Genomic DNA, 57,671 nt, shown 5'->3' with positions numbered 1-57,671 from the left:
AATAAACATAGAGATAAACCAAAATTCAATTAATTATGAAAAGAATAATTGTAACCGCAATCTTGTCAGTTTTATTTCTCGTAGGTTGTAAAGAATCTTCAAAAGATAATACCGTAAACAGCAGTACTTCATCTGATAAAGCAACAGATGGAGAGATTGTTGGAGGTTATCCAACAGCCGAATCTTCTGAAAAGTTAAATGATGATTTATATTTTCAAAGAGCCACACAAGTTTATTTATGGGCATTACCTGCTGTAAATATGTATGCGATGAAAGAAGGTTTAGGCAAAATATCCGGCGAAGGATATAATGTGATTTCTGTTTTTGAAAAAAGACTGAAACCAAAAACCGTAATTACAACGCCAAATTCTGATGTAATTTATGCCTTAGGATTTGCTGATCTGAGCAAAACAGGACCTTTAGTTTTAGAAGTTCCACCAATGCTTCAGGGAATATTAGATGATTATTGGCACAGACCGCTCGCAGGTCCTGCAAAACCAGACGGGACTACTTATTTAGGTGATATTGGTCTTCCTGGACCTGATAAAGGAAAAGGAGGGAAGTATTTGGTAATTCCATCAGATTATAAAGGCGCTGTTGACGAAAAAAACTATTTCGTTTTTAGATGTAAAACAAATGGACTTTTTATTTTTCAGCGTGGTTTCTTTCAATCTGTAGATGATTTGTCGCCGGGAGTAAAATCTGTTGAAGGAATAAAAATTTATCCTCTCAGCGGAGAAAGAAAACCTATGAATTTTAAACACGTTTCTGATATTGCTTCAAATGCGTTATTTGCGCACGATTTTAGTTATTTTGAAATGCTGGACAGATTCATACAAAGTGATAAAGTAGATGATATAGATCCTTATATGCACGGTATGCTTGAAGCCATAGGAATCAAAAAGGGAGAAGCGTTTAAACCTACAGAGAAACAAAAAGAATTGTTAGGTAAGGCAGCGCAAACGGCATGGAAAATGGCTAAAAATGTTGCGGGAAATTATGATAAAGAAAAAGATGCACTTTGGTGGGCTGACCGAAAATGGATTGCTCATGCTAAAACCAAACAAGATGATTTTATGCGTACTTTACTGGACGAAGAATATCGTAACAGAATAACAAAACATACAGATGTAAATGCAAAAATACAAATGTATATTAACCATTATTCTATCAGTACTGGAATGATGTCTTCTATTCCTGGTTTAGGAGCGAAATATGGAAATGCTTATAAAGATAAAGACGGTAACTTTTTGATGGGAGAGAATACCTATAAAATTACTTTCCCAGCAAATCCGCCGGCAGGTTTATTCTGGTCGTTGACTTTATATGATGCAGAAACTGCTTCTGGAGTTGATGCAAAAGATCAAGTATATCCGTCATTAAACTCTATGAACAAGCTTATTTACAATGCAGATAAATCGGTAACTTTTATTGTAGGACCTGATAAACCTTCAGGCGAAGCAAATTGGTTAAAAACAGTCCCAGGCAAAGGATGGTTTGCTTTATTCCGTTTTTATGGACCAAAACAAGAATTTTTTGATCGAAAATATAAACCGGGTGATTTTGAAAAAGTAAAATAAACAGCGCTTTTTGATAAATATTAAAAGTAAACACAAATACTATGAATTTTAAATCTAGTGCTTTAAGTATTTTATTTTTCTGTATTTGTTTTCCGATTTTCGGACAGTCAAATGAGAGTGAAAAGACTTCGATTGAAGAAATGAGCAAAAAAAGACAAGACCCTGTAAGTGGTCTGCGCAGTGTTTTTTTGCAGGAAGTTTTGTTGCCAGTTGCAGATGGTACAGCAAGTTCTTTTTCGATACAACCTGTCTATCCTTTTAAATTGGCAAGTAATTTAAAACTGATAACCTATACTATTATTCCTTTTCAAACCGTACCACCGCTTTTTGACGGTGGTACACATGAAGGGGGAATGGGAAATATTCTATTTAATGGATATTTTTCAAGTATTCAAAAAAAAGGGAAGTTCAGTTGGGGTATTGGTCCCGCCATGCAAATTCCTACCAGAACAAATCCTGCATTGGGAAGTAATCGTTTAAGCTTAGGACCTTCGGCTTTATTATATATGGCTGGAGACAAATTTTCTGGCGGAATCGTATTGCAAAATTATTGGTCTCTTGGCGGTGATGGTGTAAATAAAGTCAATTCAGGAAGCATTCAGTATATTGCTTATTACAATTTTCCAAAAGGATGGTTTGTTGAAAGTAACGCTACGGTAGTGGTTAACTGGCTGGCTTCAAGTGGTAATCAATGGTTGGTTCCTATTGGCGGCGGACCAGGAAAAACATTTCAAATAGGTACAAAAAGCAAGCTCTTTTATTCCGCAGCAGCTCAGGGTTTTTATAATGTAGAAAGACCAGATTTAATTGGAAATTGGCAGGCGATACTTCAGTTTCAGGTTATTTTTTAATTCAAACAGCACTTAGAATACTTTATATTATAGAATTAAAGCAGACAATTATATTTTTTAATTGTTCGTAAAAACGCAGAGCCTCCAAAGTCAAATGATTTTGGAGGCTCTATTTGTTTTTAGAAAAATCTGCAGAATCTATTTATGGAGATTTTACTAGTTATGTTATTAGAAAGCTTGTGTAAAACTAACCGTCAAACGTGTGCCATTTTCTTTTACATAATTCATATTGTTTGACTGCCATTGAGAGATAACAGAGTAATAATCTTTGTTGAATAGGTTTTCAACACCTAAGCGAATTGTACTTTTTTCTCTGAAGGTATAACTTGAAGAAAGATTAAAAGCTGTGAAAGATTTAATAGGCCCAGTTCCATAAGTATAAGCGCCATTTACAGGTTCAAAACGATCTCTTCCCGGTGTATTTATCATTTGCAAATAGATTGACCAAGCTTCTAAAGGTCTGATAACAGTAAATGCAGTAATTTTTGGCGGATTTATACGATCGCCTCCTAAATAAACTTTTTTGTCTGTAAGTTCTCTTTTTCCTTCAGTAAAAGAATAATTGGCTCCAATATCAACTTTAGAGTGCAGACGATATTTTGCTGACAACTCAAAACCATAAATTTTCTCAGGTGAGCGTGAAATCTGCGGATTACCATCAATGTATACATATGAAGCTCCTAATTTTGAAGTACTGTAATACACCGCAGCATCATAAGAAAGATTAGCCCAAGCTCCTGAGAAACCAAATTCGTAATTGTTTGCCGCAACCGCTTTTATCGAAGTATTGTTTACGGTATTCTCTTTGGCAGCGCGTAATACTAAACCTAAATCTGCAACACTAAAACTTTGAGAGAAACTTACAAAAGGCTTAAATAACCTCCATTTTGTATAACGAAGTCCCGCATTAAACATAAGTGCATTAAAATCTAATTCACCGCCATTTACAGCAATTCCGCCGCCTACATAAGTACCGTTTACATAATTACGAATACCAATAGTAGTATAATCTGGCACATCGATATTTACATTTTCAAGTCTTAAGCCTGTTTTTAAAACCAAGTTTGGTCCAAACATATTTTTAAGCTGGAAATAAGGAGCTATGTTATTCATCTTCATTTCTGGAATTACCAATCGTCCATCAGTAAGATGAGTATCAGTTATATCAGATAGGATATCTAAACCATAAGTTAAATTACCCGATATAAGTGAACTGAATTCATAAGGCGTATTTAAATTTAAACGAAAACCAAGTTTTTTACTTTGAGTAGCAGGCTGTCCGTTGTTTTCAAAAAAATCGCTGTAATTAATTAACGTAAGATAATCTTGAAAATAAAGAGAAGCATTAACATCCGTTTTTCCAATGAAGTTTTTTCCAATATAACTTAAACTGGCATTATGGTTATACGGAGTTCCTTCAGGCTCTCCCGGACGTTGTCCTTTTACACCAGTTGTAGGCGAATCAAAATTGCCATAAACACCAGCTTTAGCAACATAATCAGTATGCTGTGTACTCTCAAAGTAATTATACATTAATTCTAAACGATTGTTTGCATTAAAATCATAGCCGACTTTCGCAAAAGCATTCCAATTTTTAAGATCATTCATTCCATATTCAGGTGAAAGTACACGTCCTTTTGAATCACGATAAAGACCAGTTTCCTCATAACGTCCGCTCACCACATAATCGAACTTTTTTATTTTTCCAGTAAATAACTGCGATACAAAGAAACCAGCAGTTTCAGCCGGTTTAACCAAAGAAAAAGCTGTTCCAACTTCTGTTGATCCACTTATTGCTTTGTCTGGATTTGATTTTTTAGTAATATAATTTATCAAACCGCCATCGGCACCATTACCATAAATAGCAGTTGCTCCTTTAATAACTTCTACGCGATCTAGAACAGTAGGATCAAGAGATCGCATGTCTTTAGCGCCATCTCTAAGCGGTGTAGATTGCGGAATTCCATCAATCATGACCAAAACACGTCGGCCGCGTAAAGTCTGACCTAAGTTTTGAGTTCTATTAGTCGAAAAACCCAAACCTGGAACTGTTGCACCTAATATGTCGCTTAGATTTGAGCTTATACTTAATTGTTGTTGAATTTGTTTTTTGGATAACAATGTTACCGATGAAGGAACCTCATCTAGAATTTCAGCCTTTCTAGACGCAGAAACTACAATTTCTTGCAATTCATTATCAGCTTTCGATTTATCGTTTAAGATACTGTCTTGACTTTTAGTGGTTTTGTCTTTTTGGTTGTTTGTATTTGTTTTAGAAACTTGTTGTGCAGAAAGTGTACTTATCGAAAAGAACACTAGGAGTAGAGTAGAAAATTTTATCATTATTTATTTAGACTTAATTAAAACAAGCGCAAATATATGAAATGTAATAAAATATAAGGCTTAATATCAGTACTGTTTCTTAGTAAATTAGTGTGATTGACAGAAAAACTCTTGAAAAACTACTTATTAGACAGATCTTATTTTATTACGGTATGGACTGTTTTTATTTTTTCTAAAACCTGCTCTCTTTTCTAAACGTTTTGTTTAAGATATTTTCTAAGTTGAGGTTTTAATGTTAATATGTTAGTAAATAATGATTTATATCTGTTTTTTTAACAGAACAAAAAATAAAAATTTTCTACATTTGATAGGAATTGAATCTTTATTAATTTAAAAATATTTACGATGGAAAAAGCTATAAAACTAAAAGTCCGCAAGGAGTTGAATAGTCAACAACAGTTGAATATAATTAAATTAAAAGGAAGTTTAATTACTAAGGGCTACACAGAAATTATACATATTCTGGATCAAGATGATGAGTTTCATATCAACTCTTTTGAAACTCCTGTTGAAACAAATATGGAGGTGCAGGAATTTATTAATGCATTTATAATTAAAGAGAATCTGGCAGATACAATATCACTTTTTAGATAGATGATATTGATATAAAATGCATAAAAAAAAATCTCTAAATAGTTACTTGAAAAAGAAACCTATTTAGAGATAAAATAATAAAATACAAGTTAGAATTTGTAACTATATCCAAAACGTATTACCTGTGTTTCGTAATAATCTTTACTGCTATAGCTGAAACCTTCGCCTTTTATTTCTTTTTGTATGCTTAATGTATTAAAAATATCTGTGGCATTCAAGAACACTTCACCTTTACCTTTCTGAACCGTTTTTTTAATTCCTAGATCGACAGAGAATCTTGAGCCAATTTTTCCTTGCGGAATAATATCAGGTGCGAGATAAACAGCAGAAACCTGACCTTTTAAGGTTTTGTTGAATTGTAAGGTATTATTCCATTTTAAATTTCCTGAAACCATTTGCTGACGTTCACCGTTATAAATACTTGGAACTGGATATAAATTTGTAACCGTAAAAGCATCTATGGTATTTTGATACAGATTTCCGTTGATATTAAACGAATACCAAGATGAAATTTCTTTCGAGTAAACGGCTTCAATTCCTACCGAACTGCTTTTGTCTGCGTTTTGAAACACATTATAAATCAAATTACTTCCGGGAACAGTAGTTGCAATACGTGCAATCGTTCCGTTTATGATTCGATAATAAACAGCTGAAGTAAAATATCCTTTTTTCATTGTGTTTTTATATCCCACTTCAAAAGCGCTGGTAAATTGCGGTCGCAAGGCAGGATTTCCAACTTTTATTATTTCAGCATCATCGTATTTTGGAAAAATACGAATATCGACCTCAGCTGGTCTGTCTACTCTTCGGTTATAGAAAGCTGTGATCTTGTTTTTATCATTGATTTTATATCCAAAACGTACATTCGGAAACGGTTCTGTATAATTATATCCGTCACTTTTATAAGTTGGATGATCTGGATTAACATCATATTGCAGTTTTACATATTCCAGACGCAGTCCAAGTTCAGCTTCAATTTTATCTGTTTCAAAAATATAATTAGAATAAAGAGCGGGAATAATTTCTTTATAATTTGCCCATCCTCCCGCATTGGCGTCAATAGGCGAGTTCTGTCCGGGAAAGAACTGCATATTGGTTGGAATTTCGCGGTTTCTGAATTTAAAACCCGTTTCAAATCGGCCGTATTTTAAAGGTTTGATGTAATCAAGATTAATATCAATTACTTTTTCATCAGATAAAAGTTTAAAAGAATCTTGTCCTGTAAAATCGGGCATTGTATTGGTGAAAAAGTATTTTTCGTCTTCACGATGATAGGTATAGTTTATCCCCGCATTTAACTTATGTCCGGGCTGACTGAACTTATGTTCATAAGAAGCACTCGCCATTACAGTTGTTTTAAGTTCATCTTCTAGAAATGACCAAAGTCGAAGCCTTTGAGAATAATCCTGATTAAAAAACGGTTCATCTCCGTTGTCTATAATTTTTTCACTTCCAAAAAGACCAGAAAAAGAAAAACTATTGTGTTCGTTATAATTCCAATCTATTCCTGATTTAAGAGTTGTAAAATGTGTATCTCGATTTCTCACCGTTTGTTGGTTGATAATTATACCATCATCATAAGTTCGTGTTACAAATTCATTTTTATTAAGTGTTTCAGTATAGAGATAATCTGCCTGAATGTAGGCGTTTATTTTTTCTTTGCGGTAATTAAGGGAAAGAGAGGGATTTATTTTTGGCGTCACTTGATACTGCGGACGAATAGTCGGCAAATTGGCTTTACGTTCCCAAAGTGCTCCATATCCAGAACTTATTCCTACTTTACCATTAAATCCTTCCTGTTTGTTTTTTTTATAAATGATATTGATAATACCTGCATTTCCATTGGCATCAAATTTTGCAGAAGGATTGTTTATAATCTCGATTCTTTCAATGGCTGATGCAGGAATATTGTCAAGACCAGACTGGTTTCCAAAACCTGTTAGAGCAGTTTGTTTTCCATCAATAAGCACCATTACTTTATCATTACCGCGCAATTGTACTTTTCCGTCGTGTAATGTTACGCCGGGAAGGCTTTGCATAGATTGCAGAACAGAGCCTCCGCTTTGCGTAATATTATCGGCTACAGAGAATACTTTTTTATCCATTTTACTGCTTATCTCAGAAGGTTTTGAGGTTACAATTACTTCAGATAAAGCATTGATATCTTCTTCGATGTCGATTGTGTTCAGATCTAGAAAATCAGATAGTGTGCCTACGAAAACTTTCTGAGATTTAATTTTGTAACCTACAGTAGTAATTTCGAGTATATAATTTCCTGTTGGTATTGCGGGAATATTAAAACGGCCTTCTTCATTTGTAACCGTACCTGCGATCATTTTTTGGTCTTTTGCAGTTTTTAAAACTACATTCACATAAGGAAGCACCGTTTTTGATGTTTTATCTTTAATTAATCCTGAGATTGTAGCTGAGTTGTTTTGTGCCGTTACAGTGTAAATTTTCATTACAAGAAACGATAATATCAATATAAACTTTAATTTCATTTGTATGGTTTTAATCTGCTATGCTTTTAATATAAGTTCCTTGCTTGTCAAAAATCAAGTCAATAGAAGTCACTTGTGCCTCAAAAGTCACAGTGCCGTGAGCATCCGTAATAATAGCAGCTTCTTTGATCTCTTTATTTTTGTAGTTCTTTTGAATATAAGCCACGGCTTTGGCAGGCAGTTTTTTTATGCTGATTTCCTCTTCAGTTTCTATAATACTGCCATTAGAATCTAAAAGCATGGCATGCGCAGTTTTTCCAATAGTAAAATTGGCTTCGTAATTCCCTTTTTCTTTTTCCCATTTTACATTTGTTTGTTTGGGATAAGATTTAAAAAAGGACGTTTTTACAATGTTAGGAATGTCTTTTTCTTTCATTTTTTGCGCTGTGGCAAAAAAAGAAAAAAGCAGTACTAAACAGGTTAGCATTGAGTTTTTCATATGTACTTTCTTTTAATTGATTAAAATGATAGCACAAAGATCAAATGCGAATCTGTAGGAAGTCTGAATTTTTAGAATTTGACGCTGAAAATATGCAGATTGTTATTAAAAGTATAGTTTATTTTCCAGCCATTAAGTGTGGTGATTTTTTTGATAATCGCCAAACCAAGACCATTTCCTTGAGATGAAGGATTGCTTTTTGAAAAACGGTTAAAAAGTTTTTCATTTTTCAGAGCGCTGCTTTGACCAGTATTTGAAAATACTAACTCATTCTCTAAAGTTCTAATGATAATTTGACCGTCTTTTTTGTTGTGACGTATGGCATTTAGAAATAGATTATTAATTAATACTTCTGTAAGTGCAGGATTTCCGCTTATAGTTAAAGTAGAAGTGAATTCGGTTATAATGCTCAGGTTTTTAGCGTTAGCCTGTTCTGTAAAAAAGTCTAAATGTTTTTTAATATAGTCATTAAGGATGATGGTGTTTTTTTCGAGATAACTTTCGTTGTCTATTTTAGAGAGCAGTAATAAATTTTTATTAAGTCTGTTTAGTCTTGCTACATCTGTATTTAAAGATGAAACTAGTTTAGATTGTTCTTTATCAAGATTGAGCTGCGCAAGCGTATCAATTTTAGTCTGAAATAAAGCTAAAGGAGTTTGAAGCTCATGTGCTGCATTTTCAATAAATTCTCTCTGACTTTTATAAATGGCTGTATTTTTTTCGATAAGTCGATCTAAACTTTTATTAAGACGATCAAATTCATTGATATCAGTAGGGATAAAATGCGGTGGTTTATTTTTATCTATTTCAAAACTCTCAATCTGATTTAATGTATTATAAAAAGGATGCCAAATTTTTGCGGCTGTCATTTTTGAAATCCATATAATACCGCACAAAAGCATAATAATGATAAAAAGGAATATAAGAGCAATACTAAAAAACATTTCTTCCATTTCCAGGACATTCATTCTCTCCGTGTAGGTGTACTTTTTTCCATTTATAGTAACAGGAGCATAAAGCACTCGAAAAGGTTCTTTCTCCTTTGCCACAGAATCATACAGCATTTTTCCAACTATAGAATCCTTTTTTACACCCATATCAGGTACAATCATAACTTCATGGTTGTATTTGTTCCATAAATCAATATCGTTTTGAGTAAAATCTTCATGGATTTCGTTTATAAACGCGCCTTTATGAAAATGCAGCACCTCATCGGTTTCATAAATATAAAGATATTGGCTTATGAAATAAAATAAGGGAGCAGCTATCAATAAAATAACGATAGAGTAGGCTAGAAAGCTGTTAGTTGTTTTGTTAAGTAGTTTTTTATTATTCATTTTCCCATTTATATCCAAGACCATAAATTGTTTTAATGTAATCGCCGCTTCCTGCTTGAGAGAGTTTTTTCTTTAGGTTTTTGATGTGTGCATAAATAAAATCATGATTATCGAGCATATCAGCCATATCTCCAGAAAGATGTTCTGCAATAGCCGATTTGGATAATACTTTATTTTCATTCCCAATTAAAAAAAGAAGCAAATCCAGTTCTTTCTTGGTCAGATCTAATTTTGTGTTATTTACAGCTACAGATTTAGACAATATATCAATAACAATCTCATTGAAAGTTATACTGTTGTTTCCTTTAAAGTTTTTACGGCGTATAAGAGCCTGCATTCGAACGAGAAGTTCTGATAAATGAAAAGGTTTTGTTAGAAAATCATCTGCGCCAAGATTAAAACCTTCCAAACGTGTTTCAAGAGTTTCTTTGGCCGAAATTACAATTACACCATCAGTTTTGTTTTTGCGTTTTAGTTCCCTTAATATGTCAAATCCGTCACCATCTGGAAGCATTAAATCTAGAAGTATGCAGTCGTAATCGTAAGAATCAATTTTGTTAAGCGCCAAATCATAGTTTTCGGCCATTTCGCATTGAATACCGTTGGTTTTAAAATAATTCTTGATGCTTTGAGCAATTTCCAGCTCATCTTCTATAATTAAAATTTTCATGCGACAAGTTTATGCTTAAATTTTGAAGAAAAGTTGAATATTATAAGAATCGGTGTTGTTTTTATGAAAATCTAAGGTAATGTTTTTAGATTAAATAGCAGCAAAAACCTAGTCTGTCAATCCGTTTCATGTAATCACAGGAAGTTTTTTTTTAGATTTTTATAAGCTGAAAATATAGAAATTTGAAAAAGGATAAACACTAAAAAATAGTATTCTGTTTGGATTATGTGATTTGTAATTTTCTGTATTTGTTCAATTAATAAAATAATTAGTGATAACTTGAGTATCTTTTACTTAGCATTTACTAGCTTAGCTGTTACATTAGATAAAATTAGTACGCTTTATGTTGAAAAATAACTTAAGAATAACTCATTTTGTTTTACTGATGAGTTTTTTGAACTTTCTTTTTTTTCATTTACCATTTTATGTTTATGTCTTTAATAACGTTGATTATAAAAGCATGAATGGTATTGTCTTGATTGGAAGTTTAATAGTTTTAATGTTGGTTTTAAATGCGTTTGTTTTTTTCTTGCTATTTTTTATTTCGCATTATATTGGAAAATTTTTATTGGTTTTATTCTTTGTAATCAATTCTACAGCGCTTTATTTTATCAATACTTATAATGTTATCATAGATGAAAGTATGATTGGTAATGTTCTCAATTCCAATTATGAAGAATCGAGCAGTTTTTTTTCGATTAAACTAGTTTTATACATTGTTTTCCTTGGGATAATTCCCAGTATTTATATCATTAAAACGAAAATAATAAATGAAACGTGGAAGAGATTTTTAATCATTTCTTCTCTTACGTTATTGTTTATTGCTGTTTTAATATTTGCAAATGCAAGCAATTGGTTGTGGATTGATAAAAACTCAAAACAATTAGGAGGTCTTGCAATGCCTTGGTCATATTCTGTAAATACGTCACTTTTCTATATCCATAAATACAAAAAGAATCAAAAGGAAATTTTACTGCCAAATGCGGTAATAAAAGACAATCAGAAAGCGATTGTTGTTTTAGTAATAGGAGAATCAGCAAGAAGTGAGAATTTCTCTTTATATGGTTATGAGAAAAACACCAATCCGCTGCTTTCTAGAACACAGAATGTATTTCATTTTAATGCTGTTTCTTGTGCAACTTATACAACTGCTGGCGTAAAATGTATTTTGGAACATACCAGTAGTGATGATATTTATGAGATATTACCCAATTATTTATTCAGAAATAATGTTGAGGTTATCTGGAGAACTACCAATTGGGGAGAACCACCAGTACATATTGAAAAATATCAAAATAGAGATGTTTTAAGAAAGGATTGTATAGGAGCAGAGTGTAATTATGATGAGGTTCTTTTAACTGGATTAAAAGAGCAGATATCGGCTAGTAAGAAAAATAAAATTCTTATCGTATTACACACAAGTACAAGTCACGGACCTGCTTACAGCAAAAAATATCCGTCTCAATTTGAGATTTTTAAACCAGTTTGTAATAGTGTAGAATTAGGAAAATGTTCTCAAAAGGAACTTATCAACGCTTATGACAATACTATAGTTTACACAGATTATATTCTGCATCGTGTAATTGAAGATTTAAAACAATTGAAGGAATATAAAAGTACGATGATTTTTGTTTCGGATCATGGAGAATCTTTAGGAGAAAAAAATCTGTACATGCACGGAGTTCCTATAAGTTTTGCTCCTAAAGAGCAATATGAAATACCTTTTATTGTATGGGTTTCTGATAATTCACGAGAACTGAAGACGAATAAAACACTGACTCAAAACCATGTTTTTCACAGTGTTTTAAACTTTTTAAGTATTGAAAGTCCTATTTATAATGAAGAAATGAATATTTTTAAATAATAACATTTCAAATTGGTTGCAAATTATAATCTGCAACATCATATATAGAATTTCGCAAAAGGCTTTTTGTAAATTTATTTTGCATTCAACAGCGCAAGAAAGAGTTTGTTTTTCACTCAATAGAAAACAGCTTTTTTTATAAATTAATTTAATCATAAAAAGTCGATCAATGAAAAATGAATTCAAAACCCTGAAGAAATTTGTTAAGATTAGTGTTTATATCTTAGCTGTTTCTCTTGTACTGTCATCTTGTAAAAAGAGTGATAATGAAGAAAGGAAAGCTAAGGAGGAAGGCGTTGGAACGGATACAAAAAGTATATTAGATCAGGTAGCGTCTAAAAAAGATCCTGTGATCGAAATACCTGGAACTAATGAAGTTCAAGATCTTGGAGATTATTATGCTGCAAAAACGGCAGGAACACTTGCTTATCAATGGGGTTATGCGCTGCTGAGAATGGAAGAAAGCATGCGATCATATATTGATGTTCCAAATCCAAAACCAGCAACAAGTTATCGTGCTCCTTTAAATCAAATAGGATGGGCGAGGACTTTGCCTACAGATGCTGATGCAGATATGCCAACAGCTAATAACGATACTTTTTATTTAAGCGCCGTTGTAGATCTTCAACAGCCAATGGTTCTAAAAACTCCCGACACAAAAGATCGTTATTATGTGGTCGATGTTTTTGATATGTACCAAAATCTTATCAGTTATATTGGTAGAAGAGAAACAGGTACTAAACCAGGTGCATTTTTAATTGTTCCTCCAAATTGGAAAGGAAATATACCAAAAGGTATTTCTAAAGTAATTTCGCCAGCAACACAAAAAGTTTGGTTATGGGGACGTTTAAATGTAAAACAAGGGGAAGATATGAAACAACTACACGCTTTGCAAGATCAGTTTAAGCTAGTTTCTTTATCCGAATTTAATGGTGGTGCTGCTCCAAAATTAGCATCAAGTTTACCAGCTCTTCCAAATGTGACTGATAAAGATAGTTTAGGATTTTACAAAAAACTAGCTTTTGTTATGGCAAATAATCCAATTCCCGAAGTAGATAAAGCGTTGGTTGGTCAGTTTGAAAAAATTGGTATTATTCCTGGAAAGTTCGATGACTCAAAATTAAATAAAATGCAGCGAAAAGGTTTGTATGATGCAACACTTGAGGCTCCATTGACTATTATTGCATCTGTAAAATCTGCAGCTTCAATTGTAAATGGCTGGCAATGGGTAAATAAATTAGATAATTTTGGTTATGATTATGCTTTACGTTCTATGGTTGCAGGTCCTTATTTGGGCGGACAAGGAGAAAAAGAAGCTTTATATCCTATTAGATATACAGATAGTGAAAATAATGCATTAGACGGAAAAAATACTTATAAGATATCTTTTGATAAAGAACCGCCTGTTAATGCTTTCTGGTCTCTTACAATGTATGACGCTAGTAATAAATTGCTTGTAAAAAATGAACTAAATAGGTATAAAATTAGTAATGATATAAAAGGTTTTGTGAAAAAAGCAGATGGTACATTTGAAATTACGATTTCTAATGCAAAACCAAAGGATACTAATAATTGGCTTCCGGCACCTAAGGGAGGTTTTTATTTGATATTAAGACTTTATCAACCTAGTGATGAAATTTTGAGTGGTAAATACAAGATCCCTCAAGTAGTAAAACAATAAATAAACAGTTTGATAAAAGAAAAAAAAGCATGGTTTCAAGACCATGCTTTTTTTTATATAATTGAGTTGTTTTTAGGGATGTCAATATTAAATCTTTATATTTTAACGATTCAATTTGCTGAAGGAGCTTTTTATAAAAAAGTAATTCCAAAACTTCCGCAAATATCCAAGACTTTCTTCATATCCGGCGGTCCGGCAGGCAGGAGATTTAGCTGCGTAAACATTTCTTCAATTCCCGAAGGTATTATTGTAACAATAGCTTTGGCATTTTGTTCTCCCACGACTTTAAAAGAATGTGGTATTTGCCTTGGCAGAAAAATAGTATCACCCGCTTTTAATACGCTTGTGCTGCCTTCGACAATAAATTCCATTTCTCCTTCAAGTATTCTAAAGACTTCATCTTCATTTGCATGAACGTGCAGTGGTATTCCAACTCCAGGCGGATTATCATTTTCAAATATGGTGAATCTGCCCGCAGTGTCTTTTCCCGAAAGCTTTATCTTTTGAATATCTCCTAAAATATTTTGATGTAAGCCTTCTTCGGCAGTTATGATTTTTGAAGCTGTTGGGGCAGTTTCGTCAATAAGATTATCTTTTGCCATGAGTTTTTTTTAGATTAATTTATAAAATTAATGTTGGATTATTTTTTCACAATTTCAGGTAAAGGCATTTTCCAAATGTTGTTAAGCACATCAGCTTCGGGGCCGTAAATTCTCATAACAAACATGAAGTTTTCATCTTTAGGAGTAGGGAGCCAGTTGCTTTCTTTGTCTTTTCCAGGTGTTGTGTTTTGTAAATAAATAATCAAATCTCCATTAGCTTCATACTTTAATCCTTTAGTTTTGTTACCAATCGAATACCTTTTGATTGAGTTTGGAACAAGAAAACGTTTTGGCAGATTATACATAGTTATACTCCAAAAGTATTTTGCTTTTGGAAGTTGATCCTTGCTGAATTTTATTATGTAATTATTTTTCCCTGTAAGCGGTTGATTGTTTTTATCATTAATACTTCCAGTGTAAACTGCTTCTTCTTTTGTGTTTCCATAAATTCCTGCGGCGGCGGCAACTGCTCTGGTTAAGTAATTGTTTTTAAGTGCTGCACGAGTGCCAAAAAGATTTGCAAAATCGGTAGCATTATTTAAGCTGGATTCCAGTTCTTGTTTTGCTTCTGCAATTCCTTTTTCTATTGCTTTAATAGTTTCTGGCGGATATTTGGAGCTGTCAAAAGGAGTTCCCGGAACAATTCCAATTTTTGCAAAACGGGCTCTAAGTTCTTTTTCACTGCTGTCTTCGCTTGTATATTGTAATAATGAATTTAATACGTTGATAAACTGCGGAGAACTATAATCGCTTTCTTTCCAAACAGGAAGTGGTAAATTGTATTTTTTTACTTTTGGAGCTGCGCTTTGCGTGAATTCATGAAGTGGAATTAACTTATATTGTGCTTGTATTTTTTTAAGATTAGATACATCCGATGGATCATGAAGCTGGGTGCGTCCAACAAGAAAAATTAAATTTGTTTCAGAGCGTAAAACCTTATTAATACCTTTTGGAGTTTCGCCTTTCCAATCAGGTCCAGCGATTAGATATTTCCCAGGATTGTTTCCTGTAGTTCTCGATCCAATATATTCATAATTAAAAGTATATAAATCTACAAACTGCATTACATAATATCTGTCGTTTTCTATTTTTGGAACTTCCATAACAACAGGTTCATCTGAAACATTAATGGCAGCCATAGAATAAGGAGTATCATTGTTTATCGTTATTACCAAAGTATCTGCAGGAGTTGCACTCATCGCAAAACTTTTAAATTTATTGAAACCTGCATATTCTTTCGCTTCTTTATTTATAGCGCTCGCATAAATAGTTTTATAGTTGTAAAAAATAGGATATCCATAAATCCATGCTTCTTTTGCAATAGCGGTTATAGAATCAGCAGATATTGCTGTATCAGTGCTTTCTTTTTGATCGCTTGATGAGTTTTTTTTACAAGCAGTAATTACTAAAAGTGAAATGATTAAAAAAGAAGTTAGATTTTTCATAATCAGGGAATTTGTTTGTAAATAGAATTATTTCCTGATTTTAAAAGTAGAATTTAAAAGAAAAACTTTAATTCTTTTATATACAAATATGGTTGCAACTTATAAGTTGCAACCATATTTGTAGTTTCGAGGATTGTTTTTACTAGACGGATTTAGAAAGACTGCATTTTTTAATGCATAAATCTATAAATCAGTGATTTATGTTTTAAGCCCGTTTAGTTAGGGTATCTTAGTTTGTAATTAACTTAAAAATTTAGTCCCAACAGTATTCAAAATACTGTTTATTACTTGTTTAGTCAGCAAATACAAGGCTGCAATTAGAATAGATCGAATGATGAGTTTATACTTTTTTAAATCAAAGACCGAAAAATATTGATAATAGAAAAATGCTATATACAAAAAGGTTAGTACAGACAATAAAATATTTACTCCAAGAAGAAACTCCTTGTTATCACTAAGAATCATACTAATTGGAAAAATAAGGCTGATTGTCAATACTCCGCATAACAAATACAAATTCAGTACTAAGTTTTCTGTATAATTTTGTTTGCTTTTTTTGAATAATAAGTAACTGACAAAAGCAATAATAGGAATGTGCAAAAAAGCGGTAATTTTTGAGTAGTCTTTTAGAACTTTAAAAAGTCCAGAGACTGCAGTTTTATTAAACAAAGTTGATATGTCAATTTTTGTCCATTTTTTCAGAAAATAATTGATTGTCAGTAAAAGAATTATTGTGGCAAAATAATTAAAGTGTTTTACCCTTTTTCCCTGCACATATTCTCTAATGCTGTGTCCTGGTCTTGAAAACAGTTCTTTTATCGTGTAGAAAAAACCTTTGTCAAAATGAAAGATTCCGTGTATAAAATCATGCTTAATAACGTGAGATAAAGAAAATCTATGTGTTGATGTTGCTTGACTGCAATTGCTGCAAAATTTCGCTGTAGTTTCTTCATTACAATTTAAACAGTTATTTGTCATTGGTTCGTTCTGGTGTTTTTGTCAATTAATGGTTATTCTTTTGTTACGCGTTTCTGGTGGTATTATCGCGAAGATTCTATTTTACTAAACGGCTCACTTTTATACTTCGTGAAAAGCCATTTAGGCTTATTTTGTAAAACTTATTCGCGAATTTAATTAAATTTTAATATTTGATAAATAAAATATTCATGAATAGCGAAATAATTTTAAAGGAATTTCATCTGTGAGAATTTTGATCAAGTCAGCCTAAGAATTAATAAAAACTTATCTTGTAATACCTCTAAAACTATAGATCTGAAATAATAGAAAAACGCTTTGTTTTGCACGATTCCTTTTTTAACTTATCTTCGCGGTTTATACATTTGTGAGTACATTTAGCTCATTTAAAAATTTGGTTTGTGAAAAAACAACATGAAGACGTACAAGACAATCAGCTTAAACGCGGGCTGACTAATCGCCACATTCAATTAATTGCCTTAGGCGGATCAATAGGAACAGGTCTTTTTCTAGGTATTGGTCCAGCGGCCGTATTAGCAGGTCCATCTGTTATTTTAGGATATGCTGTTGCTGGAATTATCGCTTTTTTTATTATGAGACAACTTGGTGAAATGGTTGTTGAAGAGCCTGTATCAGGAAGTTTCAGTCACTTTGCTTATAAGTATTGTGGTTCTTTTGCGGGTTTTGCATCAGGTTGGAATTATTGGATTTTGTATATTTTAGTCAGCATGGCTGAACTTACAGCTATTGGTGTTTATGTGCAGTTTTGGTGGCCCGAAATTCCGCTGTGGGCATCCAGTTTATTTTTCTTCTTGGTTATTAATGCTTTGAATTTTGCTTCTGTAAAAGTTTACGGAGAAACGGAGTTTTGGTTTTCAATCATAAAAGTTGTCGCAATTATTGCAATGATTCTTTTTGGTACTTACTTGCTTATAAGCGGTACAGGAGGAGAAAACGCTTCAATTCATAATCTATATAACGATGGCGGCTTTTTTCCAAAAGGTTTCTTTGAAAAAAATACTGATGGGAGTTTTCAAGGTTTATTAGCTGCAATGGCTTTAATTATGTTCTCTTTTGGAGGTTTAGAACTAATTGGAATTACCGCTGCTGAAGCCGAAAATCCAGAAAAAAACATTCCAAAAGCTACCAATCAAGTTATTTATAGAATCCTGATATTTTATGTTGGTGCATTGGTTATTTTATTTGCTTTGTCACCGTGGAGACAAATTACTACAGACAGCAGTCCGTTTGTAATGGTTTTTCAAAACTTAAACGGAATGGAATTTGAGCTGCTTGGAAATAAAATATATTTTACAAAACTTATAGCCAATGTGCTTAATTTAATTGTATTAACCGCCGCTTTATCAGTATATAACAGCAGTGTATACAGTAATTCAAGAATGTTATTTGGTTTAGCTGATCAGGGCAGTGCACCTAAATTTTTAAAGAAGCTAAACAAACAATCGGTTCCAGTTAATGCCATTTTAATTTCTTCATGCTTTGCTGCAATCTGTATTTTAATAAATAAAGTAATTCCAGAAGAAGCTTTTAGTATTTTAATGTCTTTAGTGGTTTCTTGCTTAGTTATTAACTGGGTTATGATTTCGTATACGCATTTGCAATTTAGACTTGCGAAAGACAAGGAGAACACAAAAACTAAGTTTCCGTCAATATTTTATCCAGTAAGTAATTACATCTGTTTCGTGTTTTTATTGGGAATTTTATCCATCATGTGGATGACAAATATGAAATTGTCTGTAGAATTAATTCCTATTTGGCTGGGTATTCTTTTTGTATTCTACAAAGTTTTTAAAACAAAAAAATAAAGCAGCTTTTACTGCATTATTATAATGTATAGCAATATTATTTAAACACATAAAAACATAGTTATTTCTTTTCTAAAAAAAGAAAATTAAAACAAACTCGTATCTAACACATATAGGTGATATGTTTTGCAAATAAGTGAAATGCTTTTTTTTTTTTTGAGAAGGCAGAGTCTATTTTTCTATGTGTTTAAAAATAATTACAGTCAATGCGTTATTACATCATATTATACCATGAGCAATATATTTTCTGATAACAGCCAAATTGGAGTAGCAGCTAGTTTCTCTGATCTTGTACATACCAATTTCAAAGGAGAAATGAATGCGTTATGCTGGTACAGAAATTTAGATGGTGATTTTAATGAGATTGTAACCAAGTTGTCTTTAAAAGAAAATATAACCGAAGTTTTTCCCGAAGATCTAATAGCTCTCCAACTCTCAGAAAAGGGAAATACAGCAAGAGAAATAATCTTAAATGATCTCAAATTGTTAGCTGATTTTGGAGCTTCGCCTTCGCTTAATTTGCTAAAGTGTTACGAACGTGATGACGAATTTGATTTCATATCTACAGATGTGTATTCGTTTCACGTTGATCGTTCGCCCATTGCAACAGATACTTTTTTATGTACTTATTTCGGCGCAGCAAGTGATATTGTTTCCAATTCGAAAGCAGAGCAAAAAATTCTAATTCCAGAAATTCGAGCCAAGCTAAAAGAACTGCATGATGGACCAGAGGAAGAATTCGAAGACTTTCTAAAAGAAAATTATTTTGATTTACATTATCAATTACATCCCAATGCAGAACCTATTAATTTAGGATTAGGACATCTTTGGCGTCTGGCTGTAGATCATCCAAAACAAGAAGTATTACCTTGTATTCATAGAGCACCAATAGAAAATGATGGAGAATATCGGTTATTGTTGATTTGTTGAGGAAATTGTTCGACAATGCAATAATTTGATGATCAATATATAGTCCTGTAAAAAATCCCATTTATTTAGAAGTGGGATTTTTTTTGCTTTTTAATTTTTAGAACTGACACAATCTAAGAGTACCTTAAAATGGCATTTTTATGACTTTTTATGGATATTCTTTTTTTTATTCTTGTATGCTAAAATTAATACTTATGAAAAAAATGATGAATTTCAAAAAAAGAAATTATGCTTATGCATCTATCTGTGCGAGCATTCTATTTATGTGTGTCTCTTGCAGCTCGGATGATGACGCTCAAGTTGTAACACCTGTACAAACTCCTGGTCAAATAATAACTTCTACAAGATGGCAAACCACTGAAGTTTTTGTAAATGGAGGAATAGAAAACAAAATTGCAGATTATCCTAGCACAGTTAGCGTTTCAACCTGGAGATTAACAGCGGGCGAAACCAATTCAGGTACATTTGAATTTAGAAATGTAAGTGATCCCGAAGGAACGCCAAGAGCACAAGGATCTTTTGAGTTAAAAGATGGTATTCGTATATTAACTTTTCCTAATGGCAGTACTGCATTGGCAACAATGACAAGACTTGATAGTGGAATTAATGAATATACACAATCTCTTCCTGAGCAAGTTAACGGGGTTCCGGTACAACCACAAAATATGGTTATTGTACGTGTAGTACACAAACCGTATCCTTTGAAATAATAATAAAAAATAACTTGTAGTAAATTATTTCAAACTTAATATATCATTTTAACTATTCAGGTAGTTAATTGTATTTAGTTAAGTCGTCTAAATTAATTTTTAGACGGCTTTTTTTTTGATCAATTCAGACTCTCTTAACATTTCTAGAATACCAGCAGAAAATAAAGATGAATATCGATTTAGAGCTATTCTATTGATACTTACTCAAATCCAGACGAAGAATAGTACCAACTTTGCTAAATTCTTCATTAACCTTTGCATTCAGTATTAGTTGTTGATTGTTTATGGGATGATTAAAAATTAACTGATGTGCATGAAGCATCATTCCTTTCAGTTCAAAATTCTCCAGCCATAGTTTATTTTGTTTGTTGCAACCATGCGGACGGCTTCCTAAAATGGGATGAAAAATATGCTTAAAATGTTTTCGTAACTGATGCATACGCCCAGTTTCAGGAATCGCTTCTACCAAACAATATCGAGACGTGGGTTTATTGTTAAGTTTAAGCTCAATTTCCGCATTTTGCAAACGATGAAAGTAGGTTATTGCATTTTGTGTAATGTTATCATCATTTGTTAAATCATAATCAATCGTTTGTTCTTGGGGTGACCAGCCACGTAAAATGGCTAAATATTTTTTTTCGACTTCACGTGTCGCAAAACGATCATTCATAATTTTCAAAACAGCTGTGTCCAGCGCAAATAACAAAACACCAGATGTTTTGCGGTCTAATCGATGAATAGGATAAACGTGTTGCCCTATTTGATTTCTCAGTTCCTGAATGGCATACACTTTTGCATCGCGCGCATAAAATGATTTGTGAACCAACAACCCGCTTGGTTTATTAATGGCAATAATATACTGGTCTTGGTAAAGAATTTCTAACATTTGGCAAAAGTAAAAGAGATTCCGATTTAAATCTCTTTTGAGACTTATTTATTTTCTGATCGCTCGTAAATTCTTTCTGTGCTCTTTCCTAACACTAATAAAAACTGAGTCTACTTTTTTAAATCCGTCAAGATATACTTTGATGGCAAAGATTATAAATCCGAAAGATCGAGTTGTTTACATGCTGCGAAAAAAAAATGTAAATAGGAATAGCCTTTTTTATAGCATGTAACATTTGCAACATCTTCACGACCAATGGTTAGAGAATGATTCAAAATGCTGGATTATTTCAGACTTCACTAAAATAATAATCAAAATGGTCAAGAAAATACCCGCCATAATAGTATTACTATTATTGCTGTTAAGCAATAGTAGTTATTCGCAATTGCAAACGTTAAGTGGAAAAAAGCTGAATTCAGAAGACTTGGATAAGTATATCAAGAAACAAATGGATTCTCTCGCTATGCCGGGTTTGTCGTTTGCACTTATCAATAACGGCAAAGTCGTTTATCACAGATCTTTAGGTGTAACCAGTCTAGAAACCAAATTGAAAGTTAATGATCAGTCGATTTTTGAAGCAGCATCCATGTCTAAAACTGTGTTTGCTTATTTTGTACTTAGAATGGTTGATAAAAAGCTTTTAGATTTAGATACGCCATTATATCGTTATTTACCCTATAAAGACATTGAAAAAGACGAACGTTACAAATTGATCACCGCTCGGATGGTTTTATCGCATACCACTGGATTTCCTAACTGGCGGTATTTTGATAAGCGCGACGAAAACCTTTATAAATACGGTGAATTGTATCTTAAGTTTACTCCCGGAACAGAATTTGCTTATTCTGGCGAAGGTTACCGTTACTTGTCTCTAGTGATTGCTCATTTAAACGGATTATCAATACAGACATTGGATCCGCTCTTTCAAAAAGAGGTTGCTGTACCATTGCATATGAAGCACGCATGGTTTAGTGGTAACAATTACATAAGTAATCATAAAATTACGGGACATGTAAATGGCATGGTCTCTAAAAAGAGTTGGCCCACTTCTTTTCCCGAGCAAGATTCTACTTGGTTCGATGCTGCTGGCGGACTGCATACGGAAGCGCTGGATTTTTCAGCTTTTCTGATTGGTTTGATGAAAGGTAAGGGCATCTCTAAATCTCTTGTGAATGAAATGTTTAATGAACAAGTTGCTTTAGATAAAAAATCACCACATTACCTCGTTAATGGCGATACTGGCTGGGGTTTAGGAATAGCAATTCGACCAGTTTCGTTTGGAACCATATATGAGCATGGAGGTAACAATGGCGACTTCCAGTCGGGCTTTAAGATTAACAGAGCCAATCAAAATGGGTACATTTTTTTTACAAATTGTGACAAAGGTGCTGCGTTCAACAATAAAATAGCCGAGTTACTAATTAATTAGACATTTAAAGTGTTATAGTATACTTTTTTTAATGATCATGCTGACTTTTATCTTTAATAAAAAATAATCAGTTCCGAACAGCAGCTGCGCCAAGAGTTCTTATAGAAAGCTGTATGAATGTCTCCAGATTTAGAACTCATAATCTTGATCAGTTTTCGAGTCTTGTCATCATTTTTTCTCTATTTCCATAGTCAAAGGTCAATTATGTCTCTCATTTTGGAAGGCTGATCATATCATTTTGATAGGATTTATAAATGGCATGATAGTTTTTGTTTTGTATTTGATTGATAATTAATTGTTTGATGTTTCTTGAGTTTTATTGGCATGCAATTTGTTTTTGTTTATCAAAAATAAATCAACTGTTTTGCATAAATATATAGGATTACATCAATTTTGAAAGCTATATAATTTTCATTACAGCTGTAATAATAGAATTATAACCCCAAACATTATCAATTTTAAAGAAATATGAAAACAAAAAACACTAGAAATAAAGAGATTACGAAACAATATTTATCAAATAAATCTATACGAAGTAAAGATAGAGCCATTAACTTAATTGTGTTTGCTATAGTTTCCTTTATTACCGTTTTACTAATCTGGCAAATAGTTTAGGTTATATTTAATTTAGCCTATTTCAAAATTATACTTCGCGGGCACGGATTACAAATCCGCGCTATCGAGTATGTTGTCATTCATTTTTCTTAGTGGTTGTGAGTTTTAAACAATAATCATACATTAGCATTACTAAATAAATTAAAACACTACTACTTACTAAATATATCAAAACTCATGGTAAAATCGATTTTGCTTGATGAACGAATAGATGCCCTTAATGCATTAATAGAAATAAAAATTGGTGATTATTTATCTTTTGCTAGAAAAATTATAGATAATAATGAATATCAACGCAGAAAGGTTATTAAATCAAAAATTAAAGAAATTTTAAAAGCTGATTTACAAAGAAATTGCCTTATGCCGTCAATAGTTTTAGCTGTCAGTAATTATGATAGGGCAGAATTACAAAATGAAAGGAACTATGAAGATACGGGTGAAATTATAAAGAAAGCTACTGAATCAAATGATATTATGATTATTGATGGGTTGCAAAGAACATTTGTGTTGCTAGAGTTAGAGGATGATCTAAAAAAGAATAATAGAACGGTAGAGCTTGAAAAACTTTATAGTCACACTATTAGGGCAGAAGTTTATTTGGGATTAAGTAGAGTTGGGTTATTATACCGAATGATCACATTAAATACAGGGCAAACAACAATGTCTACCAGACATTTAATGGAGATTCTTTATTTTGATTATTCTAGGGTAGGAATTGAAGGGATAAAATTGACCACTGACAAAGAAGATACATTTATTTCCGACTCAATATATGATTACAATTTTAAAACTATTCTTGATGGTTTCAATTCTTACTTAGAAAAAGACGAATCGCTAATTGACAGGACTACTATATTGGATAATATAAATACTTTAGAAGTTTTAAATAAAGAAAATGATAATAAAGATATTTTTAAGGATTTCCTGATTACTTACAAGATATTTTTGGAAGTGCTTCTGTTTAAAACTGATGGTTGGTCGTATGATAAAAGTATTGTGGATGATTCACTTAGACTAAATGCCAATCCATTTGGAAAGTCAATACTTGATATATTTAAGAAGTCTCAAGCAATTACAGGATTTGGAGCTGGCTTGGGTAGTCTTAGGGAAGATAATGGTCTGGATTTAATTATAGTTAGGGAATTGTTTGAAAAAATAAATGCTGAGGGAGACGATTGGGATTACGTTATTTATCAGCTTCTCAAACATCTTGACATTATAAAAGAAAAATCAAAAAAGATTGGTAATGATCAACGATACTATTTTAGATATTTTTTCAAGGGGTTGTTCGATAGAGAAAACAATAGTTACTTAAACTTTAAAAAAGCGACTGAATATGCTTTTGATAGAACAAGGAAAGAAAAAGAATATAAGTAGTTTGATATGTTAGTATTACGTGATAAAACGACTGGTGATTTACATAACTTTTCTTTGGTAACGACTATCGAAAATGAGAACAAGTTAGTGTATTCGCTTGATAGTTTGACTTATGCAGATTTAAAATTAGATTTTGTCCTGCAGCATGAAACTCAAGTTATATATGAAGGATTTTCAGTGACAGTTTATTTATTTAAGAATCCTTTTTATGCACAGAAAGATATTGTAGAGCTTCGACTTTCCGATGAAAATTTGGATTATAATGGACGAATGGGATACTTTTTTAGATTAGATGCATTATTTGAGCCAGATATTTTAGAAATGGACAAACATAATTTTACTTATGCGCATTATGCAGTTCAGTACCTATTTTCTCAAGATAATTCTATTCAAACTAAAGATGTAGATTTAACTTCTTCACCAAAAATAGTTGATTTTTTTGATGATGATACAATTATACTAGTACTTTGTGACCAGTATACAGCACAGATCTCTAATTTCTCAATTGATAATTATTTATCTCATCTATTTCTTTACGGATTTACTTCTTTTACTAAAGAAAATCCCATTGAAAAAAAAAATTTATCTCCAATTTTGGGTGATAATTATTTGAAAACAGAAACATTAAACAGAAAAAGAAAGCACTTAAAAATACCTAAAGCAAATGCTCATTTAATAGATGAACATTTTGTAAGACACTTATTTAAAAAACTTGTTCAAAAAGAAAATGAAACTGTTACAAGGTTTATAATGTTTTACCAAGTTATAGAAATTTTAATAGACAAGGTTATAAAGGTGGAGGTAATGAATAAGGTTTGTTCACAACTTGAAAGTATGTCAGGTCGAAAAATTAAAGAAGTTTTAGGAGAGCAGAGTTCTGAAAAGAAAAGAATTTCAGCACTTCTAACTACTTATGCGCGCCCTCCTAAGGTGTTAGATGACCATTTAAAAAGTTTATTATTGGCATTCTATATCCATATCAATGATTTAGAATTTAATGACCCTACTAAGCATGAAGAATTAAATCTTACAGATGTGTTTTATGGCTATAGGAATAAGTTGGTGCATAATTACAGATTGATGCACGATCCTGTTATAGATAGTAATATTACTGAATCAAGTATGAATGATATTAATGTCGCAACTGAAGTTTTAATTGCTCATTTGGTTACTTTTTTTCAATAGTAATGTTTTTTGGAAAAGAAAAAAGATATTTTATTAACTAAAAGCGTTTTTTGGTTTACGATGAAAAAAAATGCTCTCCATAAAATTCTAATGAGAAACTGCTTAAATGTCTCTTGACTTTGTACTCATAATCTTGATCAGATTATAAATTGAACAAATACTTCCAAAACAAAAAAAGAGACTTCGAAAGTCTCTTTTTTTGTTTTATATATCTTTTATAAATGATTATTTTCCAATCAATTTTTCAAGCCTCGCCATCATTTCATCTTTCTCTTTCAACATCCTTTCATATAAAGCAATTTTTTCTTCGTGTAGTTTAATAAACTGATCAATTTGATTAACAGTTGAATTGTAAAATACTGATGCAGGTTGCTGACAATTGTCAAAGGTATTAGAAATAATATTTATCGCTTGCTCTTCGTCAAAATTCTGAAAAGCTTCAACAGGAATTTTTAATACTGCCGAGATTTGTTTTAACAAATTGTCTTCAATTACATCTTTCTGCTCGAGCATTGAAATTTTCTTTTGGTTCCAGTCTTCGCCCAGATCATAAGCTAATGCTTCCTGCTTTATGTTAAGCATTTCTCTGAAACGTTTTACGTTTCTTCCCTGATGTATTTTCTGTTCCATAATGAATATCAATTTTACTAAAGGCTCAAAGATAAAGCCATTTGCATTAAAAATGCATGAATTTCAAAGATAAAAAAATATCTCATAAAATAATATTTTGTAAGATAATATATCTAATTTTAGAATAGTTTATCCTTTTGAATGAATAGAACTTCGCTTGATAATTTTAAATCTCTTTATTATGAAAAAGAATAAAATATCTTTCGAAACCAGCTTTTGGGCAGGATATGCAACAGGAAATCCATTTAAGGCAATTGATGCCTTTTTTACTTATGCAGATCTTGATTATTATAAACAAAATTTAAGCGAAGTGGTGATTTGCAGCTATAAAAAAGAAGTATGCAAAAAGGACAATCCTTCTACTATTTTTGTTTTGTATACTGCTCTCAATTCTTTTCTTAAAATTTGTTATTGTTTGCAAAGGAAAAGCAAAAAATGGAAAGTGAAAGAGTCTTTGCAATGTGAAACGGTTTTTCATCTTTCATCTCTTACAAAGGAAGAATACGATAAACCTTTTATTGTATTTCAAAAAGCATTTGACGAAAAAACTCTTGAAGAATTTGAACTGTTTCTATGTCAAATCCTCGAGCTTTCATTGTCTCCCCACGCCGAAGATCCAGACTTTGACTTGGCGGCGCCTTATATTCATTTAATTAAAATGCTCAATGCAGCAGAACTAATGAGAGAAAGAGGCGTTGAGAAAATCAAGAAAACGAATCAGATTAATTCTCAAACAGAATAATATATCTCTTATTCAAACTTTAAAATATGTTATTATGAAAATTTCAATTTTATACTTACTACAATAAGATTTAAAAATATCACTAAGAGTCTAAAATATCACTAAGAGTCTAAAATATTAGTTTTTATAAAAAATCGAATATTTTTCTAGATTGCAATTTTGAGGAGTGATAAGTTTAGATTTCCTGTTGTGGATTGATGTAAAATTTGATTTCACAATAAAATGTAATAAGCTTCAAATTCTGCAATAAAAGGTTTTGTAAACAAGTATACAATTACCCAAAAAAAGAACTCTGTAATCCTAAGATTTAGAGTTCTTTTTTAATAAATGTTTGTAAAAATACTAATGCTTAATCTTTTAAATGCTGTTTTAGAAAATTAAGACTTCCTTTAGCCAATTCTTCTGCATTATGTGGAGATTTCTGCCATAAAGAAACAGCTTGCTGCATTCCCGGCACATCTGATGAAAAATTTTCCAAGACAAGATTTCCTTCAAAATCAATTTTTTTAAGAGCCTTAAAGAGTTCGCTCCAATTAACAGTTCCTTCTCCTGGCATTCCACGGTTACTTTCGGTAATGTGCATGTGTTTTAGTAATTTCCCACAGTTTAAAATCGGATCATAAAAATTACTTTCTTCAATATTCATATGAAAGGTATCCAAATGAACTGCAAGATTTGCTGTACTTGTTTTTTTAATGAGTTCTAACACATTTTCTGCTGTATTACAGCAATAACTTTCATAACGATTGATAGGTTCGATACCAATTGTAATTCCAAGTTTTTGAGCATATAGCGCTGCTTCTTGCCAAACTTCTGTAATGATTTCTTTTTCATTATCTGTAATTGGATTTCCTGTAAAAACTCCAATTCCTCCGTGTAGCACACCTCCCAAAAAAACAGCGTCTAAAGCAGCGGTTTTATCCAACGCTTTACAAATCAATGTTAATGCTTCTTTAGGATAAAAAGGAATATGGGCTTCTTTAGGCAGGTTTAAGGAACAGGCAACATCAAGATTATTTTCTTGAAGTTGTTTTTTTACTGTTTTTGCATCAAAATCCATACTATTAGGAAGTAGGATTTCAATCATATCAAAACCTGTTTGAGCTGTTTTTTTTATAGCATAATGTCCTGCTTCGGCATTCCAAAGAGGTGTTATCCAAGATAGGAGAGAAGCTCCAAATTTTATTTTCATTGTATTGTTTTTAAGTTAAAATACCCACCATTCAGATCGCACTCCAAAATAAGTACCAAATCTTTTTTGTCCAGCTTGTTGTAAAAACGGTGAATACATAGCATTTTTTGCATAATCGTTATAGCGGGAAACTTCTGCAATAAATCTCAAATGCGGTCGCGCCCATGGACTCCGCTCGGCAGTTGGCACAATAGTAGGCGCAAATGCAAATTTTACCATTGAAGCTGTGGGATTGTTACTATCCTGACGCGCGGTATAATGCAGTTCAGAGACCAAATGAAACCAATTGGTCATATAATAAATTACTCTTGTGCCAACTGCTAAATCTGTTTTATAGTTGTAAATATCCCTGTTATAAAAATCGGGAGCTTTGTCCATTGTATCAGCGCCGCCTTTGCTTTGAGTATAAACAGCATACGGATTAATACTTATTCTATTAGAAAGATTCAGCATAAGATGTTCAACTATTGTAAAAGAGTAAGCTCCTTTATAGGTTTTATCCTCAATTCCCGGTGCTCCAAAAGTACGCCATGTTTGAGTATTTCCATTGTCTCCACCATTAGCAATTCCAGTTCCATAACGCATAGAAAACTGATTGAAGGATCCTATTTTTTGAGTTTCAAGTTCTGAATTTATTTTAAAACCTGCCACAAAACCATTATCAGATGGAAAGGCTGGTGTTGCATTTTTACTCACTGCAGGCACATGGTGATATTCTGCCAATAGTTTTACAATATGTTTTCTCGATAAATTAAAACTGTGTTCGGCAACCATTACTTCACGTTGACGATAGGTTAACGACTTATTACCTGTTATGATATTAGAATAGGAATAAGGCGTCCCCATACCAGAAGAAGTGGTATCTATAGCAGCCGGAAAAAACATAGAAAACGAGCTTTTTTTGTATTTGATGCCAAATCCCTGAGAGGAGTGATCGTCAAAATAAAAATAATCGGCTATGTGCACATCATCATAACGCATGTATCTGGCTCCCGCCCAAACGCTCCATTGACTTCCAACAATATTGCGTGCTTCTACAAATGCTTCGGGTAAACTAACAATCATACCATCTGTAGATCCTGAATTTACGTTTCCTAAAAATGTACCGTTAGAAGAATAAAAAGCCAGTCTTACTTGAAAGTCAATAGCAGTTTGCTCTTTATTGGCATTTACCGGCATAAAGTGAAAGGAAGGCAGCAAATCTACATAATCTCCCTGATCCATTCTCCCCCCAAGAGAACCCTGATTCAAAAGGTTAAGCTGCCTTCCTGTATGACCTTCAATGTCCGGAGAATAACCAAATCCTATTCTTCCGGTAGTTCCAAATGAAAAGTTTTTATTGCTGATAACAATTTGACTGTTAGTAGAAATAGAACATAACAGTAAGATTACTAATGCTGCAAACCTGTAAAAAACAGCAGGTATCATATACTGCTTTTGTTTATAGTAAGTTCTCCTAATCCAAGTGTTTTTGGCTTGTAGTATTTGACAGCGAATAAAAGAATAACCACATAACAAACTATTGGTAAAAGATAAGCGTAAGCAATATTGGTGTTGGCTGCAAATCCCATAATAGGAGGGAATACTGCCCCGCCAAACATTGCCATTACTAAGAAAGAAGAAGCTTGCTCCGTTTTATTACCTAGTTTTTTTAATCCCAGACTAAAAATAGTTGGATACATTACACTTAAAAAGAAGTTAAGCATGATTAAAGCTCCAAACGAAACCCATCCAAAACTTTGTGAAATGATCACGCAAAGCAGCATATTGCAAATGCTGTATACAGCCAGTAATTTGTTTGGCGCAATGTAACGCATTAAAAATGTACCAATAAAACGTCCAATCATCATCATAGCCATACTTAGAGAAAAATAATAAGCCACCTGATTGTCAGGAAGACCTGTTTTTTCTACACCATAATTGATAAAGTAAGCCCAAGTTCCGCCTTGTGCTCCAATGTTAAAGAACTGTGCTGCTACTGCCCACATAAAATGGCGCTGACGGTGCAAAGGTGCATTAGGCACTACATCCAGGTTTGCTGAATCAGTCGTATTTTCTGCTTGCTCGCCGTGCGGATCTTTTAGGGCTGGTACTTTTACAAACCAAAAAGCAAGAGCAATGGCAAGAATCACAAATCCGATAATCATGTAAAGGGTTTTAACAGATTCTAAACCTTCAGCACCTTTTGTATTCAGTATGAAAAAACCACCTAGAAGAGGTCCAATTATGGCGCCTAAACCATTAAATGATTGTGCAAAATTAATACGCTGATCGCTTGTGCGCTCGTCTCCAAGTGACGCAACGAAAGGATGCGCTACGGTTTCAAGAGTTGCAAGACCAGAAGCCAGTATAAACAAAGCAGCTCTGAAAAAAGAGAAAGATTCGTTTTGAGCCGCCGGTATAAATAAAAAGGCGCCCAGTGCATATAGAATAAGCCCTAGTAATACTCCTTTTTTGTATCCGTACTTTTTCATGAACAAACCAGCCGGAATTCCCATTACGGCATAAGCACCAAAAATTGACAATTGTACCAGTCCTGATTCTGATTTACTAATGTGTAAAACATTTTGAAAATGTTTGTTCAATACATCACCCATTGTAATGGCAATTGCCCAAAATAGGAATAGTGATGTTACAAATATGAAGGTAATCGCATATTTTTTCTCTGTAAATTTAGCTTGTGACATCAGATAGTTAATTAAATTGAAGAATAAATCAGTTTGTGATCTTGGCGGAAAGCATTAAAATCCGTTAAGGTATAAGAAGGACAAGCGCCTTCTTTAGAAGTAATAAAACCTCCTAATGCAACGGCTTGTGCCATAATTTCTTCGGGACTTGAATGGGTAATTCTCTTAGAGAGAAATCCTGCCAGAAATGCGTCTCCGCTTCCTACCGTATCTGCTATTTTTACAGGAACTGCCAAAGCTTGATAATGATCGTCTCCGTTATAATAAATAGCGCCTTTACTGCCTTTACTTATCAGAACTTCATTTATATTAAACTCATCTTGTATGTAGCGAATGCTGTCGTCTTCATTGATATAATCCCTGCCTAAAAAGTCTAGTATAAGTCGTAATTCAGCTTTATTCATCTTCACCAGATCTGCTTTATAAAGAAGTTCTTTGACTACAGGTACAGAAAAGAAAGGAGGCCTGATATTGACATCAAATACTTTGAATTTAGCTGTTTCCAAAAGTTGAAAAAGTGTATTTCGAGATTTTTCTCCTCTGGTAATTAGGCTTCCAAAAACAAAAGCTGCCGCATTACTTACTTTATTAATTTGGTCGTCTCTAAGTTCAATAAAGTCCCAAGCAACAGGTTCTGTAATGTCATAATGTGCTTCATTGTGCTCGTCGATATGAGCCAATACAGTTCCGGTGGGATAATGGTTGTCAATCTGTGTGTTTTCAGTAGCTATATTCCAGTCACTGAGTTGTTTCATAAGATCACGGCCCAGTTTATCATTTCCAATTCGGCTGATCATATGGGCATCTATTCCCATTCTCATCAAATTGTAAGCTACATTAAAAGGAGCTCCTCCAGCGCGAGCTCCGTCAGGGAATATATCCCAAAGTACTTCTCCATAACAGTATATGGACGATTTAGTGGTTTGTTCTTTCATAAGTGGTTAGATTAAACGTTTAAGCAAAGTATTAAATAAAAAAATATTATAAATTATTAAATTTTGAAAGGCATATTGATTTGTGTTTCTGATATGCTATTTTGTATAGGAAGAAGTAGAGTTTCTAATTTCATAAGTGATTAAGTTAAACGTTTAAGCAAAATGATAAATAAAAAAATATTATAAATTGTTGGATTTTGAAGAGGCTTTAATATGCATTTGAGCTTCTAGTGTAATATTTTTTATTGGAAGCAGCGGATCTGTAATTTTATTATGAATAAGCTCGACTGCTGAAATTCCAATATCAGTTAAAGGCTGACTTACATAAGATAATGGAACACTGAAGAGTTCGTAGGCTTCCGTTTCATCAAAAGCCACAACCGCTAGATCAGCAGGAATAGCAATACCCAATTTCATGAGTTTTTTCAGACCTGAAACGGCCAATTTATTACTAACAAAAAATACGGCATCGGGTTTGTTTTTGCTTTGAAATATAGCACTAAAACCTTGATCAATATCCTGATCAATATGATCCTTATTAATATTCAATACATTATAATCATTATACGGGATGTTGTATTTCTTCAAAGCATCTTTGAAACCCTGTGTTCTTTGCATCAAATGATCCAGAGTTGTATCATAGGCTACAAGAAGTATATTGCTTCGTTTTTCTTTGATAAGATGCTGGGTTACATTATAACTAATGTCATAATTGTTAATCTGAATATTGTCTGCCTTGATCTTTGGAAGATAACGGTCTATGAAAACAAATGGAATATTTTGCTTTTGTAATTTTTGCAGGCAGGCTTCTGAATTTTCAACTGGTGCAATAATAAGTCCTTCCGCTTGACGGTGGTAAAACATACTTACAAGACTTTCAAATTTTTCTTTATTTTCGTCAGAACTTCCAATAATAAGCGTGTATCCTTTTTTAGTGGCTTCATTTTCGATTATTCTGGCTATTTGCGAGAAATAAGGATTGGCAATATCTGCCACAATGAGTCCAATAATATTGGTGCGTTTCGTTTTTAGATTTTTAGCCGCAGTGTTGGCACGATAGTTTAATTCTTCGGCTGCCTTTATAACTTTTTCCGTAGTTTCTTTTCCAATGCGGCCGTTGGGCTTATTATTAAGCACATACGAAACCGAGGCGATAGATACACCTGCTTTTAATGCTACATCTTTTATGGAAACTTTTTTCACTATAACGTTTTCTTGGAAAGGCAAATATAATAAAGTTAAACGTTTAAGCAAATTTATTTCAAAATATTTTTGTTTTAGGAGAGATCAATAATAGATCACTAACCTTTTTCGAGTGTGATGTATAGTATACTTAGCTTTAATTTGAATTTCTATTATTAAGACTAAGGATTATTTGTAAAAATATAAAACCATAAAATGTTAAGTTGTAAAGGCTTGAAAAATCAATATGCTGTTGAAATTTTCTTTTATGATATAGGAGCTTTAATTGAGCAAGAAACGGATTTTTAATAAGAGGAACAGAATATAAATTTGTTTTGAATTAAAATGTAAAAAAACATGAAAAATTTTAAAATTGTTCCGTTATCTAAAGAGTTTGTAAGACAAATTCGCGAAACAAATATTGATAATTTTGGTAATCAAGTTTACGAGCAATTAGCAACGGGAAAAGGACCATGTCGAGTTTCGTTGAAACCATTTAATGTTAATCAGGATATTCGTTTGGTTTTTGCTTATAGTCCGTTTGCAGAACATAATGCCTTTAATCAATCTGGACCTATATTTATTCACAAAAACGAAGTGGAGCAATATTCGGATATTTACAATTTTCCCAAAGAAATAAAAGCAGATAAAGAAAATTTCCCTTTGTCGCTAATCGGATATAGCAAAGAACAAAAAATGATTTTTACTAAATTAGTTGGCGATAATGATATCGATTTATTAATTGCTGAAATCTTTGAAACAAAGTGCGATGTTGAATATCTTCACGCAAGAAATTCGGAGGCCTGTTGTTTTATTTGTAAAATAGAAAGAGTTTAGTTCTGTATTTTTTTTTAAGTAAAAATAAACATCCTTAACTTTTTGTGGTAAAAAAGAGATCTGCTCCAAAGTAATATTGAATGAAAAAAGCTTCAGTAAAAATTTTCAGGATGTAAAAATTACGGTTGAGACTAAAAATATGATTCTTCAGTAATTTTAAAAAAAAAGGAAAAGTTTAATTAAGCAATTTTACGGGAATAATTGCTTAATCAATATATTTATGATCACTCCACTTACCATAATCGCGGCTACAAATTTTTCTACTATAGCAGGTAATGCAGTAACTTATGCTGCGGAACTTGCAAAAGCAACAGGTGCCAAACTTATTTTGTTCAACTCATTTTCGTTAAGTGTTCACAGCGCTAATTCTTTGATTACCGCCGAATCGATGCAGAAACAAATGGATAAGGCAACTTTACGAGTTCAGGTTTTAGGTTCAGAGATCGCAGATTTGTTTAAAATTTCGGTAGAAAGCATTTGCAGCTATTCCTTTTTAGAAGATGAACTTCCTGCTATCATTGATCAGACCAATGCTGATCTTGTTGTTATGGGAATGGCAGAACGTTCATTGGAGCAGGATTTATTAGGAAATACAACCACTTCGGTTATTAAAAATTTAAATATTCCTATTTTGGCTGTTCCACAAAATGCCCGTTTTCAAAATGCAAAAAAAATCCTGTATGCCTGTGATACACTAAGTTTATCGTCAATTAGAAGATTCAGCTGGATTAGAGAGGTGATTGGTAACTTAGGTTCTGAAATTGAATTTTTCAGCGTTGACGAAAAATTGGACGAAATAAGAGAAGAACAAGGCAAAATTTTACTAAATTCTTCAATCGAAAAAAAGTTTGAAGATGTAAAATACATTTATAAAAACGTAAGATCAAATGCCGTGATCGATGAAATTAAGAAAGAAATTAAAAATTTTGAAGCTGATATCTTAGTAATGGCACCTCAAAAATATGGTTTCTGGGATTCACTGATTCATAGAAGTAAAACTAGAATTATGGCAGCAGGTTTAGATATTCCATTATTATCTATTCCAAAGAATTAAAAAAAATAAAAAATGAAGGCAGTAATTACAGCTATCGGCGGTTTTGTACCCACTTCAATCCTGAATAATAAAACAATTTCGGAAACTGTTGAGACTACAGAGCAATGGATTGAGAAGAGAACCGGAATAAAAGAAAGACGAATTGCAGTAGGTAAAAGCACTTCTGACCTTGCTTGCGGTGCGATCGAAAATTTAATAAGCAATTATGATGTTGATGCTTCTGAAATTGAAGTTTTGATACTCGCAACAGCCACGCCAGATCATGTTCTAGCTCCAACAGCCAGTAAAATATGTGAGCTGAGCGGACTTAAAAATGCTTTTGGTTTTGATATGAATGCAGCTTGCAGTGGTTTTTTATATGCTCTTGAAATGGGTGCCACTATGATTGAAAGCGGACGTTATAAGAAGATTATTGTAGTTGGTGCGGACAAAATGAGTTCGATTGTTGATTATGAAGATCGAAATACTTGTATTCTTTTTGGAGATGGAGCAGGAGCAGTGCTTTTAGAAAAGACCGAAACAGAATACGGATTAATGAAGAGTATTTTAAAAACTGACGGAAGCGGTACTGAATCTTTAATTGTGCCGGCAGGAGGATCCAAATTTCCTGCAAGTATGCAGAGTATTCTGCACAAAAAACATTATATAAAGCAAGACGGATCTTTTGTATTTAAAAGAGCTGTTGAAGCGATGTCAAACATATCTAAAGATGTCTTGATTAGTAATGGTCTGGATGCCGATGAAATTGACTGGGTTATCCCGCATCAGGCAAACCTGAGAATTATAAATGCTGTGAGCGAGAATCTTTCTATCGATAATAAAAAAGTAAAAGTTAACATAGAAAGATATGGTAATACAACCTCGGCGACAATTCCGTTATGTTTATGGGATTATGCTGCCGATTTTAAAGAAGGACAAAACCTGCTTATAACTACTTTTGGAGCTGGATTTTCTTGGGGAGCAACCTGTTTAAAATGGGGTGTTATGAGAGAAAGAAAATCACAGAAGTCTAATAAAACAATTCAAAAAAGGAAAGTTTTTGAACCACAATTATCGTAATCTTATAGATGAATCAAAATAGGATTTTTCAATTTTTATCTTTGTTTAAAATTAAAAGTCTAAATTTATTCATAAACCAGTTGTTGTAAGTAAATGGGAGGAAACATTCAAAATAAAATTTCGGGGAAGAATTTTTTCTACAAATACTATAGGATTATAGTCATTCCGGTAGTTTTTTTAGTTTATCTGTCTTCCTATTATCTGTTGAATCCGTATCAAGAAGAATCTTTAATATCCCTTGATTCGACATTCGATATTTTTATTATTCTGATATACTGTGGTGTACTTACAGAATTAAGTCTTTTTGTTGGACGAAGTTTAAATCGTTTGATACGCTGGGAGCATAATCCTATTTTTAGAGCAGTTGCGCAATTTATGTGCCTCATAGCGGGAAATATTCTTTTAAACTATGTTTTTTCATATTTATGGAACTATCTATATCCCGAAGCTTGTTTAGAAGAAAATGAACTGCTTATTATTTGGCAGTCAAATATTATGGCTGTGATATTATCTCTTTTTATTAGTTCAGTACATACGGGAATTTTTTTATTGAACCGCTGGCGTGTGACCTCAAATGAAGCAGCTGAGCTTAAAATTAAAGCTTCAAAACTTCAGGAAGCCGTAACACGATCACAGTTAGAATCACTAAAATTACAGTTAGATCCTCATTTTATATTTAACAATTTCAGTACATTGACCGAACTGATTCATGAAGATCAACAAGCAGCAGGATCTTTCTTGGAAAATATTACACGAGTGTACCGCTATATGATTTCGAACTTAGATAAAGATACTATAACGGTAAGAGAAGAAATGGAGTTTTTAAATGCCTATTTCTATCTGCTGAAAAAACGATTGGGCGAAAAAATTGACTTACATCTAGAAGTTGACAGCGATTGTCTTGACCTTCATTTGCCGCCATTAACTTTACAGTTATTGGTCGAAAATGCCGTAAAACATAATATGGCAACATTATCGAGTCCGTTAATTATATCCATTTATTCAGAAGAAAAAAGTTTAATAGTAAAAAATAATTTACAGCTTACTTCAGGAAAATCCCTAGTTTCTACAGGTGTAGGGCGAAAAAATATAGAATTTCGCTATAAGATTCTATTCAACAAAAAACCTGTTTTTTCACAGTCATTAGAAAGTTTTACAGTGCGTTTACCATTAATATAGAGAGTATGAGAATTTTGATTATTGAAGATGAGAGTATTAATGCCAGTCGACTTAAAAGACTCTTAGAAGAATTAGAACCCAATTGCGAGATCCTTGCTATTATTGATACCGTTGAAGGAGCTGTAAATTGGCTAAGCGCAAATGAAAAACCGGATTTAATAACCATGGATATTCGTCTGGCTGATGGAATCAGTTTTTCTATTTTTGAAGAAATAAAAATTACAAGTCCCGTTATTTTTACCACAGCTTACGATGAATATGCGGTAAGAGCCTTTAAGGTTAACAGTATCGATTATTTGATGAAACCGATTGATAAGAGCGAATTGGAATTTGCTTTGCAAAAGTTTAGAAAATTATCTAAATCCGACAGTAATATTGATATTGCCGAAATTTTAAAAGGTTTTATAAATAAACCAAATTTTCGTCTTCGCTTTTTAGTAACGTATCGTGACGGCTACAAAAGTGTGAATGTTACCGATATTGATTTTATCTATTCCGAATTTAAAACTTCAAATTTGGTTTTAAAATCTGAAATGGTGATTCCAATTCCACAAACTATGGAAGAATTGGAGCAGGAACTTGATCCTGATGTTTTTTTTCGCGCCAACAGACAATTTTTCATACGTGCCGAAAGCATAAAATCAATTGCTAATTATTTTAATGCTAAGCTTAAAGTTCATTTAATAGCTGATCCCGAACGCGAAGTAATTATAAGCCGCGAAAAAGCACCTTATTTTAAACAATGGATGGATCGCTAGGAAAGACGCAAAGTGACAAAGGCTCAAAGCGACACAGTTTTTTTCTTTTTTTGTTGAAAAGCTCTTTTTGTTGTTTTTTCCTCCGTCAGAAGAACAAAATTGCTGCTAAAAAATCCTTTAATCTGCGGTAAAAAAAAACTTTGCAACATAGTATTGCTATTGCATGATTAAATCTGCTAAAATCTGCATAATCTGCGAGAAAAAAAGAAACTTTTCAATCCTTTAATTCTATCTAACTCTTTTGAAGTTTTTTGTAATAGGCTTAAAATTATATGTCTAAATCTTTGCGTCTTCGCTCCCGATAACTATCGGGACTGCATGCCTATTTCTCGTTGCTGAGAAAAATCGTTGCGATTTAATCTTCTTTCAAAATAATTATAAACAAGCCTTTCTATAGTGTAGAATCCTATAGCATAAGGTTTTTTTTATGCGCTATTATTTGGGTAGACTTACGTCTTCGTTTCAGTATCAAAAAATGCCGTTTGGGTAAGTTTATCACGTAAAAAAGCTCTTTTGAGTTGTTAATTTGTTGTCAAATTTGAGGTAATTCATTTAAAATGAAAAGTAAAATGACAAAACAGTTTTTTAAGAATAATAAAGCAATTGGCAGGATTGCGGTTTTATTGATAATCATTTCTTTCTCTTCGTGTGGGAAAAGTGCAGATGCGCAGCAAGCTCCGCCAAAACCAGAAGTTGACTTTTTACAGACAAGTTCCGTAACTGGCGATGTAGAAAAAAAATATCCCGGAACAGTCGAAGGTACTGTAAACGTTGATATAAAAGCGCAAGTATCAGGTTATCTTGAAGCCATTTATGTCAAAGAAGGAGATTATGTAAACAAAGGACAATCTCTTTTTAAAATTAAAGGCGACATATATGCCGAGCAGGTAAACAACAGCCTTGCCGCTTACAAAAGCGCTTTGGCGAATCAAGCCAATGCAAAGCTGGAAGTAGAAAAAATTAAACCGCTTGTTGAAGGAAAAGTTTTCTCTGATATGCAGTTAAAAACAGCACAAGCCAGTTACGAAGCAGCAACAGCTCAAGTAGCACAAGCTAAGGCAGCTTTAGGATCATCAAAGTTAAATGCCGATTTTTCTTTGATTAAAGCTCCTGTAAGCGGTTATATTAGTCGTATTCCAAATCGTATAGGAAATTTAGTTACACCAAACGATGCCGTTCCTTTAACTACACTTTCAGAAATTAACAATGTGTTTGTTTATTTTTCGCTGACAGAAGCAGATTATCTGGCTTTCTCGAAAGATTCAAAAAGCGATCAAACAGTAAGTTTGATTATGGCCGATGACAGCCTATACGATCAAAAAGGAAAACTCGAAGTTGCCAGCGGAAATATTGATCGCACAACAGGTACAATTGCCTTAAAAGCCATTTTTCCCAATCCGAAAAAAGAATTACGTTCTGGAGGTTCAGCAAGAGTGGTATTAAACAAAAGTTTAGCATCAGTTATAACAGTTCCAATGGCAAGTGTAAAAGATATTCAAGATAAATTTTTCGTTTTTGTTTTGAAAGAAGGCAATAAAGTAGCTATGGTTCCCATTGAAATTGCAGGAAGCGCCGGAGTAGATTACTTCGTAAAATCAGGGTTAAAATCGGGAGACAAAGTAGCTTTAAATTCTATCGATATGCTTTACGATAGTATGGAAGTAGTTCCGAAAATCGCTGGTAAAGCCATAAGCAGTAAATAATTTTTGATTTAAACCTATAATAACATTTTCCATGTTAAAGAAAATAATAGACAGGCCGGTATTGGCCACAGTTATCTCTATTGTATTGGTAATCTTGGGGATCATTGGTCTTACCAGATTATCTGTAACGAGATTTCCTGATATTTCTCCGCCCACTGTAATGGTAAGCGGTTCGTATCCAGGAGGAAATAGTGAAACCGTTATTCGTTCAGTGGTAACTCCATTAGAGGAACAAATTAACGGGGTTGAAAATATGGAGTACATAAAATCTACTGCCAGTAATGATGGATCTTTTTCGATCAGCGTTATTTTTAAACAAGGTGTAGATCCAGATCAGGCAGCGGTAAATGTGCAGAACAGAGTACAGCAAGCGACTCCGAAATTACCGCAGGAAGTAATTCGTATGGGACTTACGACTTCGAAACAGCAAAATAGTATGATCGTTATCTTCAACTTGTATACAGATGATAATAACAAGTATGATGAGTTGTTTTTGCAGAATTATGCCAACATCAATTTAGTGCCGCAAATGAAACGTGTTCCAGGTGTGGGACAGGTTCAGATTTTTGGACAAAAAGATTATTCGATGCGTGTATGGCTTGATCCTAGAAAAATGGCCAATGCAGGTTTAGTTCCTTCAGATGTTACGCAGGCTATTGCAGAGCAAAGTTTAGAATCGGCTCCAGGAAAATTAGGAGAAGAATCTAAAGCCGCTTTAGAATATGTAATTCGTTACAAAGGAAAAAAGAACAAACCAGAGCAATATGAAAATATTGTGGTTAAAAATAACGGAAGCAATGTTCTAAGATTAAAAGATGTTGCGCGAGTTGAATTTGGTTCTATTTCATATAGCGGAGACAACAAATCGAACAGTAAAAATGCGGTTACGATGGCAATTTTACAGACATCGGGATCTAATGCAAACGATATTGAAATCGGGATTAATAAAGAAGTAGAGCGATTATCAAAGTCTTTTCCTCCAGGTATAAAATATGTTAATGTAATGAGTACCAAAGAGCGTTTGGATGAAGCAACTGGACAGGTAAAATCGACTTTGTTTGAAGCTTTTATTCTAGTATTTATCGTCGTTTTTATATTCCTTCAGGACATTCGCTCGACGATAATTCCAGCTATTGCAGTGCCAGTGGCTATTGTAGGAACCTTTTTCTTTCTGTTAGTTTTCGGATTTACCATCAACATTCTAACCCTCTTTGCGTTGGTTTTGGCCATCGGAATTGTAGTGGATGACGCTATTGTTGTCGTCGAAGCTGTTCACAGTAAAATGGAAGAAGATGCAGGAATTTCAGCAAAAGAAGCTACTCACGGTGCAATGGCAGAAATTACCGGAGCAGTAGTTTCGATTACTTTAGTCATGTCAGCCGTATTTATTCCAATTGGTTTTATGACAGGATCTTCGGGGATTTTCTATAAACAATTTGCTTACACGCTGGCAATTGCTATTATTATCTCGGCAGTAAATGCCTTGACGCTGACTCCGGCTTTATGTGCGCTGCTATTAAAGAATCATGGTAATAAACATGGAAACGACGAGCATAAAACTAGTTTTAAAGACCGTTTTTTCGTTGGTTTTAATACCAGTTTCAACAATTTTACCGGAAGATACATCAAAGGTGTTCGTTTCCTTATTGGAAGAAAATGGATTGCAGCAGGATTGGTTACCGGAGTAACAGCTCTTGCAGTATATATGATGATGTCAACACCAAAAAGTTTCGTTCCGCTTGAAGATGACGGATTTATGGTTTACAGTTTATCAATGCCGCCGGGAACCGCACTTGATCGTACTACTGAAGTAGTTCAGAGAATGGAGAAAATATTAGAATCAGAAAAAGCGATTGATGTTAATACCAGTATTACAGGATTTAATATTTTGAGTAACAGTGCCAGTACCGCATATGGATTAGGATTTATTAAATTAAAACCTAAAAAAGAAAGAGGTGAAGTTAAAGATATTGATGAAATTTTGAACAGTGTAACGGCTAAATTATCCAAAATCAAAGAAGGTTCAATTATGGTGTTCAGAATGCCGCCGGTTGAAGGATTTGGTGTAACAAGTGGTGCCGAAATTGTATTGCAGGACAGAATGGCAAGAAGTCCAGAAGCTTTAAAAGCAATGTCAGATAAAGTAATCGGACAGATTATGCAGCAGCCGGGAGTTCAATATGCGTATACGACTTTTAGAGCCGATTATCCGCAGTTGGAATTGGAAGTTGATGAAGACAAAGCCCGTCAAATGGGAGTGAATGTTAAGGACCTTTTAGGAAATATCCAAACGTATTTTGCCGGAGATCAATCATCAGATTTTACAAGATTTGGTAAGTTTTACAGAGTAAATGTAAAAGCCGATGGAATATTCAGAATGGATCAGGATGCCTTTAATGAAATTTTCGTTAGAAATGCTCAGATGCAGATGGTTCCTGTAAAATCAATCGTGAAATTCCATAAAGTGTACGGACCAGAATCGGTAAACCGTTACAACCTTTACAATTCCGTAAATATTACTGCAATGGCATTACCAGGATACAGCAACGGTCAGATTATGGGGAATTTAGAAAAGGTTTTAGATAAACTTCCTTCTGATTACAGTTACGAATGGACAGGTTTAAGTTTGGAAGAAAAAGCAGGAGGAAACCAAACAGTTGCCATTTTCGGATTATGTCTGTTGTTTGTATTCTTTTTATTAGCAGCGCAATATGAAAGTTATTTATTACCGTTGGCGGTTTTATTGTCAATTCCAACAGGAATATTAGGCGCTTTTGCAGGAGTAAAAGCAGTAGGGTTAGATAACAACATTTACGTTCAGGTCGGATTAATCATGTTGGTCGGATTGCTCGCCAAGAATGCCATTTTGATTGTAGAGTTTGCATTGCAAAGACGTTTATCAGGTTTAAGTATTGTGGAAGCAGCAATTGAAGGCGCAAGATCAAGGTTACGACCAATTATCATGACTTCATTGGCCTTTATTGTAGGTATGATTCCGTTGATGTTTGCTTCTGGAGGAACCGCAGTTGGGAACAGATCGATTAGTGTCAGTGCTTCAATCGGAATGTTGAGCGGTGTTATTTTGGGAATTTTTGTCATCCCGTTACTTTTTATTGTATTCCAATATTTACAGGAAAAAGTATCTGGAAAGAAAGCAGCGGTGCAAGTTCAAACTATAAAAGAATAATAATGAAAACACTATATAAAATTGGAATAGTTTTGCTTACTGGAACGCTCATGACCTCATGCGTGGTAGGAAAAAAATATTCCCGTACAGATTTACAAGCGCCGGAAAAATACCGTGAAGAAATTGCGGTTACCGCAGACACGGTTTTACTGCCGTGGAAAAACTATTACAAAGATCCTTTGTTGGTTAATTTGATTGAAAAAGCCCTCGTTAAAAACAACGAGGTGCTTATTGCAGTGAAAAGTATGGAACAGCTTGATCTTGCTTACAAGCAAGCCAAGTTGTCCTTACTTCCAACACTTGATTTTGATGCAGGAGCAAGCCGTTCCTACCTTTCAAAGAATTCGTTAAATGGATCTTTAAGTTCACAGTTTACGAGTAAAGATTATATGGACGATTATAGCGCTTCTTTAAAAATGTCTTGGGAAGTTGATATTTGGGGAAAAGCAGCCATGCAGAAAAGAGATGCAAAAGCGGCTTATTTTGCTCAGAAAGAAAACCTGTCTGCTTTAAAAACAAGAATTATTGTTCAAGTAGCACAATCGTATTACAATCTTTTAGGATTAGATGAACAATTGAAAATTGCTGAAAAGAATATTGAATTAAGTGACAATACACTTAAAATGATGAAACTGCAGTACAATTCGGGCTCTATAAGCTCTTTGGCAGTAAATCAGACTGAGGCTCAGAAAAAAACAGCAGAATTACTCGTTCCTTTAGCAAAAGCGAATATAGCTGTTCAGGAAAACGCCTTGCAGATTTTGTGTGGAGAATATCCAAATACAATAGAGCGTGCAGGAAATCTAAACGTTGATGAATTTGCTTTCGAGATGCCATCAGGAATTCCAGCTTCACTTTTAAGCCGAAGACCAGATGTAAAAGCGAGTGAATATGCAGTTATGTCAGCAACAGCTAAAACAGGTTTAGCTAAAGCCACGATGTACCCAACGCTGAGTTTAAGTCCGTCAATTGGAATCAATTCATTTGAGTTTGATACCTGGTTTAATTTTCCTGGATCAGTTACAAAAAATATAGCAGCGAATTTGGCACAACCCATTTTTCAGAAAAAAGCTTTAAGAACAGCTTACGAGGTTGCCGTTTTAGAACAGGAAAAAGCAGTTGTATCGTTTAAACAATCATTTATTACTGCTGTTGGTGAAGTTTCAGATGCCATGTCAAGATTGAAATATGCTGACGAGCGCATTGAACTGGCTCAAGAAAAAGCAGCTTCTTTAGACAAAGCTACTGCCGATGCTTCACTTTTATATAAAAGCGGAATGGCAAATTATCTTGAAATTATTGCAGCTCAAAACAGTGCATTGCAAAATGATCTCGATTTGGTCACTATAAAATTAGAAAGATTAAATGCTTCCGTAAACCTTTACCGTGCTTTAGGCGGAGGAGTGGAGTAAACTCCAAATAATATTAATTCATCATCTCTATCAAGACAGATTGAGATGATGAATTTTTGTATGTTAAAGAAAAAAATCAACTATAATTAAACTTTTTCAATTAGTCTGTGATTAATTTGAATTTTACAGGTTGAAAAAATATATTAGAATTTTTCTCATAATAAATTCCATTTTCTTTTTTGTCTAATTTTACTTTGTAATTATGAATTATTGTAGTTTGTGCAATCATATTTACTTGGTAAGTATCTCCATTTTTATTTGCTTCGGATATATCCTGAACAATACCATTAATCACAACCGATTTAGGAACAACAGCAGTATCATTTAATTTAAAACTAACTATATATCCTCTTTCACTATTGCTGTTATAACTTTTATATGTTTGATTTTTAATATCTAAAACTTGTCTTGAACAGGAAAGGAAAAAAAGTCCAAAAGAAAATAATAAAAAGACGGTTTTAGGGATACTATTTTTCATAATTTTAGCGTTTTATACTTACAAATTTAACTTAAATTAAACGATTGAAAAAATTGAAAAAATAATGAAATTAAAATATATTGTTAATACATTACTTGTAGGATTGGTTTTTACAGCTTGCAGCAAGGATTCTGATTCTGACACAAAAGAGACTGCAATTACCAAGCCAGACGAGATTAACAACTTTGTTTGGAAAGCTATGAATTCTTGGTACTATTGGCAGCCTAACGTTGCTAATTTGTCCGACGACAAAATCACTTCTACCGAAGTATATAACAATTTAGTCAATGGAAAAACTCCCGATGCGCTTTTTTATTCACTTCTATATCAAAGAGGAACTGTAGATAGATTTTCTTGGATTGAAAACAGTAATGAGATAGTGCGTGTTTCAAAAATTGCAGAAGTCGAAAAAAAAGGTGGTTTTAATTACGCAATCTACCCTAAAGATGGATCCAATACAAATTTGGTAGCCTTAATTAACTACATTGTACCTAATTCACCAGCAGCTTTGGCAGGATTGAAAAGAGGTGACGTTATTACAAAAGTAAATGGAAGCCAGCTTACTTCAAGTAACTATGACCAATTAGAAAACGCGCAATTGACAGTTACTTTGGCAGCAAGCTTGCAATTTTCAGGTGGTAGTTTAGTAACCACAGATAAAACAGGAACTGTGACTGTATCAAAAGCTGAAATTGATGAAAACCCAATTGCTTATTACGAAAAGAAAGAATACGGAGCAAAGAATGTTGGTTATCTAGTTTTTAATGGTTTTAAATCCGATTATAATGATGAACTCAATTTGGCTTTCGCTAAAATGCAAGTGGATGGAATTAACGAATTGGTTTTAGATTTAAGATACAATGGAGGCGGTTCATTAGAAACGGCAGTTGCCCTGGCTCAAATGATTAATGGCAGTTTTACCAATAAGCCATATATTTATTTAGACTTTAATAATAAACACAATAGTGAAGACGGATATGAAAATCTTTCCGAAAAAGTAAACATTTTTAACTTAGTTGATAACAAACCAACTTTTCTGAGAGAAGAAAGTATAAACAGCCTTGCTTTGACAAAAATATATGTGCTGGTAAGTTTTCAAACCGCTTCTGCCAGTGAGCTTACGATACAATGTCTAAAAAAATACATTAACGTAATCACAATAGGTGAAGAAACCGTTGGTAAATTTGTTGGCTCAAACACATTATACGATTCTCCTGCTAGTGATTATACGTCCTATGTCAATCGAAGCACTAAGCACAAATGGCAATTACAACCCATTACTTTTTCATATTATAATAAAGATAAAGACGCAAATCCTGCGAAAATCATACCTGATTATGAAATCAATCCTTATAGCACTTTCTTAAATTTGGTTGAATTTGGAAATGTAAAAGATCCTTATTTGAATAAAGCTATCGAATTAATTACAGGCAAAACTGTGCGAACTACAGCAAAAAACACCAATTCTTCTTTATCATTAAAAAATGATAATCTTGCTGCATTCAACCCTACAAATACTGCCAAAGGTTTATATATAGAGGATTTTAAAAGGTTGAAAAAACAATAGATAGCAAGGAAATTAAAATTCAGTTTATTTTCGCATAAATACATACCAGCTCTCCGAAGAGTTCTTATGAAAAGCTATGCGGATGTCTCCTAACTTCGCATTTCAAAAATTAAAAAAAATCCCATTTCGTTAGAAATGGGATTTAAATTTTGTAACATCTACTATACTAGATAATTAATTGTGAAAACCTTTAATAATCCTGTCTAATTCTGCTGTGTTTTTGTATTCTCTATTAATACTATCCATCCTTCTTTGTGATTTAAACCATTCGAGATTGTTGGTTTTGGTGGTATGATTCCATATCATTTCGTAATCATTCATGTATTTATATCTGATATAAATCACTCCGTTTTTTACAATATATTCTTGATGTTCCCTTTCTAAAACCCACTTTATATTTTTATAAAAATTTGGCGGAATTTCATTTGGTTTTGCAATTTTAAATAATTGATTATGAAATGTTTCTGGAAACAATACGGGCGCAAGTAAATCTTCATTTACAAGTACAGGGCGAAGTTCTACATATCTATTTTGCCAATAATAATAAACGGAGAATAAAATAATTACAATTGCTAAACCTATGTATATTTTTTTTTTCATCTTTTCTATTTCAATTTTATACTTAACGCTCCAAAAAAAACAGATTGAAAAGTTTTATTAAAACTTTGTTGCCATTGAGCTCCCTTGTTCATTCCAAAAAGGGTCTCCAAATAATTTTTTATAATCTGAAGGATCTAAATCAGTTTTTGTTTTAAAAAATGTTCTCATTCATATTTTGTTGATAATTATTTAGTTATCTCACAAATTTGAGATACGTAAAGAACTATCATGTCTACAATTAGATTTAAAAGTATCACTAAAAGTCTAAATGCTATTTTATGTATAAATTCGAATATTTTTTTGGATCTCAATTTAGAGGATTGAGAAGTATATTTGAATGGCTTCCACAATTTGGTTTAGATGTCCTGTTGGGGATTGATGGAAAAGTTATTTGATTAGAAGAAAAAGGTATTGAATAATTTATTTGAAGTAAAACAAACTAGAATAGTTTGCCAACTTTTGATTTGTACGCATCTTTTAAAAGTATTTTTTTTGTTAAATTTGCTATCAATGCAATTGATAACTACTGAATTTATACAAAAATAAAACATACAATTTTAAACCAGATAATTATAATGAATTACAAAGTTTTGAGTTTCTTGGTCGGTTTCGGTATTTGGTTAATGGCAACAATTACATTTAGGCTTTTTGGACATTATTTTTTTATAACAGACAATACTTTTATTTTGATAGGATTGTACATTATTTTAATCCCAGTGCTTGGAATTATTGTTAATAGTGTAATTAATAAATACAAATTGAATAAATTGGAGGCGATTCATTCTACCGTGATTATGATCCTTCCGGGAATGCTATTAGATACATTGTGCATTTATTTTTTTTCATTAGTTTTTCCCAATTTGCCAACGGTTGATGGCGTTGTATTTAGTTCCTGGCTCATGTGGGCTTATTCGATCGTCCTTGTTTTCGGCTTACTAAGAAAAAAGATAGAGACATAATCTTTTATGGTCATTATAGAGCTATTTTATTAGATGCGATATCTTGTTTCTACAATAAAGTTATTACATCTTATTACTAAAACAAAATATATTATACCTTAAAAAAAATTAATTCGAACAAGATACATATTGACAAGATGTGGGCCTTATTTATTGGCAAGTTTTGTGATAATGTTATGCATCAGCATTATGCTTTGCAAATCAGTTTTGCTTCAAATGAAAGTATTAGTATAAGAGATGCCGATAATAATCAGAATACCTACACTCAATGTTTTATTAACAGCAATATTTGTCATCAATTCCACAGTAGTGAAATATGCCTAATTATTCTAATTAACCCTTTGAGTACTATCGGCCACAAGCTGTTTAGAAAATATAGTCAAAAATTAATTGTAAATCTGCAGGAAGATTTTAAAGATCTTTCTGTTTTTTTTAAAGCGTATTTAAATCGGCAATTAGCTTTCGAGGATTTTATAAATCATGTAAGTTTGAGCCTAAAGCAATTTGAATGTAGATCTGAACACGATCTTTTAGATGATAGAATTTACGGTACTTTACAATATGTAGAACAGCATTTTGATCGGATTATTTCTTTAGAAGAGATTGCAGAATTTTGTAATCTTTCTAAATCGAGATTTTTACATCTTTTCAAAGAAAACACGGGTCTTAATTTTAGAAGATACCAGCTCTGGATAAGACTTATCAAGTCATTGCCTTATTTGAAAGAGCATACGATTACCCAGACAGCTCATCAATTTGGATTTACAGATAGCCCACATTATACCAGAACCTTTAAAGAAACATTTGGCCTTTTGCCTAAATTTTTTAAAATGATAAAATAGCCAATTTGTACAAGTTTGGTAGTGTGAAGTTTATCATCTTTGAGTTTTAAAAAAGACACAAATATGAATAACTATCTTAAAGAAACTCCAATTCTTGATTATAATAATCATACTATACAGGAATTAATTAAGGAAAGAAAATGGCAAAATTTGAATACTGCCAACCGGATTAAAGCTATCTATAACTTTGTGAGGGATGAGATTAAATTTGGCTACAACATTGCGGATAATCTTCCTGCTTCATCCGTTTTAAAGGACGGATATGGGCAGTGTAACACAAAAGCAACTTTGTTGATGGCTTTGCTTAGGGCAACTGGAATTCAAAACCGTATTCATGGTTTTACTATTGATAAAGCTTTGCAAAAAGGAGCAATTACAGGTATTTGGTATCAACTATCACCCAAAAACATACTTCATAGCTGGGTTGAAGTAGAGCTTGAAGGAGTATGGTATTTTTTGGAGGGTGTTATATTAGATAAAATTTATCTAGGTAAATTACAGGAAAAATTTAAGAACTGCAACACAGCATTTTGCGGTTATGGAGTTTATACAGATAGTTTTATAAATCCAAAAATAGACTGGAATCTCGATAATACATTTATCCAGAAAATGGGTATTAATCAGGATTTTGGATTGTTTTATACTCCTGATGATTTTTATGCAGAACATCAGCAGGAATTAAATAGCATAAAAAGGTTTATTTTTAGAAATATTGTCAGGCATAAGATGAATAAAAATGTAGAAAATATAAGAAAGGGAAAATAATTATTTTTCTATTGTTATACATAAGTACTAGACTGCAGTTAAGAGAAAAATAACTGCTTGAATGATTCTTATTTGAAAAGGGATTTATCAGATGAAAGAATCCTAATTGGTTTAGTTTACCCTGAAAATTTCACAATTCACGAAAATAAAGTACAAACCGCTAGAGCGAACAAAATAGGGGAGTCTATTTATCTTATTAATAAACAGTTAAAAGCAAAAAAAAGGACAAAAGATAATTTTTATCTTTTGTCCTTAGAAGTGACCTCGACTGGATTCAAACCAGTAACCTTCTGAGCCGTAATCAGATGCGCTATTCAGTTGCGCCACGAGGCCTTTTTGTTATCAATTAGCTAATTTTTCGTAGCTTTGTTGATTGCTTATTGCGGGTGCAAAGATAGACATAAATGTGACATATACAAACATAAAATAACATAAAAATTAAAAAAAATGCAGATTAAAAATTATATACGTGATATTCAAGACTTTCCAAAAGAAGGAATTTTGTTTAAAGATATCACTCCGCTGCTAAATGACCCAATTGCAAGAAAAGAATGCCTTGAAATTTTAGTAAAATCATTAAAAGATCAAAAAATTGATAAAGTAGTAGGAGCAGAGAGTCGAGGGTTTTTCTTCGGAATGTTATTAGCGCAGGAATTAAACGCAGGTTTTATTCCGGTAAGAAAGCCAAATAAACTGCCGTATGAGACGATTTCTGCTTCGTATGAACTCGAATATGGTTCTGATAATTTAGAGATGCATACAGACGCTATAAAGAAGGGAGAACGTATTTTGATTCACGATGATGTTTTAGCAACAGGAGGAACCGCAAAAGCAGTTTGTGAACTTGTAGAAAAACTTGGCGGTGAAATTGTACAATGCAATTTTTTAATGGAGTTGTCTTTTCTAAACGGTCGTGAAAAAATTAAAGACTTTCCAATCTTTTCTGCAATTACATATTAGATTGTATAAAGAGCAAAATAAAAAAAATCCCAATTCGAAAATTAATTCAGAATTGGGATTTATTATTTCTAGTGATTTTTTATCTTAAACTTGCTCCAAGTTCAGTTTCAAAAGTCTGCTGTAATTTAGACATGATTTTATCAATCTGAGCGTCAGTAAGCGTTTTAGTATTGTCTTGAATTGTAAAACTCAAAGCATACGATTTTTTGCCTTCTGGAAGTTTTTCACCTTCATAAACATCAAATAAATTAATATCCTTTAAAAGTGTTTTTTCCGTTTGCTTAGCCAAGTTAAAAATGCTTTCGTACGATGTGTTTTTATCAATCAATAAAGCTAAATCTCTACGTACTTCAGGATATTTAGGAATCTCAGTATATTTAATTTTTCCAGTGATGATTTTTAAAATTAAATTCCAGTTAAAATCTGCATAATACACATCTTGTTTTATTCCAAAATGCTTTAATATAGATTTTTTAATTACTCCAGCTTCTACTAATACATCATTATTGTAAGTAATCGCAGTTCCTTCAGAAAACACATCTGACTGTACTGGTGCATTCGAAATTTTTTCAACTCCTAAACGAGCCAAAATACCTTTTACATATCCTTTTAATAAGAAGAAGTCAGTACCTTTTTGCGGATTTGTCCAAGACTCTTTATTTCTGTTTCCAGAGATCAATAAAGTCAAGTGTTTATGCTCTTCGTAACCGCTTAAAAACTTATGGTATGTTTTTCCGAATTCAAATAATTTTAAATCAGAATTACGTCTGTTAATATTGTATGAAACAGCTTCAAGTCCAGAAAACAATAAAGATTGACGTAACGCTGCCAAATCACTGCTCAATGGGTTTAACATTAAAACATTATGCTCTTCTTTTAAAGAAGCCGATAATTTTGCATACGAAGCCGTTGTCAAAGAGTTCGCCATCATTTCATGAAAACCTTGTGAATTCAATTGTGAAGCGATTGTATTTTGTACTTTATAATCTTCTGTTCTTGGCGAATTAGCAACTGTTGCATTGAATTTCTTAGAGAAATTAATATTGTTGTAACCGTAAACTCTTAGAATTTCTTCAATTACATCAATTTCACGCTGTACATCTACACGATAAGCAGGAATAGTAAGTCCTAAACCTGAATCAGAAACACTGTTTACTTTAATATCTAAAGAAACTAGTATTTTTTTGATGGTATCTTTTGGAATTTCCTGTCCAATAATTTTCGAAACATGGCTGAAATTCAACAAAACAGCAAAATCTTCTACTTTTTTAGGATAAACTTCTATAACATCCGAAGTTATTTTTCCACCTGCCACTTCTTGAATTAAAAGCGCAGCACGTTTTAAAGCATATTCAGTAATAGTTGGATCAATACCTCTTTCAAATCTAAAAGAAGCATCAGTATTTAATTGATGTCTTTTTGCCGTTTTACGAACACTTACAGCATCAAAATAAGCACTTTCAAGGAATATAGTAGTTGTACTTTCAGAAACACCAGATTTTTTACCTCCAAAAACTCCTGCAATACAAAGTGGTCCTTTTTCGTCGCAGATCATCAAATCCTCTTTGTGTAATGTTCTTTCAACATCGTCTAAAGTTGTGAATTTTGTTCCCTCAGGAAGTGTTTTTACAATAACTTTTCCGTTAATTTTTGCAGCATCAAAAGCATGCAGAGGTTGACCTAACTCGTGCAATACATAATTAGTAACGTCAACAATATTGTTTTTTGGAGTTAAACCAATGGCTTTCAAACGATCTTGTAACCAGCTTGGAGATTCTTGTACTGTAATTCCTGAAATGGTTACACCACAATATCTTGGAGCCAAAAGAGGTTCCTCGACATTAACATCGATTTTAAGCGTACGCATATCCACTCTAAAGTTACTTACAGAAGGTGTAATTAACTCTATGTTTACACCACGCTGCAGCATTCCTGCTCTTAAATCACGTGCAGTACCATAATGACTCATCGCATCAGCACGATTTGGTGTTAATCCAATTTCAAAAACTTCATCATTTGTAATTTGAAAAACTTCAGCAGCTGGAGTTCCCGGAACTAGTTTATCGTCTAGAACCATAATTCCGTCATGACCAGTACCAAGACCTAACTCATCTTCGGCACAAATCATTCCGTGACTTTCCTGTCCGCGTATCTTACCTTTTTTAATAGTAAAATCACCGCCGTCTTTATCGTATAAAACAGTTCCAATAGTTGCAACCGGAACTTTTTGTCCAGCAGCAACATTTGCAGCACCGCAAACAATTTGTATAGGCGCTTCTAAACCAATATTTACAGTTGTAACTTTTAATCTGTCGGCATCAGGGTGTTTTTCGCAAGTCAGTACGTGTCCTACAACAACCCCTTCTAAACCGCCTTTAATAGATTGGTATTTTTCGACAACTTCAACCTCAAGACCTAAATCTGTCAGTAATTCTGAAGTTTCCGCAGATGTCCAATCTGTTTTAATGAATTGTTTTAACCAGTTGTAAGATATTTTCATGTTAGCTTTATTATTCTTGTATGAGGTTACAAATATAAGAATTGCGCATTGTAGTAAGAAACAATTTATTTGGTTTTTTCGAGTAAGACATTTTTTAAACTAAATCACTAACGATCAGTATATAGTCATATTTAGTATTAATTTTTTAATAAAAATTCATTAAAAATTAGATAAAAAAACGAATGTGTAATTTTTGTGCTATTAGATGAATGAATAATGCTATTCTGTTTCTAATTATGAAACTAAATTTGATACAAATCAAAAATTTACTAATTATGAGCACAACCACACAAAGACCTGAATTTAAGGCAAAATATGACAATTATATAAACGGAAAATTTACAGCTCCAATTTCAGGAGAATATTTTGACGTAGTTTCTCCAATAGATGGAAAGGTGTTTACCAAGGCGGCTCACTCAGGCAAAGAAGATTTAGAAAAAGCTGTAGACGCAGCACATGAAGCATTTAAGACTTGGGGAAAAACATCGGTTACAGAACGAAGCATTTTACTAAATAAAATTGCACAAAAGATTGAAGATAATCTAGAATACATAGCAACTGTTGAAACTGTAGATAACGGAAAACCTATTCGTGAAACTCTTGCTGCCGATATTCCGCTGGCAATAGATCATTTTAGATATTTTGCAGGTGTAATACGTGCCGAAGAAAGCTCGATTGCCGAATTGGATTCGCAGACAGTTTCTATAGCTTTAAGCGAACCATTAGGTGTCGTTGCTCAGATTATTCCGTGGAATTTTCCAATTTTAATGGCTGTTTGGAAAATAGCTCCAGCTCTTGCAGCAGGAAATACAATAGTTTTAAAACCAGCCGAAAGTACACCTATATCTATTATGGTGTTAATGGAACTTATTGGAGATATTCTTCCTCCGGGAGTCTTAAACATTGTGAATGGTTTTGGTGCTGAGCTTGGTCGTCCATTGGTTACCAATAAAAAAGTTTCAAAAGCAGCATTTACAGGATCTACAACAACAGGACGTTTAGTAATGCAATATGCAACGGAGAATATTATTCCAGTAACTTTAGAATTGGGAGGGAAATCTCCAAATATTTTCTTTCCATCAGTAGCAGATCATGATGATGATTTCTTTGATAAAGCCATTGAAGGTGCAGTTTTATTCGCTTTAAACCAAGGTGAAATTTGTACTTGTCCGTCAAGATTATTAGTTCATGAAGATATTTATGACAAGTTTATTGCCAAAGTAATTGAAAGAACTGAAGCTATAATCGCTGGAAATCCGTTAGATAAATCCACTATGATTGGAGCACAGACATCATTAGTTCAGAAAGAAAAAATCATGTCCTATATAAAATTAGGTAAAGAAGAAGGTGCAGAATTATTAACAGGAGGTGATGCGAATCATTTAGGCGGCGATCTTGAAGGTGGTTATTACATAAAACCAACGCTATTTAAAGGTCATAACAAAATGAGAATTTTTCAGGAAGAGATTTTTGGGCCAGTCTTGGCAGTAACAACTTTTAAAACTACCGAAGAAGCTATCGAAATTGCAAACGATACAATGTACGGATTGGGAGCAGGAGTATGGACACGTGATGCTCATGAAATCTACCAAGTTCCAAGAGCAATTCAATCTGGACGTGTTTGGATTAATCAATATCATTCATATCCAGCAGGAGCGCCATTTGGAGGTTACAAACAATCTGGAATTGGGCGTGAGAATCATAAAATGATGCTGAGTCAATATCGTCAGACAAAAAACATGCTTATTTCTTACGATAAAAAGAAATTAGGTTTCTTCTAGAAAACATTATCCCTATTAATATAAACCTGAGCATAATAATTTAATTATTATGCTCATTAAATCAATCTTTGTTATGTTACCAAAAACAATGAAAGCAGCAGTTATTAGAGAATTTGGTTCTCTTTTAAAAATTGAAGAAGTTGAAGTAAAACGACCGGGAAGAAATGAAATTCTTGTAAAAGTGATTGCAAGCGGTGTTTGTCACACAGATTTGCACGCCGTTGAAGGCGATTGGCCGGTAAAACCAAAAATGCCGTTAATTCCCGGACACGAAGCTGTAGGTTATGTTGCAGCAGTAGGTCAAGATGTGAAAAATGTTAAGGAAGGTGATGCTGTAGGAGTGCCTTGGCTTTACAGCGCTTGCGGAGGCTGTGATCAATGTATTACTGGATGGGAAACATTATGCGACAGTCAGCAAAATGGCGGTTATAGTGTAGACGGTGGTTTTGCCGAATTTGTAATTGCTGATGCAAGATATGTTGGAATTTTACCTTCAAATGTAAATTTTATGGAAATGGCTCCGATACTTTGTGCTGGAGTTACTGTTTATAAAGGTCTCAAAGAAACAGAAGTAAAACCTGGCGAATGGGTTGCAATTTCTGGAATTGGCGGATTAGGACACGTTGCTGTTCAATACGCTAAGGCAATGGGAATGCATGTTGCGGCTATTGATGTTGCAGATGATAAACTTAACCTAGCAAAAAAACTGGGTGCAGATTTGGTAGTTAATGCAAAAAATCAAAATCCTGGAGAATATTTAAAAAAGGAAGTCGGTGGAATGCATGGGGCATTGGTAACTGCAGTTTCTCCTATAGCTTTCAAGCAAGGTCTTGAAACCTTAAGGAGAAAAGGTACAATGGCACTCAACGGACTTCCGCCAGGTAATTTTGATTTATCAATTTTTGATACGGTTTTGAACCGAATTACAATTCGCGGCTCTATCGTTGGTACTCGTAAGGATATGAAAGAAGCAATAGAATTTGCCACCGAAGGAAAGGTAAAAGCTACTGTAACAGCCGAAAAACTGGAAAACATTAATACTGTTTTTGATAAAATGAAAAAAGGTCAGATTGAAGGACGAGTCGTTCTTGATATTGCAAATATTTAATTGGTAATGCAAAAAGCAGTAAATTTATAACAATAAGTTTACTGCTTTTTTTAAATTGTAAAAGTCATGGTTAAGAGAATTGAAGCCACACAAGAAGCTGTCGAATTAATTAAAATTCTAAAGGAAAAACATGGTGATTTAATGTTTTACCAAGCCGGAGGATGTTGTGAAGGCACGCAGCCGCAATGTTTTGAAAAAGGCGGTTACTATCAGCGAATAGGCGATGTTTGCATTGGAACTATTGAAGATACTGAATTCTGGGTTGATAATGATTTGTATGAATACTGGAAACATTCACATTTTACACTTAAAGTTATTGATGCTTTTGGTGTTGGCGGTTTTTCCTTGGAAACACCTCTAAAAAAAACATTCCAAATTGAATATCGAATTTTTACTGAAGAGGAAGAAAAAGATTTAGAACCTGTAAAGATTTTTGAGTAAGTTTTTAAAAAAAGGACAGAGGTTCAGAGGGGCAAAGAGACAAAGGTTTTGCAGGGTTTTGTCATTTCGACTGAAAGGAGACCCGAGCGATAGCGAATAGGCGAAGCAAATCACACTAGAAACTCCGCAAAATATGTCACTAATCTTTATGGATAATCTTTGCCAGACTTCTAGTGCGATTTCTCGCTCCTCGAAATGACAAGGTTGCTTAAAAACTCAGAACCTTATTACCTTAGTGTCTTAGCGCCTTTAATTAACATAAAGCAATTGATATTGTTTCGGTGTAATTCCTTCGTGTTTTTTAAACAATCTGATGAAATAATTAGCATCTTCAAAACCCGACAAATAACAAACTTCATTTATTTGTATACTTGGGTTTCTAAGTAGTTTTTTTGCATATTTAATTTTTTCATTCAAAACATATTCTATAGGACTCATACCTAATTCTCTTTTGAAAAAACGATAGAATGATGCTGTGCTCATACAAGCTTTTTCGCTTAAGCTTTTTAGATTTATGTTTTCTTTTAAATTAAGCTTAATGAATTCTGTAACTTCAAAAATTGGATTGTTGGATTGCAGAACAGCTCCATCATCAAGAGATTTTGCTGTTTGAGTTTGAATAATTCGGATTAATAATTCCTGTAATGTCAAATCGGCAATAACATCTTTTGTAATTGATGTGCTTGTACATTCTTTGATTAATTTACTGATTGTTGAAGCAAGATCAACATTATTGTAAAAAAAGTAATTCTGATAGTTTAACTGCCAATAATTGTCGCTTCCTTTTTTTGGATAACGCTCATTTAAGAAATCAAGAGTTTCGGTAATTTTTGTTGTATCAATAGCTAAAGCAAGGCATTGCGTTGGATTTTCTTTTGAAGCTTCTGGAAAATCAATTTTCATCTCAATATTCGAAGGTATAACAACTGTTTCCCCAGGCAGGTAATCAAATCCAGGTTCATCAAATAAATGCATTACTTTTTTTCCGCGAAGCATACTCGTAACTACAAAATCGTTGAATTTTAAAGGTACTAGTTTTGAAGATTCATAAGTCTCAAAAATATTCAGTTCGCAGTGATTTAGAGTATAAACACTCCTGTTTTCAACAAGTGTTTTTAATGATTTTTCATTAGATAAATCTGGCGGAGTAATTAAAACACGTTGATTCTGCATTGCATTAAATTTAGAAGTGGAACTTTAAATTTAATAAAAATAAGTTTAACAATTTAAGATTTAACGTTTCATTAAATCAGTTCTTCAACATGTTTCTTAA

The 57,671-nt window shown here is 33.0% G+C and carries 49 protein-coding genes and 1 tRNA gene (2 of these 50 only partly in view); 29 read left to right on the top strand and 21 right to left on the bottom strand.

Annotated features, from left to right (window positions below; translation table 11 throughout):
* The 3 genes in view from B0A81_RS10055 to B0A81_RS10045 are tightly spaced (at most 41 nt apart) and all read left to right on the top strand, a layout consistent with a single transcriptional unit that may run on beyond the window.
* Nucleotides 1–5, top strand: partial view of a DUF1254 domain-containing protein gene (locus B0A81_RS10055; protein WP_089057898.1) — the final stretch only. Its footprint begins 1,486 nt before the window's first position; the window shows 5 of its 1,491 coding nt (coding positions 1,487–1,491); its start codon lies off the left edge, out of view; it ends in the stop codon at nucleotides 3–5.
* Nucleotides 6–35: 30 nt separating this feature from the next.
* Entirely contained in the window at nucleotides 36–1,580 is a 1,545-nt protein-coding gene (locus B0A81_RS10050; protein WP_089057897.1) for a DUF1254 domain-containing protein, read from the top strand.
* Between the two features lie 41 nt (nucleotides 1,581–1,621).
* Nucleotides 1,622–2,431, top strand: coding sequence for a hypothetical protein (locus B0A81_RS10045; RefSeq protein WP_089057896.1), 810 nt, complete (start codon nucleotides 1,622–1,624; stop codon nucleotides 2,429–2,431).
* Nucleotides 2,432–2,599: 168 nt separating this feature from the next.
* On the opposite strand, the gene B0A81_RS10040 is transcribed toward B0A81_RS10045, so the two are convergent.
* On the bottom strand, nucleotides 2,600–4,774 hold the full coding sequence (locus B0A81_RS10040) for a TonB-dependent receptor (RefSeq protein WP_089057895.1): 2,175 nt from the start codon (nucleotides 4,772–4,774) through the stop codon (nucleotides 2,600–2,602).
* A gap of 345 nt (nucleotides 4,775–5,119) precedes the next feature.
* Here B0A81_RS10040 and B0A81_RS10035 point away from each other — a divergent pair, with 345 nt between their 5' ends.
* Entirely contained in the window at nucleotides 5,120–5,368 is a 249-nt protein-coding gene (locus B0A81_RS10035) for a hypothetical protein (protein WP_089057894.1), read from the top strand.
* Between the two features lie 89 nt (nucleotides 5,369–5,457).
* Here B0A81_RS10035 and B0A81_RS10030 read toward each other — a convergent pair whose 3' ends face one another.
* From B0A81_RS10030 to B0A81_RS10015, 4 genes are all read right to left on the bottom strand, one after another.
* Nucleotides 5,458–7,869 carry a TonB-dependent receptor domain-containing protein gene (locus B0A81_RS10030; protein WP_089057893.1) on the bottom strand — a complete coding sequence of 804 codons (2,412 nt, stop codon included), beginning with the start codon at nucleotides 7,867–7,869 and terminating at the stop codon, nucleotides 5,458–5,460.
* A gap of 10 nt (nucleotides 7,870–7,879) precedes the next feature.
* Nucleotides 7,880–8,245: a PepSY-like domain-containing protein gene (locus tag B0A81_RS10025; RefSeq protein WP_165768052.1), complete on the bottom strand. Its 366-nt coding sequence runs from the start codon at nucleotides 8,243–8,245 to the stop codon at nucleotides 7,880–7,882.
* Nucleotides 8,246–8,379: 134 nt separating this feature from the next.
* Nucleotides 8,380–9,645 carry a sensor histidine kinase gene (locus B0A81_RS10020; protein ID WP_089057891.1) on the bottom strand — a complete coding sequence of 422 codons (1,266 nt, stop codon included), beginning with the start codon at nucleotides 9,643–9,645 and terminating at the stop codon, nucleotides 8,380–8,382.
* Nucleotides 9,638–10,315 carry a response regulator transcription factor gene (locus tag B0A81_RS10015; RefSeq protein ID WP_089057890.1) on the bottom strand — a complete coding sequence of 226 codons (678 nt, stop codon included), beginning with the start codon at nucleotides 10,313–10,315 and terminating at the stop codon, nucleotides 9,638–9,640. Before B0A81_RS10015 ends, B0A81_RS10020 begins: the two co-directional genes overlap by 8 nt.
* 343 nt (nucleotides 10,316–10,658) lie before the next feature.
* Between B0A81_RS10015 and eptA the strand changes: the two genes are divergently transcribed.
* Together eptA and B0A81_RS10005 are read left to right on the top strand one after the other, a co-directional pair.
* Nucleotides 10,659–12,179 carry a phosphoethanolamine--lipid A transferase EptA gene (gene eptA / locus B0A81_RS10010; protein WP_089057889.1) on the top strand — a complete coding sequence of 507 codons (1,521 nt, stop codon included), beginning with the start codon at nucleotides 10,659–10,661 and terminating at the stop codon, nucleotides 12,177–12,179.
* A gap of 169 nt (nucleotides 12,180–12,348) precedes the next feature.
* Nucleotides 12,349–13,860, top strand: coding sequence for a DUF1254 domain-containing protein (locus B0A81_RS10005; protein WP_089057888.1), 1,512 nt, complete (start codon nucleotides 12,349–12,351; stop codon nucleotides 13,858–13,860).
* A gap of 131 nt (nucleotides 13,861–13,991) precedes the next feature.
* Here B0A81_RS10005 and B0A81_RS10000 read toward each other — a convergent pair whose 3' ends face one another.
* The 3 genes from B0A81_RS10000 to B0A81_RS09990 all read right to left on the bottom strand — a co-directional run bounded on the left by B0A81_RS10000 (nucleotide 13,992) and on the right by B0A81_RS09990 (nucleotide 16,885).
* Nucleotides 13,992–14,462 carry a cupin domain-containing protein gene (locus B0A81_RS10000; protein WP_089057887.1) on the bottom strand — a complete coding sequence of 157 codons (471 nt, stop codon included), beginning with the start codon at nucleotides 14,460–14,462 and terminating at the stop codon, nucleotides 13,992–13,994.
* A gap of 38 nt (nucleotides 14,463–14,500) precedes the next feature.
* Complete coding sequence (locus B0A81_RS09995) at nucleotides 14,501–15,907, bottom strand: DUF1254 domain-containing protein (protein ID WP_089057886.1); 1,407 nt, start codon at nucleotides 15,905–15,907, stop codon at nucleotides 14,501–14,503.
* Nucleotides 15,908–16,147: 240 nt separating this feature from the next.
* Entirely contained in the window at nucleotides 16,148–16,885 is a 738-nt protein-coding gene (locus tag B0A81_RS09990) for a DUF3667 domain-containing protein (RefSeq protein WP_089057885.1), read from the bottom strand.
* 398 nt (nucleotides 16,886–17,283) lie between these two features.
* Between B0A81_RS09990 and B0A81_RS09985 the strand changes: the two genes are divergently transcribed.
* The 3 genes from B0A81_RS09985 (at nucleotide 17,284) to B0A81_RS09975 (ending at nucleotide 20,348) form a co-directional block, all read left to right on the top strand.
* Nucleotides 17,284–18,708 carry an amino acid permease gene (locus tag B0A81_RS09985; RefSeq protein WP_089057884.1) on the top strand — a complete coding sequence of 475 codons (1,425 nt, stop codon included), beginning with the start codon at nucleotides 17,284–17,286 and terminating at the stop codon, nucleotides 18,706–18,708.
* 231 nt (nucleotides 18,709–18,939) lie between these two features.
* Entirely contained in the window at nucleotides 18,940–19,638 is a 699-nt protein-coding gene (locus B0A81_RS09980; protein ID WP_089057883.1) for a DUF1826 domain-containing protein, read from the top strand.
* A gap of 194 nt (nucleotides 19,639–19,832) precedes the next feature.
* Nucleotides 19,833–20,348: a hypothetical protein gene (locus tag B0A81_RS09975; RefSeq protein WP_089057882.1), complete on the top strand. Its 516-nt coding sequence runs from the start codon at nucleotides 19,833–19,835 to the stop codon at nucleotides 20,346–20,348.
* Nucleotides 20,349–20,538: 190 nt separating this feature from the next.
* Here the strand turns inward: B0A81_RS09975 and B0A81_RS09970 are convergent, their stop codons facing one another.
* Nucleotides 20,539–21,234 (bottom strand): pseudouridine synthase, encoded by a 696-nt coding sequence (locus B0A81_RS09970; RefSeq protein ID WP_089057881.1) that lies wholly within the window; start codon nucleotides 21,232–21,234, stop codon nucleotides 20,539–20,541.
* Between the two features lie 316 nt (nucleotides 21,235–21,550).
* Here B0A81_RS09970 and B0A81_RS09965 point away from each other — a divergent pair, with 316 nt between their 5' ends.
* The 3 genes from B0A81_RS09965 to B0A81_RS09955 all read left to right on the top strand — a co-directional run bounded on the left by B0A81_RS09965 (nucleotide 21,551) and on the right by B0A81_RS09955 (nucleotide 25,840).
* Nucleotides 21,551–22,663, top strand: a complete 1,113-nt coding sequence (locus tag B0A81_RS09965) for a serine hydrolase domain-containing protein (protein ID WP_123922174.1) — start codon at nucleotides 21,551–21,553, stop codon at nucleotides 22,661–22,663.
* Between the two features lie 792 nt (nucleotides 22,664–23,455).
* Nucleotides 23,456–24,655, top strand: coding sequence for a hypothetical protein (locus tag B0A81_RS09960; protein ID WP_089057879.1), 1,200 nt, complete (start codon nucleotides 23,456–23,458; stop codon nucleotides 24,653–24,655).
* A gap of 6 nt (nucleotides 24,656–24,661) precedes the next feature.
* Nucleotides 24,662–25,840, top strand: coding sequence for a hypothetical protein (locus tag B0A81_RS09955; protein ID WP_089057878.1), 1,179 nt, complete (start codon nucleotides 24,662–24,664; stop codon nucleotides 25,838–25,840).
* A 225-nt stretch (nucleotides 25,841–26,065) separates the two neighbouring features.
* Here the strand turns inward: B0A81_RS09955 and B0A81_RS09950 are convergent, their stop codons facing one another.
* Nucleotides 26,066–26,470, bottom strand: a complete 405-nt coding sequence (locus B0A81_RS09950) for a helix-turn-helix domain-containing protein (RefSeq protein WP_089057877.1) — start codon at nucleotides 26,468–26,470, stop codon at nucleotides 26,066–26,068.
* Between the two features lie 181 nt (nucleotides 26,471–26,651).
* Here B0A81_RS09950 and B0A81_RS09945 point away from each other — a divergent pair, with 181 nt between their 5' ends.
* A complete protein-coding gene (locus tag B0A81_RS09945) occupies nucleotides 26,652–27,212 on the top strand; it encodes a hypothetical protein (protein WP_089057876.1) in 561 nt (186 codons plus the stop codon).
* A 349-nt stretch (nucleotides 27,213–27,561) separates the two neighbouring features.
* On the opposite strand, the gene B0A81_RS09940 is transcribed toward B0A81_RS09945, so the two are convergent.
* The 5 genes from B0A81_RS09940 to B0A81_RS09920 all read right to left on the bottom strand — a co-directional run bounded on the left by B0A81_RS09940 (nucleotide 27,562) and on the right by B0A81_RS09920 (nucleotide 33,229).
* Nucleotides 27,562–28,404, bottom strand: a complete 843-nt coding sequence (locus tag B0A81_RS09940; RefSeq protein WP_089057875.1) for a sugar phosphate isomerase/epimerase family protein — start codon at nucleotides 28,402–28,404, stop codon at nucleotides 27,562–27,564.
* A gap of 15 nt (nucleotides 28,405–28,419) precedes the next feature.
* The gene (locus B0A81_RS09935) at nucleotides 28,420–29,832 is read right to left on the bottom strand and encodes a carbohydrate porin (protein WP_089057874.1); all 1,413 of its coding nucleotides are present in this window, start codon (nucleotides 29,830–29,832) and stop codon (nucleotides 28,420–28,422) included.
* Nucleotides 29,829–31,091 (bottom strand): sugar MFS transporter, encoded by a 1,263-nt coding sequence (locus B0A81_RS09930; RefSeq protein ID WP_089057873.1) that lies wholly within the window; start codon nucleotides 31,089–31,091, stop codon nucleotides 29,829–29,831. The genes B0A81_RS09935 and B0A81_RS09930 overlap by 4 nt, the downstream gene beginning before the upstream one ends.
* Nucleotides 31,092–31,102: 11 nt before the next feature.
* The gene (locus B0A81_RS09925; RefSeq protein WP_089057872.1) at nucleotides 31,103–32,026 is read right to left on the bottom strand and encodes a carbohydrate kinase family protein; all 924 of its coding nucleotides are present in this window, start codon (nucleotides 32,024–32,026) and stop codon (nucleotides 31,103–31,105) included.
* 180 nt (nucleotides 32,027–32,206) lie between these two features.
* Complete coding sequence (locus B0A81_RS09920) at nucleotides 32,207–33,229, bottom strand: LacI family DNA-binding transcriptional regulator (RefSeq protein ID WP_089057930.1); 1,023 nt, start codon at nucleotides 33,227–33,229, stop codon at nucleotides 32,207–32,209.
* Between the two features lie 336 nt (nucleotides 33,230–33,565).
* On the opposite strand from B0A81_RS09920, the gene B0A81_RS09915 reads away from it, so the two are divergent.
* The 8 genes from B0A81_RS09915 to B0A81_RS09880 all read left to right on the top strand — a co-directional run bounded on the left by B0A81_RS09915 (nucleotide 33,566) and on the right by B0A81_RS09880 (nucleotide 44,397).
* On the top strand, nucleotides 33,566–34,045 hold the full coding sequence (locus tag B0A81_RS09915) for a DUF1203 domain-containing protein (protein ID WP_089057871.1): 480 nt from the start codon (nucleotides 33,566–33,568) through the stop codon (nucleotides 34,043–34,045).
* 220 nt (nucleotides 34,046–34,265) lie between these two features.
* Complete coding sequence (locus tag B0A81_RS09910) at nucleotides 34,266–35,099, top strand: universal stress protein (protein ID WP_089057870.1); 834 nt, start codon at nucleotides 34,266–34,268, stop codon at nucleotides 35,097–35,099.
* 12 nt (nucleotides 35,100–35,111) lie between these two features.
* Nucleotides 35,112–36,158, top strand: a complete 1,047-nt coding sequence (locus tag B0A81_RS09905) for a beta-ketoacyl-ACP synthase III (RefSeq protein ID WP_089057869.1) — start codon at nucleotides 35,112–35,114, stop codon at nucleotides 36,156–36,158.
* A gap of 93 nt (nucleotides 36,159–36,251) precedes the next feature.
* Nucleotides 36,252–37,337 carry a sensor histidine kinase gene (locus B0A81_RS09900; RefSeq protein ID WP_089057868.1) on the top strand — a complete coding sequence of 362 codons (1,086 nt, stop codon included), beginning with the start codon at nucleotides 36,252–36,254 and terminating at the stop codon, nucleotides 37,335–37,337.
* Between the two features lie 5 nt (nucleotides 37,338–37,342).
* Nucleotides 37,343–38,095 (top strand): LytR/AlgR family response regulator transcription factor, encoded by a 753-nt coding sequence (locus B0A81_RS09895; protein ID WP_089057867.1) that lies wholly within the window; start codon nucleotides 37,343–37,345, stop codon nucleotides 38,093–38,095.
* Nucleotides 38,096–38,664: 569 nt separating this feature from the next.
* Nucleotides 38,665–39,798 carry an efflux RND transporter periplasmic adaptor subunit gene (locus B0A81_RS09890; protein ID WP_089057929.1) on the top strand — a complete coding sequence of 378 codons (1,134 nt, stop codon included), beginning with the start codon at nucleotides 38,665–38,667 and terminating at the stop codon, nucleotides 39,796–39,798.
* Nucleotides 39,799–39,829: 31 nt separating this feature from the next.
* Nucleotides 39,830–42,985, top strand: a complete 3,156-nt coding sequence (locus B0A81_RS09885; protein ID WP_089057866.1) for an efflux RND transporter permease subunit — start codon at nucleotides 39,830–39,832, stop codon at nucleotides 42,983–42,985.
* A gap of 2 nt (nucleotides 42,986–42,987) precedes the next feature.
* Nucleotides 42,988–44,397: an efflux transporter outer membrane subunit gene (locus B0A81_RS09880; RefSeq protein ID WP_089057865.1), complete on the top strand. Its 1,410-nt coding sequence runs from the start codon at nucleotides 42,988–42,990 to the stop codon at nucleotides 44,395–44,397.
* Nucleotides 44,398–44,497: 100 nt separating this feature from the next.
* Here B0A81_RS09880 and B0A81_RS09875 read toward each other — a convergent pair whose 3' ends face one another.
* A complete protein-coding gene (locus B0A81_RS09875; protein WP_089057864.1) occupies nucleotides 44,498–44,875 on the bottom strand; it encodes a hypothetical protein in 378 nt (125 codons plus the stop codon).
* 64 nt (nucleotides 44,876–44,939) lie between these two features.
* On the opposite strand from B0A81_RS09875, the gene B0A81_RS09870 reads away from it, so the two are divergent.
* The gene (locus B0A81_RS09870; protein WP_089057863.1) at nucleotides 44,940–46,442 is read left to right on the top strand and encodes a S41 family peptidase; all 1,503 of its coding nucleotides are present in this window, start codon (nucleotides 44,940–44,942) and stop codon (nucleotides 46,440–46,442) included.
* A 174-nt stretch (nucleotides 46,443–46,616) separates the two neighbouring features.
* On the opposite strand, the gene B0A81_RS09865 is transcribed toward B0A81_RS09870, so the two are convergent.
* Entirely contained in the window at nucleotides 46,617–47,042 is a 426-nt protein-coding gene (locus tag B0A81_RS09865) for a hypothetical protein (protein WP_089057862.1), read from the bottom strand.
* Between the two features lie 575 nt (nucleotides 47,043–47,617).
* Between B0A81_RS09865 and B0A81_RS09860 the strand changes: the two genes are divergently transcribed.
* From B0A81_RS09860 to B0A81_RS09850, 3 genes are all read left to right on the top strand, one after another.
* Nucleotides 47,618–48,001: a DUF5367 family protein gene (locus B0A81_RS09860; RefSeq protein WP_089057861.1), complete on the top strand. Its 384-nt coding sequence runs from the start codon at nucleotides 47,618–47,620 to the stop codon at nucleotides 47,999–48,001.
* A gap of 137 nt (nucleotides 48,002–48,138) precedes the next feature.
* On the top strand, nucleotides 48,139–48,843 hold the full coding sequence (locus tag B0A81_RS09855) for a helix-turn-helix transcriptional regulator (protein WP_089057860.1): 705 nt from the start codon (nucleotides 48,139–48,141) through the stop codon (nucleotides 48,841–48,843).
* Nucleotides 48,844–48,906: 63 nt separating this feature from the next.
* A complete protein-coding gene (locus tag B0A81_RS09850; RefSeq protein ID WP_089057859.1) occupies nucleotides 48,907–49,608 on the top strand; it encodes a transglutaminase-like domain-containing protein in 702 nt (233 codons plus the stop codon).
* A gap of 259 nt (nucleotides 49,609–49,867) precedes the next feature.
* On the opposite strand, the gene B0A81_RS09840 is transcribed toward B0A81_RS09850, so the two are convergent.
* Nucleotides 49,868–49,941: transfer RNA gene (locus tag B0A81_RS09840), tRNA-Arg, on the bottom strand.
* A 114-nt stretch (nucleotides 49,942–50,055) separates the two neighbouring features.
* Between B0A81_RS09840 and B0A81_RS09835 the strand changes: the two genes are divergently transcribed.
* On the top strand, nucleotides 50,056–50,568 hold the full coding sequence (locus B0A81_RS09835; protein WP_089057857.1) for an adenine phosphoribosyltransferase: 513 nt from the start codon (nucleotides 50,056–50,058) through the stop codon (nucleotides 50,566–50,568).
* Between the two features lie 79 nt (nucleotides 50,569–50,647).
* Here B0A81_RS09835 and pheT read toward each other — a convergent pair whose 3' ends face one another.
* Nucleotides 50,648–53,068, bottom strand: coding sequence for a phenylalanine--tRNA ligase subunit beta (pheT, locus tag B0A81_RS09830; protein ID WP_089057856.1), 2,421 nt, complete (start codon nucleotides 53,066–53,068; stop codon nucleotides 50,648–50,650).
* A gap of 275 nt (nucleotides 53,069–53,343) precedes the next feature.
* Here pheT and B0A81_RS09825 point away from each other — a divergent pair, with 275 nt between their 5' ends.
* The 3 genes from B0A81_RS09825 (at nucleotide 53,344) to B0A81_RS09815 (ending at nucleotide 56,398) form a co-directional block, all read left to right on the top strand.
* A complete protein-coding gene (locus B0A81_RS09825) occupies nucleotides 53,344–54,849 on the top strand; it encodes an aldehyde dehydrogenase family protein (RefSeq protein ID WP_089057928.1) in 1,506 nt (501 codons plus the stop codon).
* Between the two features lie 73 nt (nucleotides 54,850–54,922).
* On the top strand, nucleotides 54,923–55,957 hold the full coding sequence (gene adhP / locus B0A81_RS09820) for an alcohol dehydrogenase AdhP (protein WP_089055647.1): 1,035 nt from the start codon (nucleotides 54,923–54,925) through the stop codon (nucleotides 55,955–55,957).
* A 66-nt stretch (nucleotides 55,958–56,023) separates the two neighbouring features.
* Entirely contained in the window at nucleotides 56,024–56,398 is a 375-nt protein-coding gene (locus tag B0A81_RS09815) for a DUF779 domain-containing protein (RefSeq protein ID WP_089055648.1), read from the top strand.
* Between the two features lie 249 nt (nucleotides 56,399–56,647).
* On the opposite strand, the gene B0A81_RS09810 is transcribed toward B0A81_RS09815, so the two are convergent.
* A complete protein-coding gene (locus B0A81_RS09810; protein ID WP_089057855.1) occupies nucleotides 56,648–57,571 on the bottom strand; it encodes an AraC family transcriptional regulator in 924 nt (307 codons plus the stop codon).
* A 71-nt stretch (nucleotides 57,572–57,642) separates the two neighbouring features.
* On the bottom strand, nucleotides 57,643–57,671 hold the final stretch of the coding sequence (locus tag B0A81_RS09805) for a bestrophin family protein (protein WP_089057854.1). 835 nt of this gene lie beyond the right edge of the window; the window shows 29 of its 864 coding nt (coding positions 836–864); its start codon lies off the right edge, out of view; its stop codon occupies nucleotides 57,643–57,645.

It is taken from the genome of Flavobacterium plurextorum (assembly GCF_002217395.1).
Classification (GTDB): Bacteria; Bacteroidota; Bacteroidia; order Flavobacteriales; family Flavobacteriaceae; genus Flavobacterium; species Flavobacterium plurextorum.
Note: the sequence above shows the minus strand (reverse complement) of the source record. Positions and strands in the feature narration are given on the sequence as shown.

What these genes read in the sequence shown, in the direction of transcription:
- B0A81_RS09885 (WP_089057866.1), top strand. Translation starts at nt 39,830, where the DNA reads ATGTTAAAGAAAATAATAGACAGGCCGGTATTGGCCACAGTTATCTCT.
- B0A81_RS10005 (WP_089057888.1), top strand. Translation starts at nt 12,349, where the DNA reads ATGAAAAATGAATTCAAAACCCTGAAGAAATTTGTTAAGATTAGTGTT.
- eptA (WP_089057889.1), top strand. Translation starts at nt 10,659, where the DNA reads ATGTTGAAAAATAACTTAAGAATAACTCATTTTGTTTTACTGATGAGT.
- B0A81_RS09925 (WP_089057872.1), bottom strand. Translation starts at nt 32,026, where the DNA reads ATGAAAGAACAAACCACTAAATCGTCCATATACTGTTATGGAGAAGTA.
- B0A81_RS10025 (WP_165768052.1), bottom strand. Translation starts at nt 8,245, where the DNA reads ATGAAAGAAAAAGACATTCCTAACATTGTAAAAACGTCCTTTTTTAAA.
- B0A81_RS09895 (WP_089057867.1), top strand. Translation starts at nt 37,343, where the DNA reads ATGAGAATTTTGATTATTGAAGATGAGAGTATTAATGCCAGTCGACTT.
- B0A81_RS09825 (WP_089057928.1), top strand. Translation starts at nt 53,344, where the DNA reads ATGAGCACAACCACACAAAGACCTGAATTTAAGGCAAAATATGACAAT.
- B0A81_RS09910 (WP_089057870.1), top strand. Translation starts at nt 34,266, where the DNA reads ATGATCACTCCACTTACCATAATCGCGGCTACAAATTTTTCTACTATA.
- B0A81_RS09970 (WP_089057881.1), bottom strand. Translation starts at nt 21,234, where the DNA reads ATGTTAGAAATTCTTTACCAAGACCAGTATATTATTGCCATTAATAAA.
- B0A81_RS09950 (WP_089057877.1), bottom strand. Translation starts at nt 26,470, where the DNA reads ATGGAACAGAAAATACATCAGGGAAGAAACGTAAAACGTTTCAGAGAA.
- B0A81_RS09890 (WP_089057929.1), top strand. Translation starts at nt 38,665, where the DNA reads ATGACAAAACAGTTTTTTAAGAATAATAAAGCAATTGGCAGGATTGCG.
- B0A81_RS09850 (WP_089057859.1), top strand. Translation starts at nt 48,907, where the DNA reads ATGAATAACTATCTTAAAGAAACTCCAATTCTTGATTATAATAATCAT.
- B0A81_RS10015 (WP_089057890.1), bottom strand. Translation starts at nt 10,315, where the DNA reads ATGAAAATTTTAATTATAGAAGATGAGCTGGAAATTGCTCAAAGCATC.
- B0A81_RS09940 (WP_089057875.1), bottom strand. Translation starts at nt 28,404, where the DNA reads ATGAAAATAAAATTTGGAGCTTCTCTCCTATCTTGGATAACACCTCTT.
- B0A81_RS09955 (WP_089057878.1), top strand. Translation starts at nt 24,662, where the DNA reads ATGTTAGTATTACGTGATAAAACGACTGGTGATTTACATAACTTTTCT.
- B0A81_RS09995 (WP_089057886.1), bottom strand. Translation starts at nt 15,907, where the DNA reads ATGAAAAATCTAACTTCTTTTTTAATCATTTCACTTTTAGTAATTACT.
- B0A81_RS09990 (WP_089057885.1), bottom strand. Translation starts at nt 16,885, where the DNA reads ATGACAAATAACTGTTTAAATTGTAATGAAGAAACTACAGCGAAATTT.
- B0A81_RS09980 (WP_089057883.1), top strand. Translation starts at nt 18,940, where the DNA reads ATGAGCAATATATTTTCTGATAACAGCCAAATTGGAGTAGCAGCTAGT.
- B0A81_RS09875 (WP_089057864.1), bottom strand. Translation starts at nt 44,875, where the DNA reads ATGAAAAATAGTATCCCTAAAACCGTCTTTTTATTATTTTCTTTTGGA.
- B0A81_RS09860 (WP_089057861.1), top strand. Translation starts at nt 47,618, where the DNA reads ATGAATTACAAAGTTTTGAGTTTCTTGGTCGGTTTCGGTATTTGGTTA.
- B0A81_RS09965 (WP_123922174.1), top strand. Translation starts at nt 21,551, where the DNA reads ATGGTCAAGAAAATACCCGCCATAATAGTATTACTATTATTGCTGTTA.
- B0A81_RS09810 (WP_089057855.1), bottom strand. Translation starts at nt 57,571, where the DNA reads ATGCAGAATCAACGTGTTTTAATTACTCCGCCAGATTTATCTAATGAA.
- B0A81_RS09865 (WP_089057862.1), bottom strand. Translation starts at nt 47,042, where the DNA reads ATGAAAAAAAAAATATACATAGGTTTAGCAATTGTAATTATTTTATTC.
- B0A81_RS10030 (WP_089057893.1), bottom strand. Translation starts at nt 7,869, where the DNA reads ATGAAATTAAAGTTTATATTGATATTATCGTTTCTTGTAATGAAAATT.
- B0A81_RS09855 (WP_089057860.1), top strand. Translation starts at nt 48,139, where the DNA reads ATGTGGGCCTTATTTATTGGCAAGTTTTGTGATAATGTTATGCATCAG.
- B0A81_RS09975 (WP_089057882.1), top strand. Translation starts at nt 19,833, where the DNA reads ATGAAAAAAATGATGAATTTCAAAAAAAGAAATTATGCTTATGCATCT.
- B0A81_RS10045 (WP_089057896.1), top strand. Translation starts at nt 1,622, where the DNA reads ATGAATTTTAAATCTAGTGCTTTAAGTATTTTATTTTTCTGTATTTGT.
- B0A81_RS09900 (WP_089057868.1), top strand. Translation starts at nt 36,252, where the DNA reads ATGGGAGGAAACATTCAAAATAAAATTTCGGGGAAGAATTTTTTCTAC.
- B0A81_RS09870 (WP_089057863.1), top strand. Translation starts at nt 44,940, where the DNA reads ATGAAATTAAAATATATTGTTAATACATTACTTGTAGGATTGGTTTTT.
- B0A81_RS10040 (WP_089057895.1), bottom strand. Translation starts at nt 4,774, where the DNA reads ATGATAAAATTTTCTACTCTACTCCTAGTGTTCTTTTCGATAAGTACA.
- B0A81_RS09960 (WP_089057879.1), top strand. Translation starts at nt 23,456, where the DNA reads ATGGTAAAATCGATTTTGCTTGATGAACGAATAGATGCCCTTAATGCA.
- adhP (WP_089055647.1), top strand. Translation starts at nt 54,923, where the DNA reads ATGTTACCAAAAACAATGAAAGCAGCAGTTATTAGAGAATTTGGTTCT.
- B0A81_RS09880 (WP_089057865.1), top strand. Translation starts at nt 42,988, where the DNA reads ATGAAAACACTATATAAAATTGGAATAGTTTTGCTTACTGGAACGCTC.
- B0A81_RS10035 (WP_089057894.1), top strand. Translation starts at nt 5,120, where the DNA reads ATGGAAAAAGCTATAAAACTAAAAGTCCGCAAGGAGTTGAATAGTCAA.
- B0A81_RS09815 (WP_089055648.1), top strand. Translation starts at nt 56,024, where the DNA reads ATGGTTAAGAGAATTGAAGCCACACAAGAAGCTGTCGAATTAATTAAA.
- B0A81_RS09930 (WP_089057873.1), bottom strand. Translation starts at nt 31,091, where the DNA reads ATGTCACAAGCTAAATTTACAGAGAAAAAATATGCGATTACCTTCATA.
- B0A81_RS09905 (WP_089057869.1), top strand. Translation starts at nt 35,112, where the DNA reads ATGAAGGCAGTAATTACAGCTATCGGCGGTTTTGTACCCACTTCAATC.
- B0A81_RS09835 (WP_089057857.1), top strand. Translation starts at nt 50,056, where the DNA reads ATGCAGATTAAAAATTATATACGTGATATTCAAGACTTTCCAAAAGAA.
- B0A81_RS10020 (WP_089057891.1), bottom strand. Translation starts at nt 9,645, where the DNA reads ATGAATAATAAAAAACTACTTAACAAAACAACTAACAGCTTTCTAGCC.
- B0A81_RS09945 (WP_089057876.1), top strand. Translation starts at nt 26,652, where the DNA reads ATGAAAAAGAATAAAATATCTTTCGAAACCAGCTTTTGGGCAGGATAT.
- B0A81_RS10050 (WP_089057897.1), top strand. Translation starts at nt 36, where the DNA reads ATGAAAAGAATAATTGTAACCGCAATCTTGTCAGTTTTATTTCTCGTA.
- B0A81_RS09915 (WP_089057871.1), top strand. Translation starts at nt 33,566, where the DNA reads ATGAAAAATTTTAAAATTGTTCCGTTATCTAAAGAGTTTGTAAGACAA.
- pheT (WP_089057856.1), bottom strand. Translation starts at nt 53,068, where the DNA reads ATGAAAATATCTTACAACTGGTTAAAACAATTCATTAAAACAGATTGG.
- B0A81_RS09935 (WP_089057874.1), bottom strand. Translation starts at nt 29,832, where the DNA reads ATGATACCTGCTGTTTTTTACAGGTTTGCAGCATTAGTAATCTTACTG.
- B0A81_RS10000 (WP_089057887.1), bottom strand. Translation starts at nt 14,462, where the DNA reads ATGGCAAAAGATAATCTTATTGACGAAACTGCCCCAACAGCTTCAAAA.